The organism is Enterobacter chuandaensis, assembly GCF_039718975.1.
Taxonomy (GTDB): domain Bacteria; phylum Pseudomonadota; class Gammaproteobacteria; order Enterobacterales; family Enterobacteriaceae; genus Enterobacter; species Enterobacter chuandaensis.
In genome coordinates, this window is record NZ_CP097173.1 from 3,018,221 (window position 1) to 3,075,891 (window position 57,671).

General features: G+C 50.2%; 53 protein-coding genes, 2 tRNA genes and 1 other annotated feature (2 of these 56 running past the window's edge). Of the genes, 15 read left to right on the forward strand and 40 right to left on the reverse strand.

Going from position 1 to position 57,671, the window contains the following annotated elements; all coding sequences use genetic code 11:
- The 4 genes in view from MX657_RS14710 to MX657_RS14725 are tightly spaced (each overlapping or abutting the next) and all read right to left on the reverse strand, a layout consistent with a single transcriptional unit that may run on beyond the window.
- Positions 1-155, reverse strand: partial view of an isocitrate/isopropylmalate dehydrogenase family protein gene (locus MX657_RS14710; protein WP_346806069.1) — the beginning only. 2,008 nt of this gene lie to the left of the window's left edge; 155 of the gene's 2,163 nt are visible here — the first part of the coding sequence; it begins with the start codon at positions 153-155; the stop codon falls past the left edge of the window.
- Positions 152-868, reverse strand: coding sequence for an alpha/beta fold hydrolase (locus tag MX657_RS14715; protein ID WP_346806070.1), 717 nt, complete (start codon positions 866-868; stop codon positions 152-154). Before MX657_RS14715 ends, MX657_RS14710 begins: the two co-directional genes overlap by 4 nt.
- Positions 865-1,806, reverse strand: a complete 942-nt coding sequence (locus tag MX657_RS14720; protein ID WP_346806071.1) for a 3-hydroxy-3-methylglutaryl-CoA lyase — start codon at positions 1,804-1,806, stop codon at positions 865-867. The genes MX657_RS14715 and MX657_RS14720 overlap by 4 nt, the downstream gene beginning before the upstream one ends.
- Entirely contained in the window at positions 1,799-3,016 is a 1,218-nt protein-coding gene (locus MX657_RS14725) for a multidrug effflux MFS transporter (RefSeq protein WP_080329632.1), read from the reverse strand. The genes MX657_RS14720 and MX657_RS14725 overlap by 8 nt, the downstream gene beginning before the upstream one ends.
- A 284-nt stretch (positions 3,017-3,300) precedes the next feature.
- Between MX657_RS14725 and shiA the strand changes: the two genes are divergently transcribed.
- The 3 genes from shiA (at position 3,301) to MX657_RS14740 (ending at position 7,927) form a co-directional block, all read left to right on the forward strand.
- The gene (shiA, locus tag MX657_RS14730) at positions 3,301-4,614 is read left to right on the forward strand and encodes a shikimate transporter (RefSeq protein ID WP_080329633.1); all 1,314 of its coding nucleotides are present in this window, start codon (positions 3,301-3,303) and stop codon (positions 4,612-4,614) included.
- A gap of 73 nt (positions 4,615-4,687) precedes the next feature.
- Positions 4,688-6,142 (forward strand): AMP nucleosidase, encoded by a 1,455-nt coding sequence (locus tag MX657_RS14735; RefSeq protein ID WP_080329634.1) that lies wholly within the window; start codon positions 4,688-4,690, stop codon positions 6,140-6,142.
- A gap of 18 nt (positions 6,143-6,160) precedes the next feature.
- Positions 6,161-7,927: an aminopeptidase P family protein gene (locus tag MX657_RS14740; protein ID WP_119917267.1), complete on the forward strand. Its 1,767-nt coding sequence runs from the start codon at positions 6,161-6,163 to the stop codon at positions 7,925-7,927.
- Between the two features lie 71 nt (positions 7,928-7,998).
- Here the strand turns inward: MX657_RS14740 and MX657_RS14745 are convergent.
- Both MX657_RS14745 and emmdR read right to left on the reverse strand, forming a co-directional pair.
- Positions 7,999-8,074, reverse strand: a tRNA-Asn gene (locus tag MX657_RS14745).
- Between the two features lie 103 nt (positions 8,075-8,177).
- Positions 8,178-9,632 carry a multidrug efflux MATE transporter EmmdR gene (gene emmdR / locus MX657_RS14750; RefSeq protein ID WP_119917268.1) on the reverse strand — a complete coding sequence of 485 codons (1,455 nt, stop codon included), beginning with the start codon at positions 9,630-9,632 and terminating at the stop codon, positions 8,178-8,180.
- 161 nt (positions 9,633-9,793) lie between these two features.
- Between emmdR and MX657_RS14755 the strand changes: the two genes are divergently transcribed.
- Positions 9,794-9,869, forward strand: a tRNA-Asn gene (locus MX657_RS14755).
- Positions 9,870-10,034: 165 nt separating this feature from the next.
- On the opposite strand, the gene MX657_RS14760 is transcribed toward MX657_RS14755, so the two are convergent.
- From MX657_RS14760 to dacD, 4 genes are all read right to left on the reverse strand, one after another.
- A complete protein-coding gene (locus MX657_RS14760) occupies positions 10,035-10,370 on the reverse strand; it encodes a DUF496 family protein (RefSeq protein WP_010432067.1) in 336 nt (111 codons plus the stop codon).
- A 158-nt stretch (positions 10,371-10,528) separates the two neighbouring features.
- The gene (locus MX657_RS14765) at positions 10,529-11,587 is read right to left on the reverse strand and encodes an FUSC family protein (RefSeq protein WP_080329637.1); all 1,059 of its coding nucleotides are present in this window, start codon (positions 11,585-11,587) and stop codon (positions 10,529-10,531) included.
- Between the two features lie 92 nt (positions 11,588-11,679).
- A complete protein-coding gene (sbmC, locus tag MX657_RS14770; RefSeq protein WP_028013756.1) occupies positions 11,680-12,153 on the reverse strand; it encodes a DNA gyrase inhibitor SbmC in 474 nt (157 codons plus the stop codon).
- A gap of 119 nt (positions 12,154-12,272) precedes the next feature.
- Positions 12,273-13,439, reverse strand: a complete 1,167-nt coding sequence (dacD, locus tag MX657_RS14775) for a serine-type D-Ala-D-Ala carboxypeptidase DacD (RefSeq protein ID WP_080329638.1) — start codon at positions 13,437-13,439, stop codon at positions 12,273-12,275.
- A gap of 198 nt (positions 13,440-13,637) precedes the next feature.
- Here dacD and sbcB point away from each other — a divergent pair, with 198 nt between their 5' ends.
- Entirely contained in the window at positions 13,638-15,074 is a 1,437-nt protein-coding gene (gene sbcB, locus MX657_RS14780; protein WP_419179129.1) for an exodeoxyribonuclease I, read from the forward strand.
- Positions 15,075-15,184: 110 nt separating this feature from the next.
- Here sbcB and MX657_RS14785 read toward each other — a convergent pair whose 3' ends face one another.
- From MX657_RS14785 to MX657_RS14800, 4 genes are all read right to left on the reverse strand, one after another.
- Positions 15,185-16,543 (reverse strand): APC family permease, encoded by a 1,359-nt coding sequence (locus MX657_RS14785; RefSeq protein WP_165853359.1) that lies wholly within the window; start codon positions 16,541-16,543, stop codon positions 15,185-15,187.
- Positions 16,533-16,595 carry a membrane protein YoeI gene (gene yoeI, locus MX657_RS14790; RefSeq protein ID WP_099458931.1) on the reverse strand — a complete coding sequence of 21 codons (63 nt, stop codon included), beginning with the start codon at positions 16,593-16,595 and terminating at the stop codon, positions 16,533-16,535. The genes MX657_RS14785 and yoeI overlap by 11 nt, the downstream gene beginning before the upstream one ends.
- A 219-nt stretch (positions 16,596-16,814) precedes the next feature.
- Complete coding sequence (locus MX657_RS14795; protein WP_346806072.1) at positions 16,815-17,744, reverse strand: LysR substrate-binding domain-containing protein; 930 nt, start codon at positions 17,742-17,744, stop codon at positions 16,815-16,817.
- Positions 17,745-17,785: 41 nt separating this feature from the next.
- Positions 17,786-18,610 (reverse strand): SDR family oxidoreductase, encoded by an 825-nt coding sequence (locus tag MX657_RS14800; protein WP_346806073.1) that lies wholly within the window; start codon positions 18,608-18,610, stop codon positions 17,786-17,788.
- Positions 18,611-18,785: 175 nt separating this feature from the next.
- Between MX657_RS14800 and hisL the strand changes: the two genes are divergently transcribed.
- The 9 genes from hisL (at position 18,786) to hisIE (ending at position 26,002) form a co-directional block, all read left to right on the forward strand.
- Entirely contained in the window at positions 18,786-18,836 is a 51-nt protein-coding gene (gene hisL / locus MX657_RS14805; protein WP_001364200.1) for a his operon leader peptide, read from the forward strand.
- Positions 18,812-18,935, forward strand: a sequence feature (His leader region). (Overlaps the previous gene by 25 nt.)
- Before the next feature lie 45 nt (positions 18,936-18,980).
- Entirely contained in the window at positions 18,981-19,880 is a 900-nt protein-coding gene (hisG, locus tag MX657_RS14810) for an ATP phosphoribosyltransferase (protein WP_000886595.1), read from the forward strand.
- Positions 19,881-19,885: 5 nt separating this feature from the next.
- Positions 19,886-21,190, forward strand: a complete 1,305-nt coding sequence (gene hisD / locus MX657_RS14815; protein ID WP_119917004.1) for a histidinol dehydrogenase — start codon at positions 19,886-19,888, stop codon at positions 21,188-21,190.
- Positions 21,187-22,248 (forward strand): histidinol-phosphate transaminase, encoded by a 1,062-nt coding sequence (gene hisC / locus MX657_RS14820; RefSeq protein WP_119916995.1) that lies wholly within the window; start codon positions 21,187-21,189, stop codon positions 22,246-22,248. Before hisD ends, hisC begins: the two co-directional genes overlap by 4 nt.
- Complete coding sequence (gene hisB / locus MX657_RS14825; protein ID WP_346806074.1) at positions 22,245-23,312, forward strand: bifunctional histidinol-phosphatase/imidazoleglycerol-phosphate dehydratase HisB; 1,068 nt, start codon at positions 22,245-22,247, stop codon at positions 23,310-23,312. Before hisC ends, hisB begins: the two co-directional genes overlap by 4 nt.
- A complete protein-coding gene (hisH, locus tag MX657_RS14830; RefSeq protein ID WP_080329645.1) occupies positions 23,312-23,902 on the forward strand; it encodes an imidazole glycerol phosphate synthase subunit HisH in 591 nt (196 codons plus the stop codon). The genes hisB and hisH overlap by 1 nt, the downstream gene beginning before the upstream one ends.
- The gene (gene hisA, locus MX657_RS14835; RefSeq protein WP_346806075.1) at positions 23,902-24,639 is read left to right on the forward strand and encodes a 1-(5-phosphoribosyl)-5-[(5-phosphoribosylamino)methylideneamino]imidazole-4-carboxamide isomerase; all 738 of its coding nucleotides are present in this window, start codon (positions 23,902-23,904) and stop codon (positions 24,637-24,639) included. The genes hisH and hisA overlap by 1 nt, the downstream gene beginning before the upstream one ends.
- Positions 24,621-25,397, forward strand: coding sequence for an imidazole glycerol phosphate synthase subunit HisF (hisF, locus tag MX657_RS14840; protein ID WP_119916992.1), 777 nt, complete (start codon positions 24,621-24,623; stop codon positions 25,395-25,397). Before hisA ends, hisF begins: the two co-directional genes overlap by 19 nt.
- Entirely contained in the window at positions 25,391-26,002 is a 612-nt protein-coding gene (gene hisIE, locus MX657_RS14845) for a bifunctional phosphoribosyl-AMP cyclohydrolase/phosphoribosyl-ATP diphosphatase HisIE (protein WP_119916991.1), read from the forward strand. Before hisF ends, hisIE begins: the two co-directional genes overlap by 7 nt.
- Before the next feature lie 39 nt (positions 26,003-26,041).
- On the opposite strand, the gene wzzB is transcribed toward hisIE, so the two are convergent.
- The gene (gene wzzB / locus MX657_RS14850) at positions 26,042-27,022 is read right to left on the reverse strand and encodes an LPS O-antigen chain length determinant protein WzzB (RefSeq protein ID WP_119916990.1); all 981 of its coding nucleotides are present in this window, start codon (positions 27,020-27,022) and stop codon (positions 26,042-26,044) included.
- Between the two features lie 193 nt (positions 27,023-27,215).
- Between wzzB and MX657_RS14855 the strand changes: the two genes are divergently transcribed.
- Positions 27,216-28,220, forward strand: a complete 1,005-nt coding sequence (locus tag MX657_RS14855; protein WP_119916989.1) for an NAD-dependent epimerase — start codon at positions 27,216-27,218, stop codon at positions 28,218-28,220.
- A gap of 48 nt (positions 28,221-28,268) precedes the next feature.
- Here the strand turns inward: MX657_RS14855 and ugd are convergent, their stop codons facing one another.
- The 25 genes from ugd to wcaJ form a co-directional block, all read right to left on the reverse strand.
- Positions 28,269-29,435, reverse strand: coding sequence for a UDP-glucose 6-dehydrogenase (ugd, locus tag MX657_RS14860; RefSeq protein ID WP_119916988.1), 1,167 nt, complete (start codon positions 29,433-29,435; stop codon positions 28,269-28,271).
- Positions 29,436-29,661: 226 nt separating this feature from the next.
- Positions 29,662-31,068 carry an NADP-dependent phosphogluconate dehydrogenase gene (gene gndA / locus MX657_RS14865; protein ID WP_119916987.1) on the reverse strand — a complete coding sequence of 469 codons (1,407 nt, stop codon included), beginning with the start codon at positions 31,066-31,068 and terminating at the stop codon, positions 29,662-29,664.
- Between the two features lie 151 nt (positions 31,069-31,219).
- Positions 31,220-32,650, reverse strand: coding sequence for an undecaprenyl-phosphate galactose phosphotransferase (locus tag MX657_RS14870; RefSeq protein WP_119916986.1), 1,431 nt, complete (start codon positions 32,648-32,650; stop codon positions 31,220-31,222).
- Between the two features lie 96 nt (positions 32,651-32,746).
- On the reverse strand, positions 32,747-34,171 hold the full coding sequence (locus tag MX657_RS14875) for a phosphomannomutase (protein WP_346808563.1): 1,425 nt from the start codon (positions 34,169-34,171) through the stop codon (positions 32,747-32,749).
- A complete protein-coding gene (locus MX657_RS14880; RefSeq protein ID WP_119916984.1) occupies positions 34,155-35,597 on the reverse strand; it encodes a mannose-1-phosphate guanylyltransferase/mannose-6-phosphate isomerase in 1,443 nt (480 codons plus the stop codon). The genes MX657_RS14875 and MX657_RS14880 overlap by 17 nt, the downstream gene beginning before the upstream one ends.
- A gap of 1 nt (position 35,598) precedes the next feature.
- Positions 35,599-36,543 (reverse strand): glycosyltransferase family 2 protein, encoded by a 945-nt coding sequence (locus MX657_RS14885; RefSeq protein ID WP_119916983.1) that lies wholly within the window; start codon positions 36,541-36,543, stop codon positions 35,599-35,601.
- 7 nt (positions 36,544-36,550) lie between these two features.
- Entirely contained in the window at positions 36,551-37,624 is a 1,074-nt protein-coding gene (locus tag MX657_RS14890; protein WP_244288158.1) for a glycosyltransferase, read from the reverse strand.
- The gene (locus tag MX657_RS14895) at positions 37,614-38,804 is read right to left on the reverse strand and encodes an O-antigen polymerase (RefSeq protein WP_346806076.1); all 1,191 of its coding nucleotides are present in this window, start codon (positions 38,802-38,804) and stop codon (positions 37,614-37,616) included. Before MX657_RS14895 ends, MX657_RS14890 begins: the two co-directional genes overlap by 11 nt.
- Before the next feature lie 53 nt (positions 38,805-38,857).
- The gene (locus MX657_RS14900; RefSeq protein ID WP_119916981.1) at positions 38,858-39,859 is read right to left on the reverse strand and encodes a glycosyltransferase family 2 protein; all 1,002 of its coding nucleotides are present in this window, start codon (positions 39,857-39,859) and stop codon (positions 38,858-38,860) included.
- Between the two features lie 4 nt (positions 39,860-39,863).
- Positions 39,864-41,156 carry an MATE family efflux transporter gene (locus MX657_RS14905; RefSeq protein WP_119916980.1) on the reverse strand — a complete coding sequence of 431 codons (1,293 nt, stop codon included), beginning with the start codon at positions 41,154-41,156 and terminating at the stop codon, positions 39,864-39,866.
- 42 nt (positions 41,157-41,198) lie between these two features.
- A complete protein-coding gene (locus MX657_RS14910; protein WP_119917002.1) occupies positions 41,199-42,122 on the reverse strand; it encodes an NAD-dependent epimerase/dehydratase family protein in 924 nt (307 codons plus the stop codon).
- A 23-nt stretch (positions 42,123-42,145) separates the two neighbouring features.
- Positions 42,146-43,459, reverse strand: coding sequence for a lipopolysaccharide biosynthesis protein RfbH (rfbH, locus tag MX657_RS14915; protein ID WP_265194560.1), 1,314 nt, complete (start codon positions 43,457-43,459; stop codon positions 42,146-42,148).
- 25 nt (positions 43,460-43,484) lie between these two features.
- Entirely contained in the window at positions 43,485-44,567 is a 1,083-nt protein-coding gene (gene rfbG / locus MX657_RS14920) for a CDP-glucose 4,6-dehydratase (RefSeq protein WP_119916978.1), read from the reverse strand.
- Between the two features lie 4 nt (positions 44,568-44,571).
- On the reverse strand, positions 44,572-45,345 hold the full coding sequence (rfbF, locus tag MX657_RS14925; protein WP_119916977.1) for a glucose-1-phosphate cytidylyltransferase: 774 nt from the start codon (positions 45,343-45,345) through the stop codon (positions 44,572-44,574).
- Positions 45,346-45,360: 15 nt separating this feature from the next.
- Complete coding sequence (locus tag MX657_RS14930) at positions 45,361-46,335, reverse strand: FAD-binding oxidoreductase (RefSeq protein ID WP_119917001.1); 975 nt, start codon at positions 46,333-46,335, stop codon at positions 45,361-45,363.
- 8 nt (positions 46,336-46,343) lie between these two features.
- Positions 46,344-46,892: a dTDP-4-dehydrorhamnose 3,5-epimerase gene (rfbC, locus tag MX657_RS14935; RefSeq protein WP_119916976.1), complete on the reverse strand. Its 549-nt coding sequence runs from the start codon at positions 46,890-46,892 to the stop codon at positions 46,344-46,346.
- Between the two features lie 3 nt (positions 46,893-46,895).
- The gene (gene rfbA, locus MX657_RS14940; RefSeq protein ID WP_119916975.1) at positions 46,896-47,774 is read right to left on the reverse strand and encodes a glucose-1-phosphate thymidylyltransferase RfbA; all 879 of its coding nucleotides are present in this window, start codon (positions 47,772-47,774) and stop codon (positions 46,896-46,898) included.
- Between the two features lie 53 nt (positions 47,775-47,827).
- Complete coding sequence (gene rfbD / locus MX657_RS14945) at positions 47,828-48,727, reverse strand: dTDP-4-dehydrorhamnose reductase (RefSeq protein ID WP_080329663.1); 900 nt, start codon at positions 48,725-48,727, stop codon at positions 47,828-47,830.
- The gene (gene rfbB, locus MX657_RS14950; RefSeq protein WP_346806077.1) at positions 48,727-49,812 is read right to left on the reverse strand and encodes a dTDP-glucose 4,6-dehydratase; all 1,086 of its coding nucleotides are present in this window, start codon (positions 49,810-49,812) and stop codon (positions 48,727-48,729) included. The genes rfbD and rfbB overlap by 1 nt, the downstream gene beginning before the upstream one ends.
- Before the next feature lie 354 nt (positions 49,813-50,166).
- Positions 50,167-51,063 carry a GalU regulator GalF gene (galF, locus tag MX657_RS14955; RefSeq protein WP_080329665.1) on the reverse strand — a complete coding sequence of 299 codons (897 nt, stop codon included), beginning with the start codon at positions 51,061-51,063 and terminating at the stop codon, positions 50,167-50,169.
- 176 nt (positions 51,064-51,239) lie between these two features.
- A complete protein-coding gene (gene wcaM / locus MX657_RS14960; protein ID WP_346806078.1) occupies positions 51,240-52,631 on the reverse strand; it encodes a colanic acid biosynthesis protein WcaM in 1,392 nt (463 codons plus the stop codon).
- 12 nt (positions 52,632-52,643) lie between these two features.
- Positions 52,644-53,864, reverse strand: coding sequence for a colanic acid biosynthesis glycosyltransferase WcaL (gene wcaL, locus MX657_RS14965; RefSeq protein ID WP_119916973.1), 1,221 nt, complete (start codon positions 53,862-53,864; stop codon positions 52,644-52,646).
- Positions 53,861-55,141, reverse strand: coding sequence for a colanic acid biosynthesis pyruvyl transferase WcaK (gene wcaK / locus MX657_RS14970; RefSeq protein WP_346806079.1), 1,281 nt, complete (start codon positions 55,139-55,141; stop codon positions 53,861-53,863). Before wcaK ends, wcaL begins: the two co-directional genes overlap by 4 nt.
- A 17-nt stretch (positions 55,142-55,158) precedes the next feature.
- Entirely contained in the window at positions 55,159-56,637 is a 1,479-nt protein-coding gene (gene wzxC, locus MX657_RS14975; RefSeq protein ID WP_023312393.1) for a colanic acid undecaprenyl disphosphate flippase WzxC, read from the reverse strand.
- Between the two features lies 1 nt (position 56,638).
- Positions 56,639-57,671 carry the 3' portion of an undecaprenyl-phosphate glucose phosphotransferase gene (wcaJ, locus tag MX657_RS14980; protein WP_080329669.1) on the reverse strand. Its footprint extends 362 nt past the window's final position, so the window shows 1,033 of its 1,395 coding nt (coding positions 363-1,395); the start codon falls outside the window, past its right edge; its stop codon occupies positions 56,639-56,641.

Consider the following 57,671-nt stretch of genomic DNA (forward strand, 5'->3'; position numbering starts at 1 on the left):
GGAACAGGATTGCCCTCGCGTTCCCAGCAGGACCAGCCTATTTCCCCAAAGGTCAGGTTGATGGGAAGATCCAGCGCATCGATAACGGGCAACGCGGCATCGCAGACTTCCTGACCAATACCGTCTCCCGGTAAAACCAGAACATTTTTTTTCATAAGGTATCGATCCATTCGTTGAGCAGCGCATTCACCGCAGCAGGATTGTCATTCCACGGGCGCATCCCCGCGCCGGGAATGCGTTTGTAATAGTGCTGGGTTCGTGGGCTGTGGGTCTGGTTTTCCCATGAGGCCAGCTGGGATTTTTCACCCACAATCGCCAGGTAGTTGCCGTCATAGGCGGCAATATCCGCGCGGGCGTCCATCTTTAACAGCAGCGAGAAGCCGGTGAGCATTCGCTTAATCGCCGCCATTCTCTCTGCATCTGGCAGGGAAAATTTCTCCTGCGGCGCAGGCTGACCTTCGGGCAGGACATAGTGATGCAGACTATCCATGGCCGAACCGAGTTCGCCTTTTTCCAGCAGTGCGATAAGACGAACCAGCCGCTGCGTTAATTTCTCATCGGCAAAACCAGGGGCACTTACGCTCATAACGCCCGCTACGCCGCGTAAACGGTGCGCCAGCAGCTGCACCAGCGTGCCTGCCATCGCAAACCCCACCAGCAGCCAGGGGCGTTTGGCCTGGGCATTTAGCTTCTGGCAAAGTGCGTCAATCGCGCTCTGCGGCTCATCGTTCGTAATCAGGCTCAGCGTATCAACGATCGTGACGGAAAATCCCTTCTCTTCGAGCAAGGTCACCAGCGGAGCGCAAAACGCTCCGCCGTCCCAGGCAGGCATTACCGGCGCCAGTATCACCGCATCCTGTAATTTCATGCTGCCGTTCCTGTGATCACGTTATCCGTTGCGCTGAAGGTTCTCTGGCTTTCTGTCGTCAGCGTCTCTTCCACCATCTTCCGGTTTTCGACGCTGAGATTTTTCACCCCAAGGATCATATCCACGACGCTGCGGTAAGACGCGTTGTAGAATTCCTTCGAGACCAGCTGATGCACCTGATTAAATATCCACTCCGTGTGATAACGCTCTTTGCCTTCGTTGAAATTACACAGCGACAGCCAGGTTTCCATCGCCAGATTTCCCGCCCCTTTTCCCATCCCGGTCAGGGAACTATCAATAAAGGTCGCGCCGGCCTTTACGGCTTCAATGGAGTTGGCCATGGCGAGCCCCAGGTTATCGTGCGCGTGGAATCCCACCTCAAGCGGCGTGGTGCATTTAAGCAGGTTGACCAGACGCGCCGTCTGCTCAGGCCGCAAGCTGCCGTTAGAATCCGCGATGCAAATAATATCGGCCCCGGCTTTCTCACACTGCAAGGCCACGTCAACAAGCGTCTTCGCGTTAATTTGGCTGGCTCGCGTAAAGTTCATACTCACATGCAGACCGTTTTCTTTCGCCACCTCACACATTTCCAGCGCGGGTTGGGGATTATCGGTTTTGATACAGATCCGCAGCAGCGCAACGCCGCTTTTTCGCAGGCTAATAATATCCTGTCGGGTAATATTATGAGGGTGGGCAATGACCACTAATTTCGCCTCGGGCACGGCATCATGAATCGCCTGAATATAATTATCGGGAGACATTCCGGTTAAACCAATATCCGCGATGGGTTTAAACGAACCGTTTCGGTAACCTATTTCTATCCATTCAACGCCACTGCCCACCAGTGCGCGCACATGCTTAATTGCGTAGTCTACGGGGAAGCTGAAATTGTTTTGATACCCGCCGTCCCTTAATGTGACATCGATATTATTAATCATTGATATTACTCTCTTTACTGGAGACAAATTCCATAAAACCATATTGACCAAAAACATAAACCAGGAAACCCACCGCGCAGACGCAGGCAATAATCAGCGCGGTCATGACGGGCGCATGGGCTGAGAGTTTTCCAATCAGGAAGGTTGCGAGCCCTGCGCTGCCAAGCTGCAATGCCCCCATCACCCCCGAGGCGGTACCTGACGCCTGCGGATGCGCCGCGATGGCAGACGCCGTACCCAACGGCAGCAGGAAGCCATTGCCAAAGGTCAGAATGCCGATGGAGATAATGCTGGTGAACAATGGCACGGGGCTTAAGTACATCTGAAGCGCAAAGACGATGCCGCCGATGACAAAAATGCGATACCCAAGGCGAATGGTCTCTTCAATACCCGCCTGGCGAGATCTTTTTTTAGCGATAAGATTCCCCGCCACGTAGCTTACGGAAAGCAAAATATAGGTGTAACCGATATAAAGCGGTGAAAGCCCGAGCTTGCCCAGCAAAAAGGGCGACTCGACGATATAGGAAAAATAGGCCGCGTAAGCGAAACAGGGAATGGCGGCATAAAACAAAAACTGCCGATTTCTTAACACTACAAGGGTATTAACCATGGCCGCCATCACGCTCAGCTTTTGCCTTTTTTCAGGCGGTAACGTTTCGCGCAACGCGGTGAGACACAGTCCCAGCGTCATCACAATAAACAAGGTCAAAAAGATAAAACAGGATTTCCAGCCGAAATGTTGGGTTAACACGCCGCCGATCATGGGTGCAATAGCCGGTGACATCCCGACAAAGGGAAATATGACAAGATAAAGCTGGGCCGAAGACTTCTTATCCAACATGTCATTAATAATCGCCCGGCTAACGGTGATACCGGCGCAGGAGCCGATGCCCTGTAATAAGCGTAAAACAAGCAACTCATTAATATGGGTAGAGTAAATAACCCCGACCGTCGAAACCAGCCAGATTAATAGCCCCGCAACAAGCGTTTTCTTTCTCCCCAGACTGTCGCTTAACGGCCCATACACCAGCTGTGAAAACGCAACGCCAAATAAAAACAGGGCGATAGCATCCTGAATTTGCGCCTCGGTGACCTTATAAAATAATTGCATTTCACTCAGCGCAGGTAAAAAGATATCGGTAGAAATTAATCCGCCCACGGACAGGCATGCAATTAATACCACCAGGGGCATAGATAGCGTTTTATTCATATTCGTATAAACCAGAAATTGGGGTAATACGAATTTATCGAAAGCGCTTCACAATGAGAACAATAATAAACTAAACGGTCTGTTGCACATTAGTAAACGAACGTTTTACGGTTTTGCCGGATGCGTGAGGGCAGCCAGCCCCGCCCGGCACCATCAGGAAATAAAATCAGTTTGCACAGCCCCCCTGTCGCGGTAGTCTCATAGATTCCGTTTATATGACGGCAGCTATGTGAGTGACTTTTTCTTATACCAATAATTAAAAAATACGTGCAGACAGGACAACTATGGACTCCACTCTCACCTCCACACATCCCAACGAGGAGACACCTTCGCTCAACCGTGCCCGCCGCGCCGCCCTCGGCAGCTTCGCGGGTGCCGTCGTCGACTGGTACGATTTTCTGCTTTACGGCATCACCGCCGCGCTGGTGTTTAACCGCGAATTCTTCCCTCAGGTCAGCCCCGCGATGGGCACGCTCGCCGCGTTTGCCACCTTCGGCGTCGGCTTTCTTTTTCGCCCGCTGGGCGGGGTGATCTTTGGCCACTTCGGTGACCGGCTTGGCCGCAAGCGCATGCTGATGCTCACCGTCTGGATGATGGGGATCGCCACCGCGCTGATTGGCATACTCCCTTCGTTTTCCGCCATTGGCTGGTGGGCGCCGGTATTGCTGGTGACGCTGCGCGCCATCCAGGGCTTCGCCGTAGGCGGCGAATGGGGCGGCGCGGCGCTGTTATCCGTCGAGAGCGCGCCGAAAAACAGGAAAGCGTTTTACAGCAGCGGCGTGCAGGTCGGGTACGGTGTGGGCCTGCTCCTTTCCACCGGGCTGGTATCGTTAATCAGCCAGCTCACCACCGACGAGCAGTTCCTGAGCTGGGGCTGGCGCATTCCGTTCATCTTCAGCATTGTGCTGGTCATTGCCGCGCTGTGGATCCGCAACGGGATGGAGGAGTCGGCAGAGTTCGAAAAGCAGCAGGAAAAACCAGCCGTCAAAAAACGTCTTCCGGTGATGGAAGCCCTCGTCCGGCATCCTGGCGCTTTTCTGAAAATTATCGCCCTGCGCCTGTGCGAACTGCTGACGATGTATATCGTTACCGCGTTTGCCCTGAACTACTCGACGCAGAACCTCGGTCTGCCGCGTGAACTGTTCCTGAATATCGGTCTGGTGGTCGGCGGGATCAGCTGCCTGACTATCCCCTGCTTCGCCTGGCTGGCAGACCGGTTTGGTCGTCGCCGGGTTTATATCACCGGGGCGCTGATTGGCACCCTCAGCGCCTGGCCGTTCTTTATGGCGCTGGAGGCACAGTCGGTCTTCTGGATTGTCTTCTTCGCCATCATGCTCGCTAACATCGCCCACGATATGGTGGTCTGCGTGCAGCAGCCGATGTTTACCGAACTGTTCGGGGCCAGCTATCGCTACAGCGGCGCAGGCGTGGGCTACCAGGTGGCAAGCGTGGTCGGCGGCGGGTTTACGCCGTTTATCGCCGCCGCGCTGGTCACCTTCTCCGGCGGAAACTGGCACAGCGTGGCGATCTATCTGCTGGCGGGTTGCCTGCTGTCGGCGGCAACAGCGCTACTGATGAAAGAGTCGAGCCACGCCTGATCTCCCTTTTGTTTCACAGGCGTGTGACATACTATCGGGTAGAGTCACACACCTGTGGAACAAGGAGACAGAGATGAATAATAAGGGCTCCAGCCTGACCCCGGCTCAGGCGCTGGAAAAACTCGACGCGCTGTATGAACAGTCCGTCAATGCGCTGCGCAGCGCCATTAGCGAATACATCGAAACAGGGAAACTCCCCGATCAAAAGGCCAGAAACGCGGGCCTTTTTGTTTATCCATCGCTCTCTGTAACCTGGGACGGCAGCGCAAGCACGACGCCGAAGACCCGCGCCTACGCCCGCTTTACCCACTCCGGCTGCTACAGTACCACCGTCACCCGCCCTGCACTGTTCCGCCCCTATCTTGAAGAACAGCTCACGCTGTTGTACCAGGATTACGGCGCGCACATTGCCGTGGAGCCTTCGCAGCATGAGATCCCATATCCGTACGTGATTGACGGTTCAGCGTTAACCCTGGATCGCTCCATGAGCGCGGGGCTGACCCGCCACTTCCCGACGACCGAGCTTTCGCAGATTGGCGATGAGACGGCTGACGGGATTTATCATCCGGCAGAATTTTCGCCACTTTCGCACTTTGACGCTCGCCGCGTGGACTTCTCGCTGGCGCGCCTGCGCCACTACACCGGCACGCCCGCCGAGCATTTCCAGCCGTTTGTGCTGTTTACCAACTACACCCGCTACGTGGATGAGTTTGTCCGCTGGGGCTGTAGCCAGATCCTCGATCCGGACAGTCCGTACATCGCCCTCTCCTGCGCGGGCGGGATCTGGATCACCGCAGAGACCGAAGCGCCCGAGCAGGCCATCTCCGACCTGGCGTGGAAAAAACACCAGATGCCCGCCTGGCACCTGATCACCGCCGACGGTCAGGGGATCACCCTGATCAACATCGGCGTGGGCCCGTCAAATGCCAAGACCATCTGCGACCATCTGGCGGTGCTGCGCCCGGACGTGTGGCTGATGATTGGCCACTGCGGCGGCCTGCGCGAAAGCCAGCTGATTGGCGACTACGTGCTGGCCCATGCCTATCTGCGCGACGACCACGTGCTGGATGCGGTACTGCCGCCGGACATCCCGATCCCGAGCATCGCCGAAGTACAGCGCGCGCTCTACGACGCCACCAAGGAGGTGAGCGGCATGCCGGGTGAAGAGGTCAAACAGCGCCTGCGTACCGGTACGGTGGTGACGACGGATGACCGCAACTGGGAGCTGCGTTACTCCGCCTCCGCGCTGCGCTTCAACCTGAGCCGCGCGGTGGCGATTGATATGGAGAGCGCCACCATCGCCGCGCAGGGATATCGCTTCCGCGTTCCTTACGGCACGCTGCTGTGCGTGTCCGATAAGCCGCTGCACGGCGAAATTAAGCTGCCGGGCCAGGCCAACCGCTTCTATGAAGGGGCCATCTCCGAGCATCTTCAGATTGGCATTCGCGCCATTGATTTGCTGCGGGCGGAAGGCGACCGACTGCATTCACGCAAGCTGCGCACCTTCAACGAGCCGCCGTTCCGCTAATAACAATAAGGAAAAACCATGCACACAACATCACCGTTATCCGCCCTGCGTCAGTGGATGGAAGCCCATCATCTCGACGGGACGATCGTCCCTCGCGCGGATGCCTGGCAGAGCGAATACTGCGCGCCGTACGACGAAAAGCTGGCCTGGCTGACGGGCTTTGACGGCTCTGCTGGCGTCGCGCTGGTACTGAAGGACAAAGCGCTGCTGTTCGTCGACGGGCGCTATCAGGTGCAGGCCCGCGTTCAGGTCAATATGGACGAGATTGAAATTCATCATTTGCACAATGAGCCGCTTGCAGACTGGCTCACGGCAAACGTTGAGGCGGGCACGCGCATCGGTTTTGACCCATTGCTGATGACGAATTCCGAGTTCGAACACCTGTCTGCCACGCCGTGCGAGCTGGTGCCGCTGAATGCCTCACCGTTTGATACATTATGGACTGACCGCCCTGCCGCGCCGGCGGGGCGTATCCGTGAAATGCCGGTAGAGATAAGCGGTGAAACCAGTGAGGACAAACGTCAGCGCGTTGCCGCCGTGCTGGCCGCGAACGATGCTGACTACCTGGCCGTTACGCTGCCGGATAACATTGCGTGGCTGCTCAACGTGCGCGGCTCAGATATTCCCACCAGTCCGGTGCCGCTCTCCTTTGCCCTGCTTGGCCGTGACGGTCGCGTTGAGTGGTTTGTTAACGACAATAAGCTCGCAGAACTCCCTGACGCTGTTCTGAACGCCTTCTCGATTGCGCCGCAGGACACCTTTATCGAACGCTGTCAGCAGCTTGCTGAAGGTAAGCGGGTGATGGTTGATGCCGATTCCGCGCCTGTCGCCCTGCGCTTCGCCATTGAACCGCGCGGAGAAATTGTCTGGCGAACCGATCCCATCACCCTGATGAAGGCCACCAAAAACCCGGTCGAGCTGGAAGGGTATCGCGAGTGCCATCACCAGGATGGCGCCGCGTGGGTCAACTTCCTGGCCTGGCTGAGCCGCGAAGTGCCGCTGCGTGCGGCGGCTGGACAACCGCTAACAGAGCTGGACGTGCAGGCACAGCAGCTGGCATTTCGCAAACAGCAGCCCGGTTTTATCGAGCAGAGTTTCGCGACCATTTCCGCCTCGTCGAGCAATGCGGCGATGTGCCACTATCATTCAAGCGAGACCAGCAATAAGCCCATCGGTCATGACCATTTTTACCTGAACGATTCGGGCGGTCAGTACGCTAACGGCACCACCGACGCGACGCGCACGCTGGCGTGGGGCAATGTTCCCCCGCAGCAGCGCCTGCACTACACCGCCGTGCTGAGAGGCTTCCTGTCGCTAATTACCCTGCAGTTCCCTTCCGGGACTCAGGGGCACCAGCTGGATGCTTTCGCGCGTCGTCCGCTGTGGGAGATGGGGCTGGATTACGATCACGGTACCGGGCACGGCGTGGGCCACCAGCTTCTGATCCATGAGAACCCGCATCGCATCGCCAAAAAGGTCAACCCGTGGCCGCTGGCGGCAGGAAATATCATGACTATCGAGCCGGGCTATTATCTTGGCGATAGCCACGGTATTCGTATTGAAAACCAGGTGGAAATTGTGGAGAGCCAACCGGGGTTCTGCAGGTTTGCCTCGCTGACGCTGATCCCGATTGATTTGAGCCAGGTGGAATTGCATCTGTTGAGCGAGCAGGAAAAGCAGTGGCTGGATGAGTATCACCAGCAGGTGCGTGAGGCGCTGTCACCGCGGGTGAATAGCGAGGCGCGCGCGTGGCTGGAGGCGGCGACGGCACCGATTGGCGTGTAATTTCGTGCGGTCTGGCATTTACCTTGCGCAGAAAAGCAAAAAGCCTGCTTTAAAAGCAGGCTTTTTAAATTTGGCTCCTCTGACTGGACTCGAACCAGTGACATACGGATTAACAGTCCGCCGTTCTACCGACTGAACTACAGAGGAATCGTGTGAACGGGGCGCATATTATCGATGCTCCCCCGGGATGTCAAAGGCAGAATGCATATTTCCGATCGTTTGCCGATTTATTCTCCACTTCGCGCAATTGTCAGGCATTTTGCCGCGGATATTTCCACAGCCAGCGCCCGCTGACCATGCGCCAGTAGAACAGCGCCCCGCGCACGGCCCAGTCAAGGAACATCCCCAGCCAGACGCCAACCACGCCCCAGCCGAGCACCACGCCCAGGGTATAACCTGCCACCACGCGACACCCCCACATGCCGAGCATGGACACCCACATGGCAAAACGGGCATCGCGCGCCCCTTTCAGCCCGGCGGGCAATACCCAGGATGCCGCCCAGATCGGCATAAAGGCGGCGTTGAGCCAGATAAGGATCTTCACCACCTCTTTCACATCCTCTTCGTGGGTATAGAACGCGGCCATCAGCCCGGCAAACGGCGCGGTGCCCCAGGCGATTAGCGTCAGCCCAATCGTCGACAGCCAGAACACGTGGCGCAGCTGCCGCTCCGCCTGACCTATCTGCCCTTTCCCGAGCCGTTTACCGGTGATGATGGTCGAGGCCGACCCCAGGGCGTTACCCGGCAGGTTGATCAGCGAGGCGATGGAGAAGGCAATAAAGTTACCGGCGATGACGTCGGTACCCATTCCGGCAACGAACATCTGCGTAAGCAGCTTGCCGCCGTTAAACAGCACGGATTCAATGCTCGCGGGAATACCAATCCCCATCACTTCCCAGATAATGGCGAAGTTAAAGGGCCGGAAATAGCTCTTAAGCGTAAGACGCAGCGAGGGCGTAATGCCCGTCATCAGCACCCCGATGATGGCCGCCGCACCGATATAGCGTGAAATGGTTAACCCCAGCCCTGCCCCGACGAATCCCAGCCCGTCCCACGAGAATGCGCCGTAGATCAGCACGCTGCTGATGATGATATTCAGGATATTCATCCCGCCGTTAATCAGCAGCGGTATTTTGGTGTTGCCCGCCCCACGCAGCGCGCCGCTGCCAATCAGCGCGATGGCCGCCGCCGGATAGCTTAAGACCGTCATTTCGAGGTAGGTTAGCGCCAGGTCTTTGACCTCGTTCGTGGCTTCCCCGGCGACAAAGTCGATAATCTCTTTACCGAAATAGTGGATCACCGCCGCCAGCACGATCGAAAAGAGGGTCATGATCATCAGCGACTGGCGAGCTGCCTCGCGTGCGCGCTTAGGATCGAGCTTGCCGAGGCTAAAGGCCACCACCACCGTCGTCCCGAGATCGATGGCGGCAAAGAATGACATCACCACCATGTTGAAGCTGTCCGCCAGCCCGACCCCTGCCATAGCCTCTTTCCCCAGCCAGCTCACCAGGAAGGTGCTCAGCACTCCCATCAGCAGAACACAGGTATTCTCCAGGAAGATAGGCACGGCAAGAGGGGTGATTTCACGCCAGAACAGAACACGATAGCTTTTACGTTTTGCGTACCATGGCGTGCGCATGATCGCCTGGCGCAGAGGGGCAGTGACGTTCAAAATGGACCTTAGCGAGAAAAGTTGAAACTCCATTTCAAATGATGGGGGAGAAATGCTAATCCTGCAAAGTATTTTGCCTAAAAAGATGTGTGGAATTACAACAAACTGACGACAGAATCGGCAATCAGGCGATTTTCCCTAAGATCAGGTTTGACAAAACTTTTTTCGCCGCTAAGATAAGCCTCCACAACGATTCCTCTGTAGTTCAGTCGGTAGAACGGCGGACTGTTAATCCGTATGTCACTGGTTCGAGTCCAGTCAGAGGAGCCAAATTTAAAAAGCCTGCTTTTATAGCAGGCTTTTTGCTTTTCTGCATCGGGTAAAATTGTCGGGTGGCGGCTGCGCCTGACCCAACCTACAAAACCAACGGACCGCAGATCGACAAATAAAAAAAGCTCCCTGTCACCAGAGAGCCTTTTTCACAATTCGCTGCGATTACTCGCTTTTTGCTTCGGCGTTTTTGATTTCGCCCATCACTTTCAGCTTCTTAGAGATGTCGCGACGCTCTTTGGACAGCTCCGCATTTTTGATGATGTAATCATCAACACGGTCTTCATAGTCGCTCTTCATGCTGGCGATGATGCCCTGAATAGCTTCAACGCTCATGCCTGGCTTGATGTAGTCGCTCAGGTTGTCGAGCAGCAGAACACGCTTCTGGTTGTCACGGATCTTCTTCTCAACGTCCTGGATTTCACGCTGCAGCTTGTTTTTGCGGCGGAACAGGCGGACGAATTCCAGAACATCCTGGAACGAAGGCTTGGTAGTTTCCATTTTTACACCCCTGATAATGTGAGATTCGGATTCGTTAAAGCAACCGTTGTAACAATAACCTTACTGACAGCGGCTGCGAATGACAATGGCTATATCGTTTAAAGCTATCATAACCCCAATTGCTGCTGAATCGAAGCAGCAGGCGTCACATCCGCGTTTTATTTGCGCAGCGCCCGACAAATCAGGTGCGATAGCAGCTCAAGCTGACGCGCCAGTTCCAGGCTCAGCCAGACATAGCCATGGATGGGCGTTTCCGCCACGTTATCGCCCTGCCGCTCATTGATCAGCTGTTTCAGCTCTGCCACAATTTCATTCAGACGCTCGCTGTTCGCCAGAACGGGCTGCGGGTTGCCTTCATAGAGCGCATGGGCGATGGTCAGCAGGGTTTGCTGCGTCATCATTTGCGTCTCTTTGAGGGTCTGCGCGTTAAGCATCAACAGGTGGCTGGGGCGAGAAGCCCAGTGCGCATTGATTTGCAGTTCAAGCATGCACACCAGATTGCGGCTGACCGTCTGGATAGCTTCGAAAATTGCTTTCTGGATATGGGTCTCTTTGCTGGCGGGCGTGATCAGTCCGCGCATTTTAACCACGTCGTTGAGTATGGTTTGCAGATGCTTTTCCAGCCGCGGACGTTCAACCAGATTAGGGGAAAAACCGGCCTGATAGACGCGGTTAAAGGCGGTAACGTAGTTTGCCATCTGGATACGCCAGTGCAAAAAAGCCCGCTGCGGCCAGATGCCGGTAAACAGCATGGCGAGCAGCGATCCCAGAATGACGTCCCCGCTTCGCCACAGCGCCGTGGTCATATCCCCGGCGGGCGCACCGACCACGACCGCGAGAGTGATACCAATCAGCAGCGCCTGATAAGGCCGCTTGCCCAGCGCCAGCCAGCCGCACAGGAACATGGCGGCCCCGCACCATGCCAGCATCACCGGAAAGGAGATCAGCTCCAGCTTCAGGGCGATAAGCCCCAGTGCAGAGCCGAGAACGGTACCGCCGATGCGCTCGAAGGCGCGCGGGACAACGTTCCCCCAAAATGAGATAGGCCCCATCACCACTACCAGCGTGATCAGCGGCCATGTCCCTTCCGGTACATCCAGCAACCGGACGAGGACAAACGTCAGCACAAATGCCAGCGCAATGCGGCACCCGTGCACCACGCGGTAATGTTTATATAAACGAATTTCAAAAGGGGTTAATGATTTGTCGGGACGCACACCCGCTCTCCAGCTACACGGCAAACCACAATTGTACTGTGTTTTCAGCCGGACGGATCGCTCCCGGCTGAAAAACCCTTCATTAAGCAGGCTTAAACCGTTTTGTGCTCTACTGCGATGAACATTTCAATATCCCAGTAGCCGTCCGCGTTGCCATCATTAAGATAGCGCTCAAAGCAGGGCTTAAGCGCCATCTGATATTTATTGTCCTGCAGCAGGGAATTAAAGAACTGATACCACGGGGTCGCAAAGTCGTAGTTTTCCACGCGCGCCGTCGCCACGGCATAATCACCAGCCGCGATTTCCGTCATCATCACCCCTTCGCTATTTTCCGGGATCACGAAATCATCCGGCACCGTAACGGCCGTATCGCAGCGCAGTTTTTCTGCCGGAACCTCATCGGGATTATCGTAATAGACCGCCACCCACTCCAGCGGCTCAATGTGACGCCCGTCCACCCACATGACCAGCTGTTCAAAGCCCTGCTTGACCGTTTTTTCCCACGGCCCAACAAGATGAAAACCCGCAATTTTACGCTTCTGTTGCTGCTTGATGCTGTAGTCCATGCTGCCTCCGATTATCACTGTATATTTATACACTATAAAGCAGGATTTCTATTATCGGCAAACGAGGAGTGTTTATTATGTGAGCAGACTCGCAACCCTGCCAGTCTGCTCATCAGCGGTTACAGCGTGTGGTGAAGATAATCGCTCAGGCGTGAGAATACGCCGCCCTTATCAACGGCTTCCAGCGTGACCAGCGGCCAGTGCGCCACAACTTTGTCGCGATCGTAGAGCTGGATCTCCCCGACCCGCTGATGGGCGGCAATCGGCGCTTCCAGCTCTTTTTTATCCAGCACGTATTTGGCTTTGATGTTCGGCACTTCCGCTTTTGGCAGTGCCAACCAGAAGTCCTGATCGGTGCCCAGGTTTATCTGTTCTTTATCACCGTACCAGATACGCTCTGTCCCCACTTTTTTACCGTTATGCAGGATCTGCACCGTATCAAAATTCTGCTGTCCCCAGTGCAAAAGCTTGCGTGCCTGGTCCTCGCGCCCTTTCGGGCTGTCGGCCCCCATCACCACCGCGATCAAACGACGCTGGCCGTCCACCGCGGAGGCAATCAGGTTAAAGCCCGCGCCCGAGGTATGCCCCGTTTTCAGACCGTCCACATTCATGGTCTTATCCCACAGCAGGCCGTTACGGTTCTGCTGAGTGATCCCGTTCCAGGTCAGGCTCTTTTCGCTGTACATATGGTAAAACTCTGGCTCACCGTGGATGATGGCGCGGGAGAGCACGGCCAGATCGTAAGCGGAGCTGTGCTGGCCCGGCGCGTCCAGACCGTGGACGGTTTCAAAGTGCGTATCGCGCAGGTTCAGCTTCTGCACGTAGTCGTTCATCATCTTCACAAACTGCGGCTGCCCGCCCGCCACGTGATCGGCCAGCGCCACGCAGGCGTCGTTGCCGGAATCGACAATCAGCCCACGGCTCAGGTCACGCACGGAGACGCGATCGCCCTCTTTCAGGAACATCAGCGACGATCCGTCAAAAACCGGGTTGCCTTTCGCCCACGCGTCACGCCCTACGGTGACAATGTCGTCCGGCGTAATGCGATGGCTGTCAATGGCCCGATCGACCACATAGCCCGTCATCAGCTTGGTGAGGCTCGCCGGATTGCGTTGCTGATGTTCGTTGCCCGCCGTTAAGATCTGACCAGTCGTGTAATCCATCAGCACCCAGGAGCCCGCCTGAATGGCCGGAGGCTGCGGCGAAAAATCCAGTGGTTCGGCCGCAAAAGCAGATGAGACACTCGAAGCGAGTAAAGAAACAGCAATAAACAGACGGCGTTTCAACGGTATATCCTCAGGTCATTAAAAATCGATGACCTTTTTACGGGAGTTCTGATGTCGTTACCTGGCTTAATTGAAAAAAAATGTGACAGAACTCAGGTTTTTCTCTGAAGCTGTCTCGCAAATTTACGCCACCGCGGCGCTTTTTATTCGGTCTGACCCGCACGATCGTTTACCATAGTGACGTCATTTTTTAACAGGATGGTATTACTGGTGTCTGACTCTGCCGCACGCCCGACTTTTTTATTCCACGACTACGAAACCTTTGGCACGCATCCGGCGCTGGACCGACCGGCGCAGTTTGCCGCCATCCGTACCGACGACGAATTCAACATCATTGGCGAGCCCGAGGTCTTTTACTGCAAACCGGCGGATGACTACCTGCCGCAGCCTGGCGCGGTGATGGTCACCGGAATTACGCCGCAGGAAGCGCGGGAAAAAGGCGTTAATGAAGCAGAGTTCGCCCGCCGCATTCACGAGCTGTTTACCGTTCCCAACACCTGCGTGGTCGGTTACAACAACATCCGTTTTGACGATGAAGTGACGCGCAACATCTTCTATCGCAACTTTTACGATCCCTACGCCTGGAGCTGGCAGAACCGCAACTCGCGCTGGGATTTACTCGATATCATGCGCGCCTGTTATGCCCTGCGTCCTGAAGGCATTAACTGGCCGGAGAATGAGGAAGGGCTGACGAGCTTCCGGCTGGAGCACCTGACGCGCGCCAACGGCATCGAGCACAGCAATGCCCACGACGCGATGGCGGACGTTTATGCCACCATCGCCATGGCAAAGCTGGTGAAAACCGCGCAGCCAAGGCTGTTTGAGTATTTGCTTAGCCACCGCAGCAAGCAGAAACTGACCATGCTGATTGATGTACCGCAGATGAAACCGCTGGTGCACATTTCCGGCATGTTTGGCGCCTGGCGCGGCAACACCAGCTGGGTTGCGCCGCTGGCGTGGCATCCGGATAACCGTAATGCGGTTATCATGGTGGACCTGGCGGGCGATATTTCGCCGCTGCTGGAACTCGACAGCGATACCCTGCGCGAACGGCTTTACACCCCGAAAAACGAACTCGGGGATCTGCCTGCGGTGCCGGTCAAACTGGTGCATATCAATAAATGTCCGGTGCTGGCGCAGGCCAACACGCTGCGCCCGGAAGATGCCGACAGGCTGGGTATTAACCGCCAGCACTGCCTGGATAATCTTAAGGTTCTGCGTGAAAATCCGCAGGTGCGCGAAAAAGTTGTCGCCATCTTTGCCGAAGCAGAGCCATTTGTTCCGTCGGAAAATGTAGACGCACAGCTGTATAACGGCTTCTTCAGCGATGCCGATCGTGCAGCCATGAATATCGTCCTGCAAACCGAGCCGCGCAACCTGCCGGCGCTGGATATCACCTTCGCCGACAAGCGCATCGAAAAGCTGATGTTTAATTACCGGGCACGTAACTATCCCGGCACGCTGGATGAAACAGAACAGGAACGCTGGCTACAGCATCGTCGCAATGTCTTTACCCCGGAGTTCCTTAATAGTTATGCCCAGGAGCTGGAAATGCTTTATGGCCAGTACGAAGGGAATGCTGAAAAACAGGCACTGTTGAAATCCCTGTTCCAGTACGCGCAAGAGATAGTCTAAGTGAGGGGAATAAAAAAGCCGGAGGCGATGTCTCCGGCTTTTTTTGCCCGCTGGCGCGGGCCTGCGTGTTTTGTAGGTCGGGTAAGGCGTAGCCGCCACCCGACACAATATTACGCGACGTCTTCGTACTGAGGAACCGGGTTACGGAAGCTCTTCGTAACGCAGGCCAGGTAAACCAGACCGATACCGCCCCAAATCAGCCCCAGAACCATAGAGCTCTCTTCCAGGTTAATCCACAGCGCGCCTACCGTCAGGGCACCACACACTGGCAGTACCAGGTAGTTGAAGTGGTCTTTCAGCGTTTTGTTGCGTTTCTCACGGATCCAGAACTGAGAGATCACGGAGAGGTTAACGAAGGTGAACGCCACCAGCGCACCGAAGTTAATCAGCGCGGTCGCCGTCACCAGGTCAAATTTAATCGCCAGCAGGGCAATCGCGCCAACCAGCAGCACGTTCCACGCCGGGGTACGCCATTTCGGATGCACGTAGCCGAAGAAACGAGTTGGGAACACGCCGTCACGACCCATAACGTACATCAGACGAGAAACACCCGCGTGTGCCGCCATGCCGGACGCCAGCACGGTCACGCTGGAGAAGATCAGCACGCCCCACTGGAAGGTTTTACCTGCTACGTACAGCATGATTTCAGGCTGTGACGCATCCGGATCTTTAAAGCGAGAGATATCCGGGAAGTACAGCTGCAGGAAGTAGGAGGCACAGATAAAGATCAGGCCGCCAATCAGCGCTGTCAGGAAAATCGCTCGCGGGATTACGCGCTCGGCGTCTTTGGTCTCTTCAGACAGAGAAGAGATACCGTCGAAGCCCAGGAACGAGAAGCACAGGATGGTCGCACCGGTGATCATCGGCACAACGTGTGCACCTTCAGACCAGAATGGACGGGTGCTGGTCAGCGTGCCTGCGCCTTCGCCGTGAGAAACGCCGTAGATGATCAGGCCGACGATAACCGCAACAATCCCCATCTGCAGGATAACGATCAGGGTGTTGAAGTTAGCCACGGTCTTGATGCTGCGCAGGTTAGAGATGGTCATAAAGGCCACCAGCGCAACAACGAAGAGCCACGACGGCACGGAAGGCACCAGCGCTTCAAAGTAAATTTTTGCCAGCAGAATGTTGATCATCGGCATGAACAGGTAGTCCAGCAGCGATGACCAGCCCACCATAAAGCCAACCGCCGGGCTGATGGATTTCTGGGCATAGGTGTACGCAGAGCCTGCGGACGGGAAACGGCGAACCAGCTTACCGTAGCTCAGCGCAGTAAAGAGAATAGCGACCAGTGCAAAGGCGTACGCCGTCGCAACGTGACCGTCAGTGAGGCCCGATACGATACCGAATGTATCGAACAGCGTCATCGGTTGCATATAGGCAAGGCCCATCATAACAACCGGAATCAACGTAAGCGTTTTACGTAATTCCACGCGAGAGGTGTTTGGAGTTGCGTTATGCGACATAGTTATTCTCCTTTACGGTGATAACCGCCACGTAAGCGAAAAATTGCCCCATTTGTTTCTTCCTCAGCGACAACAACTGTCGGATTTTAGTAAATATCTATCCGGTACGAAGCCCGGCCTCTTGGTTTTTAGTTTCGTTTCGTACATGCAAAAAAAAATAACCGACGCCTTTTATATCGTCGATTATTCATTTGGTTGCAGCGGCGGCATTTTGCCCCACATCGGATACAAAAGGCAATACTTTGCAACGCACCGGGCAATTTTCTTTTTGCTAACTGGCTGATTTCTCGACGCTGCTCTGAGAGTAAACGGCGGCGATAGCACTATTTGCTAAAATTTCGTCCCGCCACCAGGCGCTGGCAAGCCCGGCGGTTTGTTCATTCCAGCCCACCCACACCGATTCGTTACTGCTTTGAGCAAGTACCTGTTTTTCAACAAGCGCACCGCTATCAATAAAGCGCCGCGCCAGATAACGCGGCAAATAGCCACAGCCCAGACCGCTAATTTGCAGTTCCAGCTTGGTTTTGAAGTCGAAAACGGTGATGGCTTCCTGCTCATCCAGCAGCTGCGAGGAAACCGCACATTCGGGGCGTGAACTGTCTCCCACCACAATCGCGCGGTACCCCTTAATGATGCGGCGGTTAAGGGGCTCCGGCACCTGGGCCAGCGGATGATGGGGCGCCACGGCAAATACCTGCTCCAGCACGCCCAGGCGGGCAAAACCAAAATCACTCAACTGGGGAGGCTCATGCAGGGCACCGACAAAAATGTCCGCCCTGCCCTGGGTTAATGCATCCCAGGAGCCGCCCAGCACGCCATTGATGAAGATAAGCCGGGTGACGCTGTGATGCAGATAAAACGCTTCAATAAGCGGCGTCAGGAGAGAAAACGGAAAGGTATCATCCACGCCAATAACCAGCTCGTTTTCCCACCCCTGATGGAGCTTGACCGCCTGTTTTTCCAGCTCGCGAACGGTATGCAGAACGTCGCGGCCTTTTTCCAGCAGCATTTGCCCGGTGCGGGTGAAACGCGCGCGATGCCCGGTGCGATCGAGGATCTGAATATTGAGATCGCTTTCCAGTTTCTGAACGGTATAGCTAAGTGCCGAAGGGGTTTTGTAGAGCTTTGCCGAGGCAGCCGCAAAGCTCCCCTCTTTTTCCAGTGCATCCAGAATAATAAGAACATCCAGCAGCGGTTTCATGCTCGCCCCCTTCTGGTGTGCGATCGTCTCCGCTGCGGGACTTATTCCATGGGCATCACCAGCGGATCGGGATACTGATACTCAAACCCCAGCTCATGGCAAATGCGATTGCCATCAACAATTTTGCCTTTGCTTTCGTCCTTTGCTTCACCAAAAACTGGCGGAGTTAACCCAAGCTGGCGTGCCATGAGCGGGTAAAACGTGCTTCGCGCCGGATGAGACGGTGCACATATATTATAGATGTGTCCGCCTTTTGGAGCCTGCAAGAGTAGCTCAATCGCGCCAATAACATCTTCAAGATGCACAAGATTCACGCCATGCTGACCGTCTGGCGCGGTTTTTCCGGCAAAGAAGCGTCCCGGATGACGCCCGGGGCCAACCAGCCCCGCCAAACGGACGATATCCACCTGCGTGCCGGGAAGGTTGTGCAGCCAGTCTTCCAGTTCTTTCAGAACCTGACCGCTTGCTGTAACGGGACGTCGCTCGAAACTCTCTTTCACTACGCCCTCGGCATCGCCATAGACCGACGTCGAGCTGGTAAAAATAATGCGCGGCACGTGGTGCGCCAGCGCGCTGTCGACAATCTCCTGCATCGCCTGCAGATAAAATGACTCGCCCGGCCCGCTGCGCCGCGCGGGTAGCGTAATCACCAGCGCATCCACGTTCATCAGCGTGTCCAGATCGTCAGCATCACACACCAGCTCCGGTTCAAGACGCAGTTCAACGCCATCAATACCACACATGCGCGCGGCCTCTACCCCATCCGCCGTGGTTTTGCTCCCGGTCACCTGCCAGCCTTTCGCGGCTAATGACATCGCCAGCGGCATTCCCAGCCATCCTAAACCGACAATCGCGACCTTTTTCATGCGAATTCTCCTGACTCTTACTCGTCTTTCATAAGGCTACGCCAGCCCGGCAGAACACACAATTCATAGCATCAATATGAAATGAATTAATGATCAAAAAAAGCCCTTGCAATATGTCGTACAACTGGTTTAGGTTAAAAGACATCAAATGAATAAGCATTCATCGAGAATTTATATGACACGCGTTCAATTTAAACACCACCATCATCACCATCATCCTGACTAGTCTTTCAGGCGATGTGTGCTGGAAGACGTTTGGATCTTCCAGTGGTGCATGAACGCATGAAAAAGCCCCCGGAAGATCTTCTTCCGGGGGCTTTTTTTTGGACCAAATTCAGACAGGTTAAAACAGGTTAACGAGGAATAAAGAATGTTAGATAACTCACGTTTACGCATAGCTATTCAAAAATCAGGCCGTTTAAGTGATGATTCACGCGAACTGCTGGCCCGCTGCGGGATCAAAATCAACCTGCACACCCAGCGCCTGATTGCTCTGGCTGAAAACATGCCGATCGACATTCTGCGCGTGCGTGATGACGATATCCCGGGCCTGGTGATGGATGGCGTTGTTGACCTCGGTATCATCGGTGAAAACGTGCTGGAAGAAGAGCTGCTGACCCGCCGTGCTCAGGGCGAAGATCCGCGTTACTTCACCCTGCGTCGCCTGGACTTCGGCGGCTGCCGCCTGTCGCTGGCAACGCCGGTCGATGAAGCCTGGGACGGCCCGGCCGCACTGAACGGCAAACGTATCGCCACCTCCTATCCTCACCTGTTAAAGCGTTACCTGGACCAGAAAGGCGTACAGTTTAAATCCTGCCTGCTGAACGGCTCTGTTGAAGTGGCGCCGCGTGCGGGTCTGGCGGACGCCATCTGTGACCTCGTCTCCACGGGTGCCACCCTGGAAGCGAACGGGTTGCGCGAAGTGGAAGTGATCTACCGCTCTAAAGCGTGCCTGATTCAGCGAGACGGCGAGATGGCCGACGCCAAGCAGCAGCTCATCGACAAACTGCTGACCCGCATTCAGGGCGTGATTCAGGCGCGTGAATCCAAATACATCATGATGCATGCCCCAACCGAACGTCTGGATGAAGTGATTGCCCTGCTGCCAGGCGCCGAGCGTCCAACAATCCTTCCTCTGGCGGGCGATCAGCAGCGCGTGGCGATGCACATGGTCAGCAGCGAAACCCTGTTCTGGGAAACCATGGAAAAACTGAAGGCGCTGGGCGCAAGCTCTATCCTGGTGCTGCCAATTGAGAAGATGATGGAGTAATGGCCATGAGCTTTAACACAATCATCGACTGGAATAACTGTAGCGACGCACAGCAGCGCGAGCTGCTGATGCGCCCGGCGATTTCCGCCTCTGAGAGCATCTCGCGCACCGTTGCGGAGATCCTGGATAACGTCAAAGCCCGTGGCGATGAGGCTCTGCGTGAATACAGCGCGAAGTTTGATAAGACCGAAGTCGACGCACTGAAAGTGACCGAGCAGGAAATCAGTGATGCAAGCAATCGTCTGGGTGATGACATCAAGCAGGCGATGGCCGTCGCGGTAAAAAACATTGATACCTTCCACACCGCGCAGAAACTGCAGACCGTGGATGTTGAAACCCTGCCCGGCGTGCGCTGCCAGCAGGTGACGCGCCCGGTTGCATCCATCGGCCTCTATATTCCTGGTGGCTCTGCCCCGCTCTTCTCCACCGTATTGATGCTGGCGACCCCGGCGCGTATTGCCGGGTGTCAGAAAGTGGTGCTCTGCTCTCCGCCACCGATTGCCGACGAGATTCTCTACGCGGCGACGCTGTGCGGCGTGCAGGCGGTCTATAAAGTGGGCGGTGCGCAGGCGATTTCCGCCCTGGCGTTTGGGACGGAATCCATTCCGAAGGTCGACAAAATCTTTGGGCCAGGCAATGCGTATGTGACCGAAGCCAAGCGCCAGGTCAGCCAGCGTCTGGACGGTGCGGCCATCGATATGCCTGCCGGCCCGTCTGAGGTACTGGTGATTGCCGACAGCGGCGCCACGCCGGACTTCGTGGCCTCCGACCTGCTTTCACAGGCGGAACACGGCCCGGACTCGCAGGTCATCCTGCTGACGCCGGACGGCGATATGGCGAAACGCGTGGGTGAAGCCGTCGAGCGCCAGCTTGCCGATCTGCCCCGCGCCGACACGGCACGCCAGGCGTTAGCGGCCAGCCGCCTGATTGTGGCGCGCGACCTGGATCAGTGCATAGCCATCTCCAACCAGTACGGCCCGGAGCACCTGATCATTCAGACCCGCAACGCGCGCGATCTGGTCGACAGCATTACCAGCGCAGGCTCGGTGTTCCTCGGCGACTGGTCACCGGAGTCCGCGGGGGATTACGCCTCCGGCACCAACCATGTGCTGCCGACTTATGGCTACACCTCTACCTGTTCCAGCCTCGGCCTGGCGGATTTCCAGAAGCGCATGACCGTGCAGGAACTCTCCCGCGAAGGGTTTGCTTCACTGGCTTCTACTATTGAAACCCTCGCTGCCGCCGAGCGCCTGACTGCCCACAAAAACGCCGTGACGCTGCGCGTTGCCGCCCTGAAGGAGCAAGCATGAACATTGAAGAATTAGCCCGCGAAAATGTCCGTCGCCTGACGCCTTACCAGTCCGCGCGTCGTCTCGGCGGCAAAGGGGATGTCTGGCTGAACGCCAACGAATTCCCGACGGCAGTGCAGTTTGAGCTGTCGCAGCAAACGCTGAACCGCTACCCGGAGTGTCAGCCAAAAGCAGTAATTGAAAACTACGCGCAGTACGCGGGCGTGAAGCCAGAGCAGGTGCTGGTCAGCCGCGGCGCGGATGAAGGCATTGAGCTGCTGATCCGCGCCTTCTGCGAGCCGGGGAAAGACGCGGTGATGTACTGCCAGCCCACCTACGGGATGTACAGCGTCAGCGCGGAAACCTTTGGCGTGGCGTGCCGCAACGTGCAGGCGCTGGAGAACTGGCAGCTGGATCTGCAGGGCATTGCCGACAATCTCGACGGCGTGAAGGTGGTCTTTGTCTGCAGCCCAAATAACCCAACCGGGCAGATTATTAACCCGCAGGATATTCGTACCCTGCTGGAGATGACCCGGGGTAAAGCGCTGGTAGTGGCCGACGAAGCCTACATCGAGTTCTGCCCGCAGGCGACGCTGACGGGCTGGCTGGAAGAGTATCCGCATCTGGTGGTGCTGCGCACGCTGTCAAAAGCCTTTGCCCTCGCGGGCCTGCGCTGCGGGTTTACGCTGGCGAATAAAGAGGTTATCGACCTGCTGCTGAAAGTGATCGCCCCGTACCCGCTCTCAACGCCGGTCGCCGATATCGCTGCACAGGCGCTGACGCCTCAGGGTATCAACGCGATGCGCGAACGCGTGGCGCAGATCCTGGAGGAACGTCAGTACCTTGTCACCGCGCTGAAAGACATCCCTTGCGTCGAGCAGGTGTTCGACTCGGAAACCAACTACATCCTGGCGCGCTTCACCGCCTCCAGCGCCGTATTTAAATCTTTGTGGGATCAGGGCATTATCTTACGAGACCAGAATAAACAACCTTCTCTGAGCGGATGCCTGCGCATTACCGTAGGCACCCGTGCAGAGAGCCAGCGCGTGATTGACGCCCTGAAAGCGGAGAAAGTATGACCCAGAAGATCCTTTTCATCGATCGTGACGGCACCCTTATTTCGGAGCCACCAGCCGATTTCCAGGTCGATCGTTTCGACAAGCTGGCTTTTGAACCGGACGTGATCCCGGTGCTGCTTAAGCTGCAAAAAGCAGGCTATAAGCTGGTGATGATCACCAATCAGGACGGTCTGGGCACGGACAGCTTCCCGCAGGCGGACTTTGACGGCCCACATAACCTGATGATGCAGGTGCTGACCTCTCAGGGCGTGGTATTTGATGAGGTACTGATTTGCCCGCACCTGCCGGCTGACGAGTGCGACTGCCGTAAGCCGAAGGTGAAGCTGGTTGAGCGCTATCTGGCTGAAGATGCGCTGGATAAAACCAACAGCTACGTCATCGGCGATCGCATCACCGATATTACGCTGGCGGAAAACATGGGCATCGCGGGGCTGCGCTACGACCGCAACGACCTTAACTGGGCGAAAATTGGCGAGCAGCTGACAAAACGTGACCGCTATTCCCACGTTGAGCGCAACACCAAAGAGACGCAGATTGATGTGAAGGTCTGGCTGGATCGTGAAGGCGGCAGCAAGATCCACACCGGCGTCGGTTTCTTTGACCACATGCTGGACCAGATTGCCACCCACGGCGGTTTCCGCATGGAAATCGCGGTGAAAGGCGACCTTTATATTGACGATCACCACACCGTGGAAGATACCGGCCTGGCGCTGGGTGAAGCCCTGAAGCTGGCGCTCGGCGACAAGCGCGGTATTAACCGTTTTGGCTTCGTTCTGCCGATGGACGAGTGTCTGGCGCGCTGCGCCATGGATATCTCCGGTCGTCCGCACCTGGAATATAAAGCCGATTTCACCTATCAGCGCGTGGGCGATCTCAGCACCGAAATGGTGGAGCACTTCTTTTGTTCATTGTCCTATACCATGGGCCTGACGCTGCACCTGAAAACCAAAGGCAAAAACGATCACCACCGCGTGGAGAGTCTTTTTAAAGCCTTTGGCCGTACGCTTCGCCAGGCGATCCGCGTGGAAGGTGACTCCCTGCCCTCGTCGAAAGGAGTGCTCTGATGAACGTGGTGATTCTGGATACCGGATGCGCCAACCTGAACTCCGTGAAATCGGCTATTGCGCGCCACGGCTATGAGCCGGTGGTCAGCCGTGACCCGGACGTGGTGCTGCGCGCCGACAAGCTTTTCCTGCCGGGCGTTGGCACGGCGCAGGCGGCGATGGATCAGATCCACGCTCGCGATCTGGTCGATTTGATCAAAGCCTGTACTCAACCGGTGCTGGGGATATGCCTGGGCATGCAGCTTCTTGGCCGCCGCAGCGAAGAGAGCAACGGCGTTGACCTGCTGGGCATTATCGACGAAGACGTACCCAAAATGGCCGACCACGGCCTGCCGCTGCCGCATATGGGCTGGAACCGCGTTTACGCCAAAGCAGGCGATCGGCTGTTTCGCGGCATTGAAGACGGCGCGTACTTCTACTTCGTGCACAGCTACGCCATGCCGGTGAACGTCAATACCATCGCCCAGTGCACTTACGGCGAGGCGTTTACCGCGGCGGTGCAGAAAGACAATTTCTTCGGCGTGCAGTTTCACCCGGAGCGCTCTGGTGCCGCAGGCGCGCAGCTGCTGAAAAACTTCCTGGAGATGTGATGATTATTCCCGCTTTAGATTTAATCGACGGCACAGTTGTCCGTCTTCATCAGGGCGATTACGGCCAGCAGCGCGACTACGGAAACGACCCGCTGCCGCGCCTGCAGGATTATGCCGCTCAGGGTGCTCAGGTGCTGCACCTGGTGGATTTAACGGGCGCGAAAGATCCGGCGAAGCGCCAGATCCCGCTGCTGAAAAAACTGGTTGCGGGTGTTGATGTGCCCGTCCAGGTAGGCGGCGGCGTGCGTACCGAAGACGACGTGACAGCTCTGCTGGACGCGGACGTGGCGCGCGTGGTGGTAGGGTCAACCGCCGTGAAAGATCCTGAGACGGTGAAGGGCTGGTTCCGCCGCTTTGGCGCCGACGCCCTGGTGCTGGCGCTGGACGTTCGTATTGACGAGCAGGGTAACAAACAGGTTGCCGTGTGCGGCTGGCAGGAAAACTCCGGCGTGACGCTGGAAGAGCTGGTCGATATTTATCTGCCCGTTGGCCTGAAGCACGTGCTGTGCACGGATATCTCGCGCGACGGTACGCTGGCGGGCTCTAACGTCTCGCTGTATCAAGAGGTCTGCGCGCGTTATCCGCAGGTTGCGTTCCAGTCTTCGGGCGGCATTGGTGATATAGACGACGTGGCCGCGCTGCGCGGTACCGGTGTGCAGGGCGTGATTGTGGGCCGGGCCCTGCTGGAAGGTAAATTTACAGTAACGGAGGCGATTCAATGCTGGCAAAACGGATAATTCCTTGTCTTGACGTGCGCGATGGTCAGGTCGTGAAAGGCGTGCAGTTCCGCAACCACGAGATCATTGGCGACATCGTCCCGCTGGCAAAACGCTATGCAGATGAAGGCGCAGATGAGCTGGTCTTCTATGATATCACCGCCTCCAGCGATGGCCGCGTGGTCGATAAAAGCTGGGTGGCACGCGTGGCGGAAGTGATCGACATTCCATTCTGCGTGGCGGGCGGGATTAAGTCCGCTGACGACGCCGCCAAAATTCTCTCCTTTGGCGCGGACAAGATTTCGATCAACTCCCCTGCTCTGGCCGAGCCGGAACTCATCACCCGCCTGGCCGATCGCTTTGGCGTGCAGTGTATTGTGGTAGGCATTGATACCTGGTTCGACGCCGCAACGGGCAAGTACCACGTCAACCAGTACACCGGAGATGAAAGCCGCACGCGCGTGACGCAGTGGGAAACGCTCGACTGGGTGCAGGAAGTTCAGAAGCGCGGTGCAGGCGAGATAGTGTTGAATATGATGAACCAGGACGGCGTGCGTAACGGGTATGACCTCGAACAGCTGAAAAAAATTCGTGCGGTCTGCCACGTGCCGCTGATTGCCTCCGGCGGCGCGGGCACCATGGAACATTTTCTGGAAGCCTTCCGCGATGCGAACGTGGACGGCGCGCTCGCAGCCTCCGTGTTCCACAAACAGATTATTAATATTGGTGAGTTAAAAACGTACCTGGCTGACCAGGGCGTGGAGATCAGGGTATGTTAACAGAGCAACAACAGGCGCAGCTGGACTGGGAAAAAACGGACGGATTACTGCCGGTAGTTGTCCAGCATGCCGTCTCAGGCGAAGTGCTGATGCTGGGTTATATGAACCAGGACGCGCTGGCGAAAACGATCGACAGCGGAAAAGTGACGTTTTTCTCACGCACGAAACAGCGCCTGTGGACCAAAGGGGAAACTTCGGGTCACTTCCTGAACGTGGTCAGCATGACGCCTGACTGCGATAACGATACACTGCTGGTGCTGGCAAACCCGATTGGGCCGACGTGCCACAAAGGGACCAGCAGCTGCTTCGGCGAGACGAGCCACCAGTGGTTGTTCCTGTATCAACTGGAACAATTGCTGGCAGAGCGTAAAACGGCGGATCCTGAGAGTTCTTATACGGCGAAGTTGTACGCCAGCGGGACTAAGCGTATTGCACAGAAGGTGGGAGAAGAAGGCGTTGAGACGGCGCTGGCCGCGACCGTGCATGACCGCGAGGAGCTGACGAATGAAGCGTCTGACTTGATGTATCACTTGCTGGTGCTGCTGCAGGATCAGGAGCTGGATTTGACGGCAGTGATTGAGAATCTTCGCAAACGTCACAAATAAAAAAACCGGGGATAATCCCCGGTTTTTTTTATCTGCAAATCAGGCTTTAGGTTTGTAGTTGCGCAATGCATTACGCCCCAGAACCACACCACAGCCAATCATACCGCCCAGCAGCACGGCAAGAACCAGAATAACCGCTTTCTTAGGACTATCGCGACGAACGGGCAGATCCGGCTTCATAACGTAACGATAAACATGGATAGTGTCCGGGTTTACGTTCAGGTTCTGGATGTCCAGCAGGTTTCGTTTGGTCTGATAATATGCGGTAGAGAAGATCAGCGGGCGGGACGCTTCATTATCTATCATCGATTTCAGCCCTTCACTACCCAGCAGGAACATCGTCTCCTGGGTGACATCCTGGGTTTGCTGAATCTGTGGCGAGGAGATTTTCGCCGCTTCAGCATTCTTCAATGCTTCTGCAATCTGTTTAATACGCAGATCTTTCTGCTCCTGAGCGACCTTCTCCTGGCTAACCAGAGAATCGTTCAGGGTTTTAATCTGCTCTTTAATATTGTCTTTGAGATCAAGGGCCAGTTCCTTTGACGTTTGCTCATCAACCTGTTGGATGTACTGCGCCAATTGCTTTTGCGCCGCTTCTGCAGAGGTACTGGTATAGGATACGCTTAACGGCAGCGGCTGCCCTTTAACAGCAGGCTCAATGGTCAGTTTTTCAGGCACATCCTGGTTGTCCAGGGCTTGCGATAACGCCGAGAAAGAGGCGTTAAAACGATCAATCGCGCGCGTTTGAATGTCCAGCATTGAAGGAGCAGCGCTGCCGTAGAGGATGTTCAATGCGTTTGAGTAGGTCGCTATCTGCGCCGCATCAGGTTGGGCGATGATCGCACTTGAGGTCCACTTTTCCTTTGCAACTGTGAGATATCCCACGGCCAGGGCAATAAAAACAACGACAAACGTTGCTATTATCCATTTCCCACGCCACAGCTGTACCACTAAATCAAGTAAATCAATTTGCTCAGGGTCGTTGCTTCGGCTGACCTGGCTATTGTTGTTTTGCGTCATACAATCCCTAACAGATGAAAAAGGGGAAACATAATTATGTTTGCATAGTTTATCGATTACTGCGGATTTTTCTATAAGAATCCGATGAGTTATATCGTAAAGATGGGTTATGTAACTCATCCCCCTTCGCGCTATCATAGACATCATGTGATGCGTTATAGCATCTGTAAGAATAGGGTTTAAGAGGGAATATATGAAATTTTTGGTCACGGGTGCAGCAGGTTTTATCGGTTCGAATGTCAGTAAACGCCTCATTGAAGCTGGCCATCAGGTTGTCGGTATTGATAACTTAAATGATTACTACGATGTCAACCTGAAGCTGGCACGTCTGGAACGGCTGCAATCAGAGCGTTTCACCTTTCACAAGCTGGAGTTAGCGGACCGTGAAGGCATGGCAGCGCTTTTCGCCGGTGAGAAGTTTGATCGGGTCATTCATCTGGCTGCACAGGCTGGCGTGCGCTACTCCCTGGAAAACCCGCACGCCTATGCGGATGCCAACCTTATTGGCCATCTCAACGTGCTGGAAGGATGCCGTCACAACAACGTTCAGCACCTGCTTTATGCCTCATCAAGCTCCGTGTATGGCCTCAACCGCAAAATGCCGTTCTCCACTGACGATTCAGTGGATCACCCCGTTTCACTCTATGCTGCGACCAAAAAAGCCAATGAACTGATGTCGCACACCTATTCGCACCTGTACAACTTGCCGACCACCGGACTGCGCTTCTTTACCGTGTACGGTCCGTGGGGACGCCCGGATATGGCGCTGTTTAAATTTACTAAGGCAATGATTGAAGGCAAAAGCATCGATGTCTATAACTACGGGAAGATGAAGCGCGACTTTACCTACATCGATGATATTGCTGAAGCAATTATTCGTCTGCAGGATGTTATTCCCCAGCCTGACACAAACTGGACCGTTGAGACCGGCTCACCGGCAACCAGTTCAGCACCTTACCGGGTTTACAACATCGGTAATAGCTCGCCAGTAGAGCTGATGGACTACATCACCGCACTGGAAGACGCACTGGGTAAAAAAGCCGAGAAAAATATGTTGCCACTCCAGCCAGGGGACGTACTGGAAACCAGTGCCGACACGAAAGCGCTGTATGACGTGATCGGTTTTAAACCGCAAACCTCGGTTAAAGACGGCGTGAAGAACTTCGTTGACTGGTACCGAGAGTTTTATAAGGTCTGAAAATAATAAACCCGGCAAATCAGCCGGGTTTTTTATGAAGCAAGAGAATTAGTCGCTACCGAACAGATCGCGGGTATAGACTTTGTCCGCTACGTCAGCCAGCTCTTCCGCCATGCGGTTCGAGATGATGACATCCGCTTCCTTCTTGAAAGCATCCAGATCGCGGATCACGCGGGAATTGAAGAACTGATCTTCCTGCATGGCTGGCTCAAAGATAATAACCTCTACGCCTTTCGCCTTAATACGCTTCATGATCCCCTGAATGGAAGAGGCGCGGAAGTTATCGGAACCGCTCTTCATGATCAGACGGTACACACCAACCACCTTCGGTTGACGTGCAAGGATCGAATCGGAGATGAAATCTTTACGCGTACGGTTAGCATCAACAATCGCCGAGATGAGATTATTCGGCACCGCCTGATAGTTTGCCAGCAGTTGCTTCGTGTCTTTCGGCAGGCAATAGCCACCGTAGCCAAATGACGGGTTGTTGTAATGGTTGCCAATGCGCGGGTCGAGACACACCCCTTCAATAATCTGGCGCGTATTCAGTCCAAGGCTTTCTGCGTAGCTGTCGAGCTCATTGAAGTAAGCCACTCGCATTGCCAGATAGGTATTCGCGAAAAGCTTAATCGCCTCGGCTTCGGTTGAATCAGTGAACAGCACCTGAATATCTTTCTTCACTGCGCCTTCCTGAAGCAGCGCGGCGAAACGTTCAGCGCGCTCGGAACGTTCACCAATGACGATACGGGAAGGATGCAGGTTATCGTAAAGCGCTCTCCCCTCACGCAGGAACTCTGGCGAGAAGAAGATATTATCAATACCAAACTTTTCTTTGATGGATTTGGTAAAACCAACCGGGATCGTCGACTTGATGACCATTACCGCATCAGGGTTGATGGCGATAACGTCCCTGATAACCGCTTCTACGGTTGAGGTGTTGAAATAGTTGGTTTTTGGATCGTAGTCAGTAGGCGTGGCAATAATGACGTAATCCGCATCGCGGTATGCATCTTCTTTATCCGTCGTGGCGCGGAAATTCAGCGTTTTATTGCTGAGATAATCCTGGATTTCTTTGTCGACAATCGGCGATTTCTTCTGATTGAGCATATCCACTTTAGTCTGCACGATATCCAGCGCAACCACTTCATGATTCTGAGCAATCAGAATGCCGTTAGAAAGACCGACATACCCTGTTCCGGAAATTGTTATTTTCATTCGCTAATGACTTCTTTTAGTTAACTGTATTGATGGCCGGCAGACCATCGCGATAAACATAACTGTTGGGCTTTGTACCTCCTGGCAAACAGCACTGTCAAGGCAAACCAGGAGCAATCACTACGAGCGGGACGAGATTCAGACTACTTCGAATATTGCGCGGCATTTTTTGCATAAAAAAAACCCGGAGACGAGCTCCGGGTTGATGTTATTCCTGAGAGTTAACTCATTCCATCCATTCGGTATGGAAGACACCCTCTTTATCCGTGCGTTTGTAGGTATGCGCACCGAAGTAATCACGCTGTGCCTGAATCAGGTTGGCAGGCAGCACGGCAGCACGATAGCTGTCGTAGTACGCCACCGCAGCGGAGAAGGTTGGAACCGGAATACCGTTCTGTACCGCGTAAGCGACCACGTCACGCAGCGCCTGCTGGTACTCGTCCGCAATCTTCTTGAAGTACGGTGCCAGCAGGAGGTTGGCGATACCGGCGTTCTCAGTATAGGCATCGGTGATTTTCTGCAGGAACTGCGCACGAATGATGCAACCCGCACGGAAGATCTTCGCGATTTCACCGTAGTTCAGATCCCAGTTGTTCTCGTCTGACGCCGCACGCAGCTGAGAGAAGCCCTGCGCGTAGGAGACGATTTTACCCAGGTACAGTGCACGACGCACTTTCTCAACGAACTCAGCTTTGTCGCCAGCTGGTTTAGTCTGTGGACCGGACAGCACTTTAGATGCCGCGACGCGCTGCTCTTTCAGAGAAGAGATGTAACGCGCAAAGACGGATTCGGTGATCAGAGACAGGGGTTCCCCCAGATCCAGAGAGCTCTGGCTGGTCCATTTACCGGTACCTTTGTTCGCTGCTTCATCCAGAATCACATCAACCAGGTATTTACCCTCTTCATCTTTTTTCGTGAAGATATCTTTGGTGATGTCGATCAGGTAGCTGTTCAGCTCGCCTTTGTTCCACTCGGTAAAGGTTTCAGCCAACTCTTCGTTGGAGAGGTTCAGGCCGCCTTTCAGCAGGGAATAAGCTTCAGCAATCAACTGCATGTCGCCATATTCGATGCCGTTGTGCACCATTTTCACATAGTGACCTGCACCGTCCGCACCAATATAGGTTACGCAAGGCTCGCCATCTTCAGCCACGGCTGCGATTTTGGTCAGGATAGGCGCAACCAATTCGTATGCATCTTTCTGGCCACCAGGCATGATAGATGGACCTTTCAGCGCGCCCTCTTCACCACCGGAAACACCGGTACCGATGAAGTTGAAGCCTTCAGCGGACAGCTCACGGTTACGACGAATGGTGTCCTGGAAGAAAGTGTTACCGCCATCAATGATGATGTCACCTTTTTCAAGGTAAGGCTTCAGGGAGTCGATAGCTGCATCGGTACCCGCCCCTGCTTTCACCATTAACAGGATACGACGAGGCGTTTCCAGAGACTCAACGAACTCTTTCACCGTATAGAAAGGAACCAGCTTCTTGCCTGGGTTCTCGGCAATGACTTCTTCGGTCTTATCACGGGAGCGGTTGAAAACGGAGACGGTATAACCACGGCTTTCGATGTTGAGCGCCAGGTTGCGCCCCATCACTGCCATACCGACAACGCCGATCTGTTGCTTGGACATTACATACTCCTGTCAGGTGTGGATACCCCGCCGGAATGCGAACGACGGGTAAAGTAAAAAACATGTTAACTCAAGGGCGAGGTAAGAGGGTAGCAAATGATGCACTGATCACATAACTGCATATTTTCTAGTGAATTATCGGCTGAAAATCTCAGTATGCACCATCGCGATGTAACACAACCTTCACCGTCTTAAACAAAATGGCAATATCATTCCAAAGAGTCCAATTTTTGACGTACCATGCATCAAAATAGACGCGTGTATCGTAATCAACGTCGTTACGACCACTCACTTGCCATAAGCCCGTCATGCCAGGCTTTGCCATCAGATAATAGTCAACATCATCACAGTAACGTTCCAGTTCGTCAGAAATGATAGGTCGCGGACCAACCAGGCTCATTTCACCTTTAAGCACGTTGAATAATTGCGGTAATTCATCAAGGCTGGTTTTACGAATAAAACGCCCCACAGCGGTAATGCGTGGATCATTCTTTAATTTAAAATCTTTTTCCCACTCGGCCCTCGCTTCCGGATCGCTATCCAGAAGCTCTTTTAACACTTCCTGAGAATTCATCACCATTGAGCGGAATTTGTAGCACGGGAATAACTTTCCGTTTCGCCCTACGCGCTGATGACCATAAATGGCTGGCCCACCGTCACGTGTCACTTTATACCACAGGTAAATCATGAGTGGTGATGCGACTAACAATATTAATGAAGAGCAAACAATATCGAAAGTACGCTTAAGAAAACGAGAGGTCCTTTTGGCAAGATTGTTTTGTATCCTCAATAACATCACTTCATGGCTAAAAATGAAGGACATATCTGTATTATATAAGGGCAATCCGCGGAAAGAAGGCACAACAGTAACTGAACGACAATGGTGTTTAGATAACTCACGAAGCCATAATTGTGTTTTATCAAGCTCGGTATATTCATAGGCAAGTATATAATGAATATCGCCAGTGCGATTTAAACTCCAAATTTTTTCTACATCTTGTATTACAGGTAGTGAACAAATTTCAGATGATACAGCATCAGTATCAAAGAAAGCCACAACATTAAAACCCATCATTTCTTCGCTCTGCAAGGCATTGTATGCGCCGATTGCATTTTCACCACATCCAAGAATGACGGTTGTTTTTTTCCAGATACCTAATTTATTTAGCAGGTGTTTTGTTAGAACACGGAATAAGGGCACCAAAATCAGCGCAAACGACCAGCAGAACACCCAAACATAACGAGAAAATTGCCATTTTGTAAACGCAATCAGCGCCAAATCAAACACGGCAAAAATCACAATAGTCCGAATAATCTCTTTTAATTCATACCAAAATGGTTTGCGATAAGTGTAATGACGCAAACGTATCCAAAACCATCCAACACAGACGATTGAAAGTATGAAATGGGAAATGAAGCGCGAGTCTAATTGTTCTTGCGGAATAAAACGCTGAACCTCATTAAAAACTAAATATACGCATCCCAAAGAAAGCCATAAAGCCACATTAAAGAATATCAGATCTGAAACAGCCAATAAGATCTTACATAATTGTGGATTATACTTATTATGAATATTATCCATTAACCCTCACCCTCTAAATGGGTAACAACACATCGTATAAATATGTTTTTATTTATTTGCACTCAAACACAAAAATGAAAATAAAGATATTCTCAACTAAGTATTAACAATGGTAGTGAGAACTCTCTTCACAATATGTTGAGCTGTCTCGAGCGAATTAGCTTCTGCATAACAACGTAACTCTGGGGCATTTCCTGAAGGGCGTAAATGCACGATACTATTACTGTTGAGCGCTATTCTTATCCCATCAGTTGTATCTAGCGATACAGCAATTTCGTCTTGTAGACCTATAGTATTTAATAATAATTGCTGATTTTTTATGCCCATCGCAATCAACTTGTGGCTCTTTTCAGGGCTGACGTTCTGTAATCGATCAGAGTAAGTGTAGCGACAAGGCAGTTGTTGAACAAGAGAACTAATACTTTTGTCTCTGCTACTATAAAGAAGCATGATGGCAGGCAGTACAGCATCACGAGTTGGTAGAGCTGCTAATGGTTGCTCGTTAACTAAAATATTGCTTCCTAACAGGAACCCGCCGTTAGCTTCAAAACCTGCGATATTTTTATAGCGTGTTGATAATTCAGAGAAGGCCGCGATCACGAAGGGAGAGCCAATTTTAGTAAGTTTAACATGCTTAAAAAAATGTCCGGTAGAAATCATGCTATTGCAACTCACTGGAATAGCGACTGCCTCAGCAGAAAGTGCCAACGAACACAAAAGACCTAAAACATCGCCTCGCAGCCACTGCCCTTTCTCATCAGAAATTAAAGGCCTATCTCCATCACCATCAGTAGAAAAAATAGCATCTAGTTTATAATGCTCAGCCCAGAGAATCGCTTTCTCCCTATCGCCTTCACTAACTGCTTCAGTATCGATAGGAACAAAATTGTCGCTTCTACCCAAACTGATAACTTCGGCTCCTAAGGCTTCAAATAAGGGTTTATAAAGATCGCGCCCTGCACTTGAGTGCTCATAAATTCCAATGCGTTTATTCTTAAGGAATGGCGTAGGGAATAAGGAGAGATAACGCGAGATGTAATTTTCTGCAGCAATTGTAGAAACTGGCAAGGTCTTGAGTACAAGTTTTTTACATGTGGCTTCAGTTTTAAGTATCGCTAATTCATCATCTTTCGTAATTTCACCATCGGGACGGTAGAATTTTAACCCGTTCCGATCAAACGGTATGTGGCTACCCGTGATCATGATTGCAGGAATACGATCAGTCATAGCCTGGAGCGCTAAAGCAGGTGTTGGGATAACACCATAAAAAATAGCACTAATGCCTTTATCTTCTAACGCTGCCACGCAAGCCTGGGCCATTGCGTAGCTGCTTGGTCGATTATCAATCGCTAATGCAACAGTTTTAAACACAAAATCTTGCTGCATAACGGTCACAAATGAAGCGGTAAAAGCAGCACATACTTCAGGTGTAAAATCGCTAACAAGACCCCGAGCACCACTGGTTCCAAAAGCAATGCCTGAGGCAGCAATTACATCACAACTATTACTTACCTGGTTCATCATTCCCTTCCTCTGAAAATCCCGAACGCTGTTCAAGGCGGATAATATCATCCTCGCCAAGGTAAGAGCCAGACTGGATTTCTATTAATTCTAATGGAGTTATTCCTGGATTTTCTAGCGCATGAATTGTCTGAAACGGGATAAAGGTTGACTCATTTTCAGAGACTAAGAATGTCTGCTCTCCCTTTGTGACACGGGCAGTACCAGATACTACAACCCAATGTTCAGCACGATGGTAATGCATTTGCGCAACAAATTTCCCTCCTGGGTTAACAGTAATACGTTTGACTAAATAGCCATCACCGCTATCGATTATGTTATATTTTCCCCAAGGACGAAAAACTTCTTGATGTTGCTTATATTCACTTCTGTTTTTTTGTTTTAAATGGTCTACTATTTTCTTAACGTCTTGTACATCATTTTTACTCGCAACAAGCACAGCATCAGCTGTTTGAACAATAACAAGATTAGTGACGCCCAAAGTACTTACAAATGCACTTTCAGAATAAATATAATTATCTTCACTTTTGTGTATAAATACATCGCCGTGAAGGACATTTCTTTGCTGATCTTTTACAGAAATATCCCATAACGAAGACCATGACCCCACATCTGACCAGCCTGCATCCATTGGCACAACTACCCCATGCTGCGTATGCTCCATAACGGCATAATCTATAGAATCACTGGGGCAAAGCGTAAATGCCTCTTGATCAATACGAATGAAATCAAGATCGGGATTGACACGCCCTATTGCTTTTTCGCATGCAAGATAGATATCTGGAGATAATTTCTTTAATTCATTTAGATAAGCGCTTGCACGAAAAAGGAACATACCACTATTCCAATAATATTTCCCAGTTTCAAGATAATGGCAGGCAGTGTCAAAATCAGGCTTCTCGACAAACTCAGCAACAGCAAAAGCATCTTCCCCGAGATGTTCACCACGTCGTATGTATCCATAACCCGTCTCGGCATGCGTAGGGACGATGCCAAACGTCACAAGTTTACCTTGCTGAGCAAGAGGTTCAGCCTGCTTAATTGCCCGAATAAAAGCAGCCTCATCTCGAATAACATGATCCGCTGCGAGAATCAGTAAGATAGGATCATTATTCAACGAATTCTGCCGAGCACCTAATGCAGCTAGTGCAATCGCTGGAGCTGTATTACGGCCTACAGGTTCAAGAATAATATTATTGGCAAGTTTATTAATGGCTCGAAGTTGTTCCGCCACGAGAAAGCGATGGCGGTCGTTACAAATAACCACAGGCGAAGCCGTTGTGAGAGGCGCTAATCTGGATATCGTATTTTGTAGCATCGAAAACTTACCTTCAACGCTAAGAAATTGTTTAGGATGATATTCACGTGAAAGCGGCCACAGACGGCTGCCTGTACCGCCTGCCATTATTACGGGAAGAACAGACATTTTATCTTATCTCTTTCGTTTTTGATCCCTGGACATTGTTCCAGTAACTCTTGTACATACTTAAAGTCCGGCACAGAGGCAATGGTAGCGACTGCCAACGTTTTCCTAACTTATATCCTAAAAGCTTAGCAACTGTTGTAAGTAGCGCCCTGGGAATCCATAAGGGGGCCTCTTTAAGAAGAAATCGCATTTCGGACTTAACAAACCGTAATCCTTCACCACCAGCGCCGCCAAAATCGCGCTGGATCCATGGTGTGCATGCATGGAATACGCCAGTATCAAAATATCGTTGGAACTCTTCTTGCGGTGTATAGTTGTGAGAATGTCTTACTACTGCCTCAGCACAGTACGCGACCTTATAACCTGCCTGAATCATTTTTGCTGCCATAAACATATCCTCGGCGAGAATTGTATGTTCAGGAAAACCACCTAATTGTTCAAAAACGGTACGCCTATAGGCAGCAAAGGAATTCGACATAAATACTGTTTTAATACCGAAAGTATTTATATCAGACTGGCTTTTTATTTGAGAATCAGAACTATAATTAAAATTTCTGGCATGAATCGCTAAAGGGTTTGCATCATAATGAGGAATTTGTCTTCCGCAAACAGCGGCAACTTCAGGATCTCGAAATACAGCTATCATTTGAGCCAACGCATCCTCATTGTCAAGGATGGCATCCTGCGTCATAAATACAACTAGTTCACTTCCGGCCGCATTGGAGAGTGCTCTATTTCTTGAACCACCGTGGTTAAATTCACTTGAAGGGATTATGATTAATTTGCAACCAAATTCTTTCGCTATTTCTGCCGTCTTATCAACAGATGAAGAGTCAATTATAATTAGCTCTGATGGTTGAATAGTTTGTTTCCCAAGAGCAATAAACCATTCTTTCCATCTATCACCTGCGTTATATGTTGGTACAATTAAAGTAAATGAATACATATTTATATTAATCCAACAATTGTAATATTTTTATTCCAATATTCTCTTTATCAACTACATAAAGATCTTTATGCTTCTGAATTCCTTCAGCCCCAACCTCTGTGGCAACAACTTTAGCTCCAGCATCAAGCATTTGAAGTACTTTAATTTTTACGCCGGCACCATATAACAATGGGGCAACGCTTAAATCTGATTTTTGGAAGGCTAACGTAGGATCAGACACAGCACCAACAACATGAACATTTGCAATGCAACTACCAACAATCTTTAACAGGCGTCGTGGACCTAAACCTAAAATCCAGAAATGAAGATTAGGTTGTTTGCGTTTCAGTCTCAAGAATACAAAAAATATAAACCATATTATAGACCAATGGTTTTCAGAGCGAGTCATATTACCAAAAAAAATAATATTTTTTTTATTCATAAATTCAGAAACTATTTCTTCAATCGGTACAGAATTAAAAACCTCACCAACTTTTTGTTTACCAAGTTCTGCGACTTCAACATTTCCATAGTAATTCATGGAGTTAATTAAATCTCTATCTTTATTAGACATCGCAATTATTGACGACAAACTATTAAACAAATCAGCCTCGATACCTAAAATTTCTGAATTTATCGGTTTTTTTAACAAAGAGCGACTCGTTCGTTGCGATACAACATCATGTGCAAAATATATGATATTGTTATGTGAAATATGTTTAACCACACCTAAGACAGAAGGAAAATCTAGCCAAATCAGATCATACGTTGTTTCCTTCAATCTTTTATTAACATAATCAACTAACTTTTTGCTGACCCGAGTAAAAAACCATGGAGCTAAAAATGATCTGTTTTTTAGGTTAAAGAGAATACCTTTAACATAGTCTAATTTATCAACGTTAATTAATTCATATGAATGACATAACTTTTTTAAATCCGGGTTTTCATGTTGTGATGCCGGAGACAACACGATAACATCAACTTCGCTACCATTAGCTATATGCTTTTTTAAATTATCGCCACATATTGCCTCCCCCGCACCAATTGTTCCTTTAGCTCCAGGATGGAAAGCACTAATGAAAAGTACCTTATGCATCATCTATTTTACCTGTCTTGAGTGGTAGCAATTTATATACAAAATAAAAGAAGATCATAAAAATGAATAACAAGGAGATATATTTAACACCATATGTCAGATCTTTTCGCATTGCTACAAAAATCAATGAAACAATTGGGAAATGATAAATTATTAATCCACTCTTTTTTGCTATGCGGTAAAAAACTATCAACGTTATCCCAAGCATAAGTCCGTGAATAAAAACTCCGACATACCCCAAAGAGTGAAATCCTTCAGTAAAAATAAACTGCCCCCCTTTATCTTCATAATAACGGATTTCAGTATTTTCGAATAATTTTTGCTTATCTAAACCTAAAACACCATATATAAATGCTGGGATAATGAACAGTATCGGTGATAAAATCTCCAGAACACCACCATAAGGCAAATTGTTATACAAATGCCCTCTGACTTCATTAGCTAATGTCGCTAAAGAAAAATGTGTTTCATACATAATAGCAAAGGGAATTGCTGTAATAATACTACCACCCGATGTGGAGGTGCTTTCGCGAAGATACAGACCTAGCCCAGCTATAAAAAATAAAATAGTAAAAATAAGTAAAACTTTAATAATACGTAAAAAATTGATACTGCTGCTTAATAGATAATATGAAATAAAGCAAAAAATCAATAATATCAAATTCTCTCTGCGACCTTGAATAAAGATAGAGATAAGAACAAATAAAGAAATTATTATAACTATTTTATTAAATAAAGTCGTATTTTTTATTTGTGTTCTAATACTAGTCAACAAAGCATAAATTGAGAGTAAACCAGATGAAGAAATAAGAACATCCTTGGTTTCATTTTCGGCACTTCCTTCATAGATCGGTGCATAAGGAGTATGGATGAAAGAGAAATAACCTCCATAAGAATGGACACCTAAATAAAAAACAAGGAGCGCTGCAATTGCGAAACACATCGAACAAAAGTTAATAAAACTTGGATTATTAAAATCTCTTATACCTATAAGTCTGACCTTTGAAAAGGATAAATAACCCATACATACGCCACACATACCTATTATAATTACTATAGCTAGATCATTAACTGTATCAGGGAATGATAATGCTCCGAGAGGTGATAATTGTGGGAATTGTAGATAAAGTATGCCACAAATCAGATATAGAGCTATAACAAGAATCCAAGCTATTAGTACCATACATATATCTCATTTTTAATGGCAGAAAATAAAGTAAACTGATTTTTTAGCATTCATTTGCTTATTTTTTTTAAGCATCTCTTGATGATATCAACATTTTTAGCATATCCAGCTAAAAACCCAAATCTGAGTAAGGTACCAGTTAGATTCTTTGAGTACCCTAACCGAGCATAGAAGTCTGAAATATCTCTTTTATCCGCTGTATCGCCATAACATGCAACAGCTAATGTTGTATATATCCAAGGTCTTTCACTTAATAAAATACTTTCAAACTCCCTCTTGAGAACTGGATTATTAGCGTATAAAGTATCAGCCAGTTTAAAATAACCCATAAAATCAATCTTTATTCTATGTGCCTTGCCTTCGTGCGCGAATGTATCATTGTCTCCACGACAAAGCACAAGAGGCTTCGAGATATAATGTAACCGGCATCCATTATTATTAAATATATTCATCATAATGAAAACATGAGGGTAAGAAGTTCCAATAAAAGAATTATCAAATTTTACAGCAGTCCACCTCTGTCTTTTTACAACTAAGGAACTTAGATAACTAAAAACACCACCTATAGATAGACAACTTTTAAAATAATTAATTCTATCTAATTCTTCATCAAGAATGTTTAATTTATCCTTAATACTTAGCCAAGAACGATGTGGGTTTTTTATATCATTTAAGTTATATCCGGTTTCGCACCTATCACATAGATATATATCCCCATTGGAAATAAGATAAGACTCCAAAATAACTAAAGCGTCATCAGCGAGAGCATCATCACTTCCAAAGATCCAACAGTAATCCCCTTTAGCCAAAGATACCGCTTCAAGGAAATTTTTATCCGGGCCAACATTTTCACTATTACGCTTATATACAATGGGGAAACTATATTTGTTCCGCCAAATGTCGATCATGATGTCCGTACCATCCGTAGAAGCATTATCTGAAATGCAAACCTCTATATCAAAGTTTGGTTTCTTCTGATTTTCAATACTATTTAGCAATTCTTCTAAGAATGTTTTTCTATTATACGTAGGTACACAAAATGAAACGAGCATAATTTTAAACCTTTTTTGCTTTTATAACATAAGCTACTGGAAGTCCCCAAAACACAGTCAGGGCAAAAGAGATAATTAATCCAAGTAATACACCATTGATTCCATATGCAGACGAGAAATACCATTGAGAAATAAACCCGATAACTGCCTGTAGTGGAACCATCAGCCAAAGTATTTTTAGATAATTCATACTTTGCAGGAGCATTGCATATGTATCACACCAAACACGCAAACAAAAATAGATTGCTATTAATACAAATGACCATATAGAAACTTGGTATGTAATACCCTTCGCAATTATTGCAAATATCTGTACTCTAAAAACATAAGCTAACATTGTACAGGCAATCACGAAAAGAGAACCAGATAAAATGTTTACGCCGACCATTTTATTAAGTTTCTTCCACTCGCGCTTTACTCTTAGTTCAGCGCATATTGGCCATAGTGCTTGTAGTACAGCTGTATAAATGAAGAATACTAATCCAAACACCTTCATTGTTATCGTATATTGAACAATATCAGTTGGTGCAAGTCTTTGTGATATAACAATATAATCTGTCTGAAGAACTATAATAGACAGTAATGTAAAAATGAAAAAACCAGAAGATCTGCGAAGGAGAGTTAAGTAATGATATTTAGTCGTTTTTATATGAAAGAGTTTGAAATATCTATAGATAATATAGAGGCCAGAAATAGCCCCAACAGGCAAATATACAATCACCAGTGATTCTTTTATGTCGATAGGAATTTTTGCATAATATACATATAGAAGTCCTAGTAAACCCACCATGTACGATGATGCGTTCAAAATATTAGCTTTCCAGCCAACTAATTCAGCGAAGAGGATTTTATATGCAATAGTGCCAATACCTATAGAACTAAACACTAAGCATGCAATAAAGAAAATAGAACTAGCCTTGCCCTGGAGAATCTCATAAAATGATGAAAGATAACGTGATGAGACAACCCCAGATAAAAAATAAAATAACACAATGAATAAGAGAATTGCACCGAAACTCAATTGCAATGCAGCTTTAATCAATGGTCTATAATCTTTATTTTTTGCTCTGAATTCTGATATGTAATTTTGAAGACCAGTCCCAATACCAAAATCCACAATGCTACACCATACTAACAATCCAGTTAATAGGCTAAATGCCGCATACTTCTCCTCTCCCAATATAGAAAGAAGATAAGTTATGCTTGCAAGTTGTACGCCAGCAATTACTATTTTAGATAACCAAGAAGAACAGGCAACGATTAAATGATTTGGAATCTTTAACAATTTATATTTCACTATATTATTGTTCAACTGTGTCTTAAATGTTTTTTGAATTTATTAAGATTTTTTCTCTGCACAAACAAATGAATAAGCATTTAGCATTTCCCTAATACCACTTTTATAATCGTATTTTGGTTGCCATCCCAACAATATTAGCCCTTCATTATTAGCAACAGATTTCATTATTTCATTTTTTCTCTGCTCCAAAGCCCCGAATTTAAATGAACCAGGAGAACCAGGTATCATCTCATGTAAATAAAGAAGAAATTCTTTTAAATTAACACCATGTCCTGTACCAACCTGATATTCAATATAGGTAGGTACTTCGCTAATCTTGTCTAAAACCACCAAATATGCCGAGACAACATCATCGACGTAAGTGAAATCTCTTATCTGCTGTCCTGAAGTACAATGGATATCTAAATCCCCATTGCATAATCGGGATAGAATATGGGGTACAAACTTAGTTTCAGCATCTCCTGGTCCGTATACATGTTCAAGTCTCATGTTTACAAAACTAATATCATGATTATCGCTATAATACCTTCCTATCTCATTAAAATGCCTTTTCGTCATTATATATGGCCGCATATATTGATAATCAAAAGCTTCTTTTGCAAAAAAACTATCTGTATTTAAGAATATAGATGCTTGTTTTTTAACAGCCAAATCAAGAAGTTTCAATGGTTTTACAACGTTTCCATCTTCAACTTCCATCAGTGACGATGTATTACGTCCATATTCTGTAGCAAGATGAATAACTCCGACCATAACTGCATCAATCGGCATTTCGTCTACTGCCGAGTCGATACTTTCCCAGTCACACCACTTTAAACCAGGGGTAGTACTATTATGATAATTCCCAACATTACGGCTGATTGCGATGACAAACAAGCCAACGTGTTGCAAAGCTTTGAGCATATGCTTACCTATAAATCCGGATGCTCCAGTTAAAACAACATATTCTTTATTGTTCATCATCACAATCACCAATATTTTAAAAATTAAAAGTTCAAACCAAAGAATTCTTCAAACTTACTCACGACGTAGTCCAGGTGCTCGGTAGTCAGCCCTGGATAAATACCAATCCAGAAAGTTTGATTCATAATACGGTCTGTATTTGTTAATCCCCCCACAACACGATATTTCACATTTGCAAAATATGGCTGACGCGTCAGATTGCCAGCGAATAACAGACGGGTACCAATTTTAGCTTCATCAAGAAACTTGACCAAATCAATGCGTTCAACACCGCTAGTTTCTTTCAGCGTAATAGGGAAACCAAACCAGGATGGATCAGATTTCTCCGTAGCTTCCGGTAATTCCAAAAACTCAGCGCAGGATTGCAAACCATTTTTAAGGTATGCAAAATTCTCTTTGCGTTTTTGCACAAACTCTTCCACTCGTTCGAGCTGTGCAAGGCCACAAGCAGCCTGCATATCCGTAATTTTCAGGTTATATCCCAAATGCGAGTAGGTGTATTTGTGATCATATCCAAATGGCAGAGAACCCAACTGCTGACCAAAACGTTTCCCACAGGTATTATCACAACCAGGAGCGCAGTAACAATCACGTCCCCAGTCTCGGAAAGATTCAATCAATTTCTTTAATTCACCTGATTTGGTGAACACAGCTCCGCCCTCACCCATCGTAATATGGTGGGCCGGATAAAAACTTACTGTACCAATATCCCCGAAAGTACCTACCATCTGGCCATCATATGTCGAGCCCAGAGCATCGCAGCAGTCTTCAATTAACCACAGATTATACTTATCCGCGATGCGGCGAACTTCTGTAAGATCAAATGTGTTACCTAAGGTGTGCGCGATCATAATCGCTTTTGATTTTTCACTCACAGCAGCTTCAATAAGAGAAGCATCAACATTATACGTTGGGATATCTACATCAACAAAAACTGGAATCAACCCATTCTGAATTGTTGGGTTAACAGTAGTCGGGAACCCGGCGGCAACAGTAATTACTTCATCACCGGGTTTGAGCGCACGGTCTCCTAACTTTGGCGACGTCAATGCGGTCAAAGCTAACAAGTTTGCTGAAGAACCCGAAGTGGTGGTTAATACATGTGGTACACCAATAAACTCACCGAGTTTCTTTTCGAAAGCATCATTAAAGCGTCCCGTTGTAAGCCATCCATCTAAAGAAGCCTCAACCATCAGCTGTAGCTCTTTAGCCCCGATGACTTTACCTGAAGGTGGTACAACGCTGACACCAGCATTAAAAGGTTTCGGGCTTAATGCCTCATCGGCATACTCAGCAACGAGTTTGGAAATTTGTTCACGCAGGTTTTTTGCTGTCATTGCTATAATTCCTGTACTTATCTGTTTAGCTAAAAGTAGTCGCGGTCATGTAGTCATGGATTTCACGTTTCGAATATTCCAGCATATCCGATCCGCCTATCCATGCTTTGTGCCATTTAACAATACGACCAAGTGTTTCAACGAGCGCCCATCGAGGGTGCCAACCTAATTGCATATGCGCTTTTGAGCAGTCGAGTTTAAGATAGTGAGCCTCATGAGGATGGTTCTGCCCATCCAACAACCAGCTTGCCCCTTCCCCCCACAACGTAACCATCTTTTCAACAATAAACTCAACCGTTTTTGCATCCTCTTCACGAGGACCAAAGTTCCACCCTTCTGAGTATTTCGCACCGTCAATAAAGAGATTTTGTGCGATGACGATATAACCAGAAAGAGGTTCCAGCACATGCTGCCAAGGACGAATAGAGTGTGGATTACGAATAATAACCTGCTGATTATTCTCGAAGGAACGCAAGATATCTGGTATGAGACGGTCTTCCGCCCAATCACCGCCGCCAATAACATTACCTGCTCTAACTGAAGCCAGACCCACACCATGGTGAGCATAGTTTTGAGGGTTAAAGAATGAACTTCTAAACGCAGAGGCGACTAATTCAGCACACCCCTTACTATTAGAATATGGGTCATAGCCCCCCATCGCTTCATTTTCGCGATAACCCCAAACCCATTCACGATTTTCATAGCACTTATCGCTGGTAATATTGACTACAGCTTTTATACCTCCAACCTGCTTCACCGCTTCAAGCAAATTAACGGTGCCCATGACATTCGTTGAGTAGGTTTCAATGGGCTCCTTATAAGAGAGCCTGACAAGCGGCTGAGCGGCCATATGGAAAATAATGTCTGGTTTAAAAGAGGCAATAGCGTTACGTAATTTTTCAAAATCACGAATATCACCTATTTCTGACTCCATCAACGAACTGATATTGACAGTGTCAAAAAAACTTGGCGTTGTAGGTGCATCAAGAGAATAACCTTTTAGCGTTGCCCCCATTTCACTTAGCCAAAGTGAAAGCCATCCACCTTTAAATCCCGTATGACCAGTAATAAAAACGCGTTTTCCTTGCCAGAAGTTTTTATCAATCATGATATCACTCCCACGTTTTCCAGGGTGCCGTTCCTTTCTCCCATAAACCTTCCAGGTACGTTTTATCACGCAACGTATCCATTGGTTGCCAGAATCCTGCATGCTCGTAGGCCATGAGTTCCCCTTGCTTTGCAAGCGTCATCAACGGCTCTTGTTCCCAGGTAGTTGCGTCGTTTTCAATGAGATCAATCACCGAAGGATTCAGTACAAAGAACCCCCCGTTAATCATTGCGCCATCGCCTTTCGGTTTCTCCTGGAAAGATTGAACCTGGCCGCCACGGATATCCAGCGCGCCAAAACGCCCCGGAGGGAAAGTTGCCGTTAGGGTTGCTTTTTTGCCATGCGCTTTGTGAAAATCAATTGTCGCGCGGATATTAATATCAGCAACGCCATCACCGTAGGTAAAAAGGAAGGCTTCATCATTTTTTACATATTCAGCAACACGCTTTAAACGTCCGCCGGTCATCGAAGAATCACCCGTATCAACCAATGTCACATTCCATGGTTCGACCCGTTTGTGGTGTACTTCCATTCTGTTTTCTGCCATGTGAAAGGTTACATCTGACATATGCAGGAAGTAATTCGCAAAATATTCTTTGATGACATACCCTTTATAGCCACAGCATATAATAAAATCTTTAATTCCATGAGAGGAGTACATTTTCATAATGTGCCAAAGTATCGGCTTACCACCGATCTCTACCATTGGCTTTGGTTTTACTATTGTTTCTTCACTTAATCTGGTTCCTAGTCCACCAGCCAGAATCACTGCTTTCATACCTAACCCTCTATTTTATTTAGATGCAGTGAATGCATCCGAATAGAAATTATCAACTGACATTTTTTTGGAAATAAAATCTTTTTTACTCGCATCAATCATGACTGGTGAACCACAAGCATAAATATCAAATGACTCCAGCGAATCGAAATCCTCGAGTATTGCATGATGAACGAAACCTTTACGCCCATTCCATGTTGGATCATTACCGGAGACCACGGGCACAAAATGAATTCGTTCAAATTTATCATCTAGTTCCTGAGGCAGTAAAGAGTAGAAGTCCTTACCTAAAGGCATACCCCAATAGATATAAATTTCTCGAGATGATGCATTTTCTACCAGATGCTCAACCATGGCTTTAACTGGGGCAAACCCAGTACCACCCGCAATAAAAATGATGGGCCGGTCACCTTCTCTGATAAAGAACGTCCCACATGGGCCTTCAATGCGCATCAGGGTATTGACTTGCAATTCGCTGAATAATAATGAACTCATTTGGCCATTAACAACGTTTCGTATGTGCAACTCTATGCCATCAATGCCATTACAGTTTGCAATAGAATAACTCCGCGTTACACCTTTATACTGAAGGTTAACGTATTGCCCTGGGAGAAAATCCATTTTTGCAGTTGGTGGTAAACGGAGAGTTAACTTCATGACGTCATCAGAAACCAGCTCAATGCTATTTACCTTGCATGGAACAATTCTTTTTACTTGTCCCTGTAATTCTGGATAATAATGGGCCTGCAATTGAAGATCACTTTTAGGTTTGCAATTACATGTCAGAACCTTATCTCCCTGACCATATGCTTTACCCTCACTATCTGTTACCTCGCCGACGAGTAAAGTCGATTCGCAGACTCCGCAGTCTCCATTTTTGCAACTATGTTCCAGATGTATACCCGCAGCTAAGGCAGAATCAAGAATAGATGACTCTTCAGTTCCAGAGAATTCGATATTAGATGGAAAAATTTTAATTAAATGAGACACTGTCATTATTACTCAAATGATGAAATTTGTGTCAACAAAGGAGCAATAGCATCTTTTGCTGAAAGTTCAGGTTGCTGAGTTAACGGCCATTCAATACCTATTGTCTCATCACTCCACAAGATACTCCCTTCGGCAGCTGGTGCATAATAATTTGTTGCCTTATAAAGGAATTCAGCAGTTTCGCTTAGGGTGACGAACCCATGAGCAAAGCCTTCGGGAATCCAAAGTTGTTTTTTATTTTCTGCTGACAGATATACACCGACCCACTTTCTAAAAGTTGGAGAATTTTCACGTATATCGACGGCTACATCAAAAACTTCGCCCAAGGTACATCTTACTAATTTACCTTGCGCATGATCTCCCTTTTGAAAATGCAGGCCTCTAAGCACTCCTTTACGAGATTTGGAGTGATTATCTTGTAAAAAAGATATCTTACGGCCAACAGCATCTTCGAAAAGTTTATGATTAAAGCTTTCAAAGAAAAAACCACGTTCATCTCCAAACACTTTTGGTTCAAAAATTAAAACGTCTGGAATAGTTGTTTCAATAACATTCATTTCTTATAAACCTTTAATCATCTTTATAAGATATTTGCCATAGTCATTTTTAAAAAGTGGTTCTGCAAGCCTTTCTACCTGTTTTACATCTATAAAACCCTTGCGAAAGGCAATTTCCTCCGGGCAAGAAACCTTCAGACCCTGGCGCTCTTCGAGCGTGGCAATGAAGTTACTAGCTTCAATCAAACTCTGATGCGTCCCCGTGTCCAGCCAAGCATAACCGCGCCCCATCATAGCAACAGACAAACGCCCCTGCTCCATATAAATTCGATTTATATCAGTAATTTCAAGCTCGCCACGCGCGGAAGGCTTCAGGTTTTTAGCCAGTTCTACGACATCGTTATCATAGAAATATAATCCGGTGACCGCATAATTACTTTTCGGTTCCAGCGGTTTTTCTTCAAGGCTGATGGCAGTTCCATTCTTATCAAATTCAACGACACCGTAACGCTCAGGATCATTAACATGGTATGCGAATACGGTCGCACCACTCTCTCGATTGACCGCCGTTTCCATTAATTTAGGCAGATCATGACCGTAAAAAATATTATCGCCGAGTACCAACGCGCAGTCATCATTTCCGATAAAATCTTCACCGATGATAAATGCCTGGGCTAAACCATCCGGCGAAGGCTGAACCTTATAATGTAGACTTAAACCCCATTGACTGCCATCACCCAGTAATTGCTCAAAACGAGGTGTATCCTGCGGAGTGCTAATAATCAAAATATCACGAATACCCGCTAACATTAGCGTTGAGAGCGGGTAATAGATCATTGGTTTGTCATATATGGGCAACAATTGCTTGCTGACGGCCATGGTCACTGGATATAAACGGGTACCAGAACCACCAGCTAAAATAATGCCTTTACGGGTTTTCATTTCATTATCTCTTTATACGCAAAAGTACCCACTGACGGGCACTAACATTATATTCAGATTGCTGTCGCAGCAAACAATTCATTCAGCATACGTTTAACTCCGTTCTCCCAATTGGGAAGAACAAGCCCAAAGGTACGCTGGAATTTTTCATTATTAAGACGAGAGTTATTTGGTCGGCATGCCGGGGTTGGATAAGCGCTGGTTGGTACTTTATTTAACTGCTTGATTGCAAGTGCAACATCAGCTTTTCTGGCTTCGGAAAAGACTAATGCAGCATAATCATGCCATGTAGTGACACCACTCGCAACGAGGTGATAAAGGCCAGCAACCTCCTGATTTTTCTGTGCAATCCGAATAGCATGTGCGGTACAATCCGCCAATAATTCTGCACCCGTTGGCGCACCAAACTGATCGTTAATGACGGAAAGTTCAGTTTTCTCTTTAGCCAAACGTAACATGGTTTTTGCAAAGTTATTGCCTTTGCCAGCATAAACCCAGCTGGTACGAAAAATAAGGTGCTTTGGGCAATATTCTTGTAATGCCCTTTCACCGGCCAGTTTCGTTTTGCCATAAACATTTAATGGTGCAGTGGCATCATCTTCAAGCCAGGGTGCATCACCGGTACCCGGAAAAACGTAATCAGTCGAGTAATGCACAACCCACGCGCCTGTTTCAGCAGCGGCTTTGGCAATAGCCTCTACGCTTGCGGCATTAAGGAGTTGTGCAAAGTCCACTTCAGATTCAGCTTTATCCACGGCAGTATGTGCGGCAGCATTCACAATCACATCTGGACGTATTTTTCTTACGGTTTCAGCAACACCTTCAGGATTACTAAAATCGCCGCAATAATCGGTAGAATGCACATCAAGGGCGATAATATTTCCCAGCGGGGCGAGTGCCCGTTGCAACTCCCAGCCTACCTGACCATTTTTCCCGAACAACAGAATATTCATTATTTGCGTTCCCCATAATTCTGCTCAATCCAGGTTTTATAAGCCCCGCTTTTTACGTTTTCCACCCAATCGGTATTGCTCAGATACCACTCCACCGTTTTACGAATGCCGCTTTCGAATGTCTCCTGAGGCTTCCACCCTAACTCAGCAGCAATTTTATGTGCCTCAATCGCATAGCGACGGTCGTGACCCGGACGGTCAGCCACATACGTAATCTGATCGCGATAAGACCCCTCTTTACGCACAATCTCATCCAGCAGGTCACAAATCGTATGCACCACATCCAGGTTCTGCTTCTCGTTGTGTCCACCAATGTTGTACGTCTCTCCCGGTTTCCCTTGGGTGACCACGGTGTAGAGTGCACGCGCATGATCTTCTACATACAACCAGTCACGAATCTGGTCACCCTTCCCGTAAATAGGCAGAGCTTTCCCTTCCAGCGCATTCAGGATAACCAGCGGGATCAGTTTTTCCGGGAAATGGTACGGACCATAGTTATTTGAACAGTTGGTGACGATGGTCGGGAAACCGTAGGTACGCAGCCAGGCACGAACGAGATGATCGCTCGAGGCTTTCGACGCTGAATACGGGCTGCTGGGCGCATACGCAGTGGTTTCAGTAAAGAGTGGCAACTCAGTTGATGCCGGATGCTCATCTGGATGCGGTAAATCACCATACACTTCGTCGGTAGAGATGTGATGGAAACGAAACGCTTTCTTCGCCTGCTCATCCAGCGTGGACCAGTACGCACGAGCGGCTTCCAGCAGCACATAAGTGCCGACGATATTGGTTTCGATAAACGCAGCCGGGCCGGTAATGGAACGATCGACGTGACTTTCAGCGGCCAGGTGCATCACCGCATCAGGCTTATGCTTTGCGAAGATGCGATCCATGGCGTCTTTGTCGCAAATATCGGCATGCTCAAAAGCATATCGGTCGCTAGCACTAACTTCAGTTAGCGACTCCAGATTTCCGGCATAGGTGAGCTTATCCACATTGACGACATCGTCCTGGGTATTTTTAATAATATGTCGTACAACCGCTGAGCCGATAAAACCAGCCCCGCCCGTCACAAGAATTTTCACGTTATCTGTTCCGTCTGGTGTATGTGTCTGGATACTGGCGTTCTGAAACCGGAGCATTTATTAACAGTTTCAGAAATTGAGCACGCTACCGCCCCTGGCTTAACAGCTACCAGTGCACTGAGCGATGTTTGATTAAATGATTTTTCTTGTCTGGATACAGACAAAAACTGGCGTTAATTGTCGTCCTAAACGACCTCAGAAACAAGCACAAATCGCTACAAAGCTGCTGAGATTTGAATCAGATAACTCTATGTAATCATTAAAATTAATAACAAAAAACGGCAGTTATCATTTTGGTTATGTCTCAACATTCCAAAATGATAACTGCCGTTTGTTCAGGCCGTGGCAGGAATATCAGTCGTTAGCCAGCAGCTTCTCAATCCGGCTTCTGAACTTCTGACCTTCCTTCAGGTTACGCAGGCCGTAGTTAACAAACGCCTGCATATACCCCAGTTTCTTACCGCAGTCATAGCTGTCACCGGTCATCAGCATCGCGTCAACAGACTGTTTTTTCGCCAGCTCAGCAATCGCGTCGGTTAGCTGGATACGGTCCCAGGCGCCCGGCTCAGTTTTTTCCAGCTCCGCCCAGATATCCGCATTCAGAACATAACGGCCAACCGCCATCAGGTCAGAATCCAGCGTCTGCGGCTGATCGGGTTTTTCGATAAACTCAACGATGCGGCTCACCTGCCCTTCCGTCTCCAGCGCTTCTTTTGTCTGGATAACGGAGTACTCGGAGAGATCGCCCTTCATGCGTTTTGCCAGCACCTGGCTACGGCCAGTTTCATTGAAACGTGCCACCATTGCCGCCAGGTTGTAGCGCAGCGGATCGGCAGAAGCGGTATCGATGATGATGTCCGGAAGAACAACAATGAATGGGTTATCACCCACAACCGGACGAGCACACAGAATAGAGTGACCCAGCCCCAGCGGCTGCGCCTGACGGACGTTCATGATGGTCACGCCCGGCGGACAAATAGACTGAACTTCCGCCAGCAGCTGACGCTTAACGCGCTGCTCAAGCAACGCTTCGAGTTCGTAAGAGGTGTCGAAGTGGTTCTCAACCGCATTCTTGGATGAATGGGTAACCAGGACGATTTCTTTGATCCCTGCAGCAACAATCTCGTCGACGATGTATTGAATCATCGGTTTGTCGACAATCGGCAGCATCTCTTTAGGAATGGCTTTAGTGGCTGGCAGCATATGCATGCCCAGGCCTGCTACCGGAATGACTGCTTTCAAATTAATCATTATTTCTTCCACCTTAAAATGGTTGACGAATTATAGCTCTTAAACCTGTTTTCGCCAGCATGATTTGCCGTAATCCTCAGGCAATGTTACGCCCTGGCCCCACAAATTTCTGTAGTTGTAATCTGAATAGATCACGCTTCTGTGCCAGGAATAGTCTCAAAAAAGAAAATTGTCGATTATCTGTGCGGAAGCGCAAAGTTCAGCTTTTCCACATTCACCACCTGCTGATCCACCCGGTCAATATCCACCGAGCTCTGCCCCTTCTCATTTACCGCTTTGATGTTCGCCAGCGACAGCAAGGTTTCATCTTTGGCCATAAATTTACCCCGCACATCTTTACGCAGGTCGAAGTTGATCTTCAGCGCGGAGCCAATAGCGGCTTCCTGCATCACGTTGATATTACGCAAGAAAAGATGCTGCGGCTTATTGTGCAGCTCAAGCGTCGCCCGCTTCATCTCCACGTTAGTGATCGCCACAAAGGAGGTCGCATTACCGGACGAAATTTGTATTCCGCGCAGCTTATACGCAAGCTGGCGATTATCCAGATGAATATTGTTGAGCTTGAAGTTCTGCGGGATGGACAAATAATCGCCTTTAATTACCCCATAGCCGATTAACATTCCGGCACTATTGACCATGTCGACATTATCAATAATGAAATTATCACAGCCATAAATGGCGACCGTGGCGTTGTCTATACCCGCCTTTTTACTGAAATCGGGGGTAATATTTTTGGCCTTTATATTGCGGATAACAAAGTGTTTCCCGTTCTCAACGTGCACCAGCTGGCGACAGTTGCTGCCGATGATATTTGCCACCACGAAGTTCTTCACTGTTTGCTTTTCCGGGTAGTCGTTATCGTAGGTGCTGCCAGCAAGGCCAATGCCGATGCCCCAGTTGATCTTGCCATTAGTGCAGTTGATATTGTCGATCACATGATCGGATATCAGGATATTGCGATCGTTGATGGCGACGTTCCACTCGATCGCATCCCCCTGCAGATGGCTGAATTTACTGTTGGTGATGCGAGCGCCATCGACCTGATTATGGAAGCCCTGGCGCAGAATGGCGTAGTTTGCCTGGCTCACGCTGATGTTATCAATCAGCAAATTGCGCATCACACTGGGTTTCTTGCCGCCGATGTAGATCTGCGTTACCGGGCCAAATCCACTCATCGCCAGGCCTTTAATCACACAGTCAGATCCGCGAACGTCGAGCGTAATGTTCTCCGTGCGCCCGCCGCCTTCACCGATCACTTTGCAGCCTTCCTGCAGCACAAAGCGGCCGCGTCCGTTGCCGGTTAACGCCCCGCGGATCAGCAGTGTTTTACCGTCGGGAATAAAAATACCCGTATTGATGTTTTCACAGGTGAGTCCGGCCGGGACCACAACGGTATCACCGTCCTTAAACGCCTGCTTAAAGGCGGCAATCCAGTCGTTGTTATTGTACTGATTAATGGAAACCGTCTTTCCGCTTGCCGCCCGCGCGATGCGGGTCGACAGCAGCGGCGAGGCCGCCAGAACGGAAAGAGAAGAGACAAAAGTGCGTCGGGTAATCTTTTTCAGCATACAACCTCGGCGTTACAGCGTTTGCAGCAGGCTCGCTAACTGGCGGTTAATCACCTGCTGGTTAAAATCGGTTTCAACTTTTTGTCGGGCATTGTGGAGCACCGGCTCCAGCGCCTGCTGGTCAATGTCGCTGAAGGCAGCTAATCGATCCGCAAGGGCCATCGCGTTATTCTCCGGCACCAGCCAGCCGGAATGGTCAGATTTGATCAGCTCCGGGATCCCGCTATGCAGCGTCGATACCACCGGGATCCCCACGGCCATCGCCTCCATCAGCGCCACCGGAATGCCTTCCATATCGCCATCGGCGCCCGTTACCGAAGGCAGCAGGAACACGTCCGCCTCATCGAGCATGGCTTTGACCTCGTGGCTGGGCTTGAAGCCCGGCATCTCCACGACATCCTCCAGTTGATACTGCTCGATAAGCGTGCGCAGACGACGTTCCCACGGCCCAATACCGAGAATGCGATAGTGGAAATCCACCCCGCGCGCCTTCAGCTGGCGGCAGGCTTCAATCGCCACGTGCAGACCTTTCTTCTCGGTCAGACGTGCTACGGAGATGATCTGCAGCGGTTTCCCCGGCACCTTAACCGGGCGGCGGGTAAAGCGGGCTAAATCCACACCCATACGCGACACGGTAATTTTCTCCCCCGGGCAGCCCATGTTTTTCAGACGTCCGGCCCACAGTTCGCTGATGGGCAGCATCATGTCGCCGCGGCGGAAAAGCTGCTGATATTCCGGCGTGTAGTGGTTCAGCACTTCGCGGCTGGAAATATCGATCCCGTGGAAGATGGTGGCAATTTTGCCGTCAATCACCCCCAGCTCACGCAGCTTCGCTGCTGTTACGCCCGCCGGGCCAAAGTGGGCGATAAACACGTCGGCTCGATACGGCTGCGCCGTTTGCCCGCAGATGGCCGACAGAATTAAATTGCGAGATTCAGAGCCATAGCGGGAAACATTCAGCGCCCGCCAGGTCGACGCGCGGTGGATCCCGCGTAACGTCTGGCTCGCCCGGTGGCCCAGCTTGCTCAGTTTCCCGGAAGGTTCGTCCTGCAGCCAGCGGGTTTTCGCCTCCAGCCCATACTGGGTATACGCCGCATGGGTATTTTGGGTGTCGCCCTTTTGCAGGGCGATAATCTCCACGTCATATCCCATATCGATAAACGCGGTGATTTGGTTCAGGACAAACGTTTCAGACGACAGCGGAAATTTCAGCAAGAAGAAACCAACCTTCATTTCCCCTCCCGCACGCGATCGAGCACCGATTTCACCATATCAATCCCCTTCTCGCGCTCGGCTTTCACCGCTACCGCCAGGCGTTCATTGATGGCAGGCAGCTGACCCAGGGTGTCGCCCACCATCGCACCGAGCGAACCATCGAGAAGATGACGAATATCCACGGCCATTTCAGGCATGCCAAGCTGCTGCATGATGCCTGCTGATTTGTGCTCATAGTTGATGGCAATGGCCGGCGTGCCAAAGTTCATGGAGATAATGGCGGAGTGCAGGCGCGTGCCGACGGTCAGGTCGCAGGCTGCGAGCAGTTTGCCCATCTCCAGGTCGTTCAGTTCGTCCATCACCACATGGTAGCGGGACGGGTCGTTCACCAGGTTGCGCAGGTTCAGCGCCACCATGCGGTCATCTTTGTTGTAGCTGTCGATGCCGGTACAGGTTGAGAGCGCCAGCACCTGGTAACCGCTGTCCAGCACGCGGTTCACCACGTCGGCGAACGCTTTCTCGTAGGCTGCCTGGGTGGTGCCAAGACGCTTATCGAACGGAGCGAGTTCACGCAGGGTAATCGCGACGGTTTTCTGTTTCGCCGCCACGTCGAGCCAGTGCTGTACCGCGTAGCTCGGCTGGAAATTATCGTCCTGGTGATCCACCAGCCAGGCGGTGTCCACGCCGTGCTCGACTTTAGAGGTGTCAATTTCGCTGCGCTTCATCATGTCGAGGCTGACCGATTCACGCAGGATCAGCGCGTCACAGTGGCCGAACACGTAGTTCGCCAGCTGGTTAAACTGCGGATCCTGGAATGGCCCGACGCTGTGGCCGATCATAAACAGCGGCTTTTTCGCCATAAACGTGCACAGCGCATGCTCAAACTGCGGCACGCCGTAGAGATCGACGAAGAACGATCCGCCGACCTGAATAATCGCGTCATAGCCAGACAGCAGACGCACGAAATCGGTAAAGCCCTGCGCGATAGCGATGTTGCGCAGCTTGCCGGTGTCGGTCACGCGGGAAAGCAGCACCTGATGCTGGTAGCGACGGCGCAGCACTTTTTTCACGCGCCCCATCACGCCCGCGGCGTTGTTGTGCTGTTTCATCTGGCTGTAGAGCGGGTCGCCCATCACCGGGCGATTCAGTAACCAGGATGAGCTGACCGGATAACGGCTCATCACGTCCACTTCAGTCTCAGGCTTAAGGGTGTTAATTGCATCCAGTAAACCGCGCAGGATGGCGCTGTCGCCACGGTTGCCGCAGGTATGGTTGCCAAGAATTAATAATTTCATAATGGCCTCTTAAAGAACTAGCCTGCGCGAAGCAGCGTTTTCATTTTTTCGTTACGGCAAAACTGGCGCTTCATCTCAACCACCAGCGCGTTGCGCGACAGCACAATCATCACGCCAAAGGCCAGCGCGCCCGCGGCAACCTGCACCGCCAGCAGCGCGGCCAGCGGCAGATGCCCGCTGAGGATAATGCCCAGGCCGTAGCTCACCGCCAGGGTCGGCAATGAGAGATAGAACGGCAGCCACAGGCTCAGGATGTACTGACGGTAGCTGGAGCCCAGCACCGGTTTGATCATGATGAAGTAGCTCAGAACGGTATTGACTACCTGCACCAGCAGGAAGCCCAGCGTGACGCCGATGGCGCCCGCCATATGCCCGCCAACGATAATCGCCGGAATAAACAGGAAGGTTTTGAACACGTTGAACTTAAAGCTGATATCCACGCGCGCTTTTGCCATCAGCAGGGAACCAATCGGATTCCCCACGGAGCGCAGCAGCCCCACCACGCACAGCAGCTGCAGGATCGGGATGATGCCGTTCCACTTCTCGCCGAACACCAGCGGCACGAAGTTGCTGGACACCACCATCAGCCCCAGCAGCACCGGGAAGTTGATAATTCCCACCACGGAAAGCAGCTTGTAGAAGTTGACGCGCAGCTTCTCGGTGTCGTCCTGAATCTTGGCGAACGCCGGGAACAACACGCGGGTGATAATCGGGTTCAGCTTCATAGGAGGAACAACCGCGACGTTATAGGCCAGGTTGTAGCCCCCCGCCACGCTCGCGCCCAGGATGCGCGCCAGCACCAGCGTCGAGAGGTTGGTGTTCACGTAGTTGATAATGCTGTCCGCCGTCAGCCACGCGCCAAAGCGCAGATTGGATGAAACGGATGCGAGAGAGAAGTGCAGCCCCGGACGGTAAATCTTGCGGCCAAAGTAGCCGAACAGCAGCGTACGCACGGCAGAATTCACCAGATAACCGAGGATGGCGGTCATCGCCAGCGGCCAGAAATGGGCGCTCACCACGGTGAAGGTAAAGCCCGCCAGCACCGCGCTGGTTTCAATCATGCCGATTTTGTTGAACTCCAGCTCTTTTTGCATCAGCGCGCGGAACTGCTGTCCGTGGGGGATCACCACGAAAGCAAACGACAGCGTGCGCATCAGCGGAGCCAGATCCGGGTTGTGCAGCACGCTGGCGATGGTGTCGCTCAGCAGGAACACCAGCACGAACACGAAAATGCCCAGCCCAACGTTCAGCCAGTAGAGCGTGGTCAGCTCGAGATGGCTAATCTCTTTACGCTGGATAATGGAGTTGGCGATACCAAAGTCAGACAGCGTGTCGGCCAGCGCGATAATCACCAGCGAGACAGTCAGCAGGCCGAACTGGTGATTATCAATAATGCGCGCCAGCACCGTCATCTGCACCAGGCCGAGGCCAATGATGACGATGGTCGCCATCGCTGACCACTTCGCCCCGCTGATGGTTTTTTCACGTAAGCTCATCTTAGTACGCCGCTTTGTTCACGAAACCTTTGAAGATGGTCAGAAAAACAATCTTGATATCGAACCAGATACTCCATTCACGGATGTACTCCAGATCGAATTCGATACGTTTTTCCATTTTTTCCAGCGTGTCGGTTTCGCCGCGCCAGCCGTTGATCTGCGCCCAACCGGTAATGCCCGGTTTCACCTTATGGCGCAGCATGTAGCCTTCAATCAGCGAGCGGTACTGCTCGTTGTGCGCCACCGCGTGTGGACGCGGGCCAACAATCGACATGCCGCCGGTAAAAACGTTGATGAACTGCGGCAGCTCGTCAAGCGAAGTGCGGCGCAGGAAGTTCCCCACGCGGGTGACGCGGGGATCGTTCTGCGTCGCCTGGGTCACCACCTTGTCGTTTTCCATCACCTTCATGGAGCGGAATTTCCACACCATGATCGGCTTACCGTCCATGCCGTAGCGGGTCTGACGGAAGATAACCGGGCCGGGAGAGCTCAGCTTCACCGCCAGGGCAATGCAGCACAGCACCGGGGAAATAAGCAGTAAAATCAGTGAAGAGAGCACGATATCCTCCACGCGCTTGAGCACGCGGTTAATACCCGACAGCGGCGTGTCGTACAGCGGTACCACCGGCACACCGTTTACTTCTTCAATGCGTGAATGGAGGATGTTGAAGGTAAAGACGTCCGGGATGAGGATCACCGAACAGGTGGTGTCCGCCAGCTCGCGCATCAGCTGCTTGATGCGGGATTCGTCCTTCATCTGCATGGCGATATAGACGTTGTGAATTTTGCCGGCCTTCGCATCTTCAATAAGCTGCGCGTAATTGCCCGCCCAGTCCGACGGCACGCCGCCCGGCTTCGCGTCGTGGTAAATCCCCACCACTTCAAACCCTAACCACGGCTCTTTGCGGAAGCTGTCGAGCAGCACCTTCCCGACCGGCAGATCGCCCGCCACCGCAACGAAGCGACGGTTATAGCCGCGGTTACGCAGCCAGCCCGCACCGAAGCGGATCAGAGAGCGGCACACCACCATGCCG

What these genes read in the sequence shown, in the direction of transcription:
- MX657_RS14715 (WP_346806070.1), bottom strand. Translation starts at nt 868, where the DNA reads ATGAAATTACAGGATGCGGTGATACTGGCGCCGGTAATGCCTGCCTGG.
- MX657_RS14720 (WP_346806071.1), bottom strand. Translation starts at nt 1,806, where the DNA reads ATGATTAATAATATCGATGTCACATTAAGGGACGGCGGGTATCAAAAC.
- MX657_RS14725 (WP_080329632.1), bottom strand. Translation starts at nt 3,016, where the DNA reads ATGAATAAAACGCTATCTATGCCCCTGGTGGTATTAATTGCATGCCTG.
- shiA (WP_080329633.1), top strand. Translation starts at nt 3,301, where the DNA reads ATGGACTCCACTCTCACCTCCACACATCCCAACGAGGAGACACCTTCG.
- MX657_RS14735 (WP_080329634.1), top strand. Translation starts at nt 4,688, where the DNA reads ATGAATAATAAGGGCTCCAGCCTGACCCCGGCTCAGGCGCTGGAAAAA.
- MX657_RS14740 (WP_119917267.1), top strand. Translation starts at nt 6,161, where the DNA reads ATGCACACAACATCACCGTTATCCGCCCTGCGTCAGTGGATGGAAGCC.
- emmdR (WP_119917268.1), bottom strand. Translation starts at nt 9,632, where the DNA reads ATGGAGTTTCAACTTTTCTCGCTAAGGTCCATTTTGAACGTCACTGCC.
- MX657_RS14760 (WP_010432067.1), bottom strand. Translation starts at nt 10,370, where the DNA reads ATGGAAACTACCAAGCCTTCGTTCCAGGATGTTCTGGAATTCGTCCGC.
- sbmC (WP_028013756.1), bottom strand. Translation starts at nt 12,153, where the DNA reads ATGGACTACAGCATCAAGCAGCAACAGAAGCGTAAAATTGCGGGTTTT.
- sbcB (WP_419179129.1), top strand. Translation starts at nt 13,638, where the DNA reads ATGGTATTACTGGTGTCTGACTCTGCCGCACGCCCGACTTTTTTATTC.
- MX657_RS14785 (WP_165853359.1), bottom strand. Translation starts at nt 16,543, where the DNA reads ATGTCGCATAACGCAACTCCAAACACCTCTCGCGTGGAATTACGTAAA.
- MX657_RS14795 (WP_346806072.1), bottom strand. Translation starts at nt 17,744, where the DNA reads ATGAAACCGCTGCTGGATGTTCTTATTATTCTGGATGCACTGGAAAAA.
- MX657_RS14800 (WP_346806073.1), bottom strand. Translation starts at nt 18,610, where the DNA reads ATGAAAAAGGTCGCGATTGTCGGTTTAGGATGGCTGGGAATGCCGCTG.
- hisG (WP_000886595.1), top strand. Translation starts at nt 18,981, where the DNA reads ATGTTAGATAACTCACGTTTACGCATAGCTATTCAAAAATCAGGCCGT.
- hisD (WP_119917004.1), top strand. Translation starts at nt 19,886, where the DNA reads ATGAGCTTTAACACAATCATCGACTGGAATAACTGTAGCGACGCACAG.
- hisC (WP_119916995.1), top strand. Translation starts at nt 21,187, where the DNA reads ATGAACATTGAAGAATTAGCCCGCGAAAATGTCCGTCGCCTGACGCCT.
- hisB (WP_346806074.1), top strand. Translation starts at nt 22,245, where the DNA reads ATGACCCAGAAGATCCTTTTCATCGATCGTGACGGCACCCTTATTTCG.
- hisH (WP_080329645.1), top strand. Translation starts at nt 23,312, where the DNA reads ATGAACGTGGTGATTCTGGATACCGGATGCGCCAACCTGAACTCCGTG.
- hisA (WP_346806075.1), top strand. Translation starts at nt 23,902, where the DNA reads ATGATTATTCCCGCTTTAGATTTAATCGACGGCACAGTTGTCCGTCTT.
- hisF (WP_119916992.1), top strand. Translation starts at nt 24,621, where the DNA reads ATGCTGGCAAAACGGATAATTCCTTGTCTTGACGTGCGCGATGGTCAG.
- hisIE (WP_119916991.1), top strand. Translation starts at nt 25,391, where the DNA reads ATGTTAACAGAGCAACAACAGGCGCAGCTGGACTGGGAAAAAACGGAC.
- wzzB (WP_119916990.1), bottom strand. Translation starts at nt 27,022, where the DNA reads ATGACGCAAAACAACAATAGCCAGGTCAGCCGAAGCAACGACCCTGAG.
- MX657_RS14855 (WP_119916989.1), top strand. Translation starts at nt 27,216, where the DNA reads ATGAAATTTTTGGTCACGGGTGCAGCAGGTTTTATCGGTTCGAATGTC.
- ugd (WP_119916988.1), bottom strand. Translation starts at nt 29,435, where the DNA reads ATGAAAATAACAATTTCCGGAACAGGGTATGTCGGTCTTTCTAACGGC.
- gndA (WP_119916987.1), bottom strand. Translation starts at nt 31,068, where the DNA reads ATGTCCAAGCAACAGATCGGCGTTGTCGGTATGGCAGTGATGGGGCGC.
- MX657_RS14870 (WP_119916986.1), bottom strand. Translation starts at nt 32,650, where the DNA reads ATGGATAATATTCATAATAAGTATAATCCACAATTATGTAAGATCTTA.
- MX657_RS14875 (WP_346808563.1), bottom strand. Translation starts at nt 34,171, where the DNA reads ATGAACCAGGTAAGTAATAGTTGTGATGTAATTGCTGCCTCAGGCATT.
- MX657_RS14880 (WP_119916984.1), bottom strand. Translation starts at nt 35,597, where the DNA reads ATGTCTGTTCTTCCCGTAATAATGGCAGGCGGTACAGGCAGCCGTCTG.
- MX657_RS14885 (WP_119916983.1), bottom strand. Translation starts at nt 36,543, where the DNA reads ATGTATTCATTTACTTTAATTGTACCAACATATAACGCAGGTGATAGA.
- MX657_RS14890 (WP_244288158.1), bottom strand. Translation starts at nt 37,624, where the DNA reads ATGATGCATAAGGTACTTTTCATTAGTGCTTTCCATCCTGGAGCTAAA.
- MX657_RS14895 (WP_346806076.1), bottom strand. Translation starts at nt 38,804, where the DNA reads ATGGTACTAATAGCTTGGATTCTTGTTATAGCTCTATATCTGATTTGT.
- MX657_RS14900 (WP_119916981.1), bottom strand. Translation starts at nt 39,859, where the DNA reads ATGCTCGTTTCATTTTGTGTACCTACGTATAATAGAAAAACATTCTTA.
- MX657_RS14910 (WP_119917002.1), bottom strand. Translation starts at nt 42,122, where the DNA reads ATGATGAACAATAAAGAATATGTTGTTTTAACTGGAGCATCCGGATTT.
- rfbH (WP_265194560.1), bottom strand. Translation starts at nt 43,459, where the DNA reads ATGACAGCAAAAAACCTGCGTGAACAAATTTCCAAACTCGTTGCTGAG.
- rfbG (WP_119916978.1), bottom strand. Translation starts at nt 44,567, where the DNA reads ATGATTGATAAAAACTTCTGGCAAGGAAAACGCGTTTTTATTACTGGT.
- rfbF (WP_119916977.1), bottom strand. Translation starts at nt 45,345, where the DNA reads ATGAAAGCAGTGATTCTGGCTGGTGGACTAGGAACCAGATTAAGTGAA.
- rfbC (WP_119916976.1), bottom strand. Translation starts at nt 46,892, where the DNA reads ATGAATGTTATTGAAACAACTATTCCAGACGTTTTAATTTTTGAACCA.
- rfbA (WP_119916975.1), bottom strand. Translation starts at nt 47,774, where the DNA reads ATGAAAACCCGTAAAGGCATTATTTTAGCTGGTGGTTCTGGTACCCGT.
- rfbD (WP_080329663.1), bottom strand. Translation starts at nt 48,727, where the DNA reads ATGAATATTCTGTTGTTCGGGAAAAATGGTCAGGTAGGCTGGGAGTTG.
- galF (WP_080329665.1), bottom strand. Translation starts at nt 51,063, where the DNA reads ATGATTAATTTGAAAGCAGTCATTCCGGTAGCAGGCCTGGGCATGCAT.
- wcaM (WP_346806078.1), bottom strand. Translation starts at nt 52,631, where the DNA reads ATGCTGAAAAAGATTACCCGACGCACTTTTGTCTCTTCTCTTTCCGTT.
- wcaL (WP_119916973.1), bottom strand. Translation starts at nt 53,864, where the DNA reads ATGAAGGTTGGTTTCTTCTTGCTGAAATTTCCGCTGTCGTCTGAAACG.
- wcaK (WP_346806079.1), bottom strand. Translation starts at nt 55,141, where the DNA reads ATGAAATTATTAATTCTTGGCAACCATACCTGCGGCAACCGTGGCGAC.
- wzxC (WP_023312393.1), bottom strand. Translation starts at nt 56,637, where the DNA reads ATGAGCTTACGTGAAAAAACCATCAGCGGGGCGAAGTGGTCAGCGATG.